Consider the following 56467-nt stretch of genomic DNA (forward strand, 5'->3'; position numbering starts at 1 on the left):
AATCCGGAAGCTTGATGGATCTGCCAATATCTTGCGTATTGATGGGCAACAGGGCATTTTCAAGGTGACTCAGACACGAGACTCGAAAAATGGCACAACAACGACCACTACCCGAACTAGATGTAGACTTTCTCCAAGAGAATGCCCTGACATCGGTTCGTCTTGGGATTGAGGATTTTCAACGCTGCCGTCTTGATCCTGGGAGTGGCGGAGACCCGGCACGAGCTCTTTCTGCGGTCCGCAATTTGTTCGCAGGAATTCTGCTCCTGTTCAAATTTAAGATCGCTATTTCTGTGGCTGATCCCTGCGATGCGGCCTCCTTGATCTTCAATCCGCCAGATATTCAGCCTCAAGCCGACGGAGCAGGCGGAGTTGAGTGGACTCCTGTCGGCCGGTTCAAGCCCACCACCATCGATGTCGCTACCATCAAGAAGCGGTTCGATGGCTTCAACATTGAGGTGAATTGGGAAGTTATCAATAAGCTACAAACCTGCCGCAATCATCTGGAGCACTTGCATCCGGCTAACACCCTAGGGGAGGTGGCAGACTTTGTCGCTGAACTGTTCCCTATACTGCGGGACTTCATCCAGACGCAGCTGAATGAGCAACCCGCGGACCTTCTAGGTGCGGCTTGGCAAGCCATGCTTGAGCATCACAACTTTTTCGTGGATACCCGTGCCGTATGCGAGGCAGCTTGGGCTGAAGCTGGTGTACCGCCGAGGATGTTGCCATGGCTAGAAAAATGCCAGTGTGAAAGGTGTAGTTCTTCACTGATCAGACCTCCTCAAGATTTGCTAGACGGGGGGGCTAGTGTTGAGTATCAGGACGAGACATTCACGTATCTTTGCTTGGCTTGCGGGCACGCGGATCTCATTGTTCCAGTAATGATGAAAATGCTCGATAAGTCTCACGAGTACGACCCGAGGAATGGGGAGGAGGCTAGCGTTGAGCAGTGCTTTGAATGCAATCGGGGAACGTTCGTGATAGCTGAGCAGCATTGCCTATGGTGCGAAGCGGAACTCGATTACGACCGATGCTCCCTTTGCGAGGAGCCTCTTCGCCAAGAGGACCAACACAATGACGGATTATGTGGATACCACGCACATACATACGAAAAATACATGCGTGATTAGATCGACTTAGTGGCTAGTAGTAAGGGTAGGTCTCACGCTGAGCACCGAAGTCATCCGGATTTATGCGATTGATACCAGATTCATTGAGGTGCCGCCGTGCCAAAGTTTGAAGAGAAATTTTACCTTTCTTCAAGTGATGGAAAGGTAATGGTAGGAGGTAAGAGGCCTGACCAGATTGCCAGTGACTTAGCAGCTGGGGTGGCTCGCATCGGCGGATTTTGGCGACAGCCAAATTACTTTGAGTCATACCTGCACGCCTCGACCATCCTGATAGACCAAGGGATAAGAACCGGCAGCCTGGACGAGATTGGTCTTCCGGGTTTTTACCTCCAGCGCCACGCGCTTGAGCTATTGCTGAAAAGGTTACTGGGCTGGCTCATCGACATTTCAGACATGCGGAATGGGTTAGGTCGCGTCTCCGACTATCAGCCTTCAAAGGGACTGCGGGAGTCCTTGAATGCAAGCCACAACCTCACAGGCTTATTGCGCCACCTTGTCGTGAGTAGCAGCGGCCTTAACGTGTCGGCCCCACCGCAAGAACTTGTGACCCTCATCAATGATATGAGCAAGATTGAAATCACTGATACTTGGTCTCGGTAAGCAACATCCGTGCCAAGGGGAAAAGACGCTGCCGACGCTAGTGGTCCGGTCCAGCATGTGTCCCGCGAAATTCAGATTCCAATTGTGGATTTTCAGGAGAGGCTCTCCGTTGTTGCGAATCTGATGGTGTCACGGGAAGTTGGTACTGAAACCTACGAGGATGAGTTGTATGGCTTCTGGGGTGAGCTACACGCGGCTTTTGAGGCCTCCAGCTAACTCCAATGCACTGAAGTTCGACTTCCTGCTTATGCTCACCGGCAGCTATGGGTCGGTAACTGCCAGTCATGACAGGCAGCCATTGACTGAAAGCACAGACCCCGTGAAAGACATTTTTGGCCGCTGGGTGCGGGCATGCCCCCCCACTAGGGCGTCGACCAGCGGGATCCACCCCATGGTGAGCAAGACTTGAACCCTTGAAACACCCCCCCCACGAACTCAGGTCTCGAGACCCCGGCCTTGGCCCCAAGTAGAACAGTTGTGAGGGACCATAACCGACGCTCTCAACCCGCCAGCTCGCGCAACCGCGCCAGCTCGGACGCCGGTAACGCAATGCCTTCGGCCAGGGACTTGGCCCGCTCCTGGTAACGCCGGTCACCGGGCATGCGCTGCAAGCCCACCGCACGCATCTGTCGCACCAGTTCTTCGCTGCGGCTGGCGAAGTTGGCGCCTGCGGCCTTGCTCGGGTCGATCACGATGATCAACTGACCGGTCCACGGCGTTTGTGCGCCGGGGTGCTTGGACCAGTCGAATTCGAACGAGAAGTTCCCGCCGGTCAAGGCGGCCGCCAATAGTTCGACCATCATCGACAGGGCCGAGCCCTTGTGCCCGCCAAAGGGCAACAAGGCGCCTCCCGCGAGTATCGCTTGAGGGTCCCGGGTCGGCTGGCCCAGGCTATCGACCCCCATGCCTTCGGGTAATAACTGCCCCTTGCGCGCGGCAATCTGTACGTCGCCGTGGGCGATGGCGCTGGTGGCCAGGTCAAAGACGATGGGGTCACCACCGGCGCGGGGTGCGGCAAAGGCAATCGGGTTGGTGCCAAACAGCGGCCGTTGCGCGCCATGGGGCACCACGCAGGTCATGCTGTTGACCACGCTCAAGGCCACCAGGCCTTCATCGGCAAAGGGTTCGACGTCCGGCCAGAGCGCGGCGAAATGGTGAGAGTTGCGAATCGCCAGGACCGCGATTCCGGCGCTGCGGGCCTTTTCAACCAGCAACCCACGGGCCGCGGCCAAGGCTGGCTGGGCGAAGCCATTGCCGGCATCGACCCGCACAAAGCCCGAAGCCACATCCTCGACCAACGGCACAGCCCGACCCTCCACCCAGCCGCTGGCCAGCGACGACAGGTAACCGGGAATGCGGAACACCCCATGGCTATGGGAACCGTCACGCTGGGCACTGGCACAGTTGTGAGCCAGCACCCGGGCCACCTCGGCCGAGGTGCCATGACGCTCGAGGATCCGTTGCAACATCTGACTCAGATCGGCGAACGAAACGGGCTCCACTTCGGGCAAGGCGGCGTTGAGTTGGGACATGCTGAGGCTCCAGTCGAGTTGTTGTTATGGCTGTGGAACAGCGTGACGAACTATCCGGCCGTGACAGTTATCTGTCAAATGTTGACTTTATGACAGAAAACATCCACTTTCTTCCGCAAGCGCTGAATAACAACAGGAAACAGCCTTGAGCCAGCCGATCAAACAACGCCTTGAAAGCAGTCTGTCAACCGCCGCCGCCTCCGGTCGGGCGATTGCCAATTACATGCTGGCCAACCTCTATGAGCTGCCGTTCCAGACCGCTGCCGATATCGCCGCGAAGTTGAACGTCAGTGAATCCAGCGTCGGGCGTTTTTGTCGCTCCATCGGTTACAGCCATTTCAAAGACCTGAAAAACGACCTCAAGGCCGACCTGGGCGATGGCCCGTGGCTGGTTGGCGATCGTTTGCAGGAATTCCGCCAGCAGGCCAGTCAAGGCCCGCAAGGTTTACCCCGCAGCTTCGAGCTGGAAGTCGCGGCGCTGGTCAAGGTCTACGAATACAGCCTCACCCCGGCCTGGCACACCGTCAGCCAGCGCCTGGCCGCTCGGCGCAAAGTGTTCGTCGCCGGGTTCCAGACCGAGCGCGGCATCGCTGCCTCCATGGTGCATCTGCTGCAGTACCTGCGCGATGACGTGCACTGGGTCGACGGTGCCGCCGGGCATTACGCCGAAGTGCTGCTCAGCCCCCCCGAGGACAGTGTGCTGGTGGTGTTCGAAGCCCGCCGCTATTCGCGCCACGCCCTCACGCTGTGCCGCAAGGCCCGCGAGGCGGGAATCCCCGTGACCCTGATCACCGATACCTTTTGCGATTGGGCCGAGCAGAACGCCGACGAAGTGTTCCGTGTGCCCACCGAGTTCAACCTGTTCTGGGAATCGACGGCAGCGATGCTGTCGCTGGTACATCTGCTGGTCAACGACGTCTGCAAGCAGCTGGGCCCGGAAGTCGAAAAGCGTCTTGAAGCCATTGCGGTCCTACACAACGAGTTCGTTGGATACACATCGTCACCCAGCTCAAAACAATAAAACGAGGTGCTAGATGAAACACGTCATTCGCTTTGCCAGTGCATGTGCAATGGTCCTGGCCGGTGCAACCGGGGCGCAGGCTGAAGTACTGAAGATCGCCACCGAAGGGGCTTACCCGCCGTTCAACTACGTTGACTCGGACAACAAGCTGCACGGTTTCGATGTGGACATCGCCAACGCGCTGTGCGAACGCATGAACGTGCAGTGCAGCATCGTCGCCCAGGACTGGGAGGGGATTATCCCGGCACTGATGGCCAAGAAATACGATGCCGTCGTGGCCTCGATGATCGCCACGGATGAACGCAAGCAGAAAATCGATTTCACCCATCACTACTACCGCACTCCCCTGTCCGTGGCCGTGCCCAAGGACTCGCACATCACCGACGCCCAGACCAACTTCAAGGGCCTCACGGTCGGCGCCCAGGCATCCTCGACCCAAGCCATCTATGCCGAAGACCATTACGGCCCGGCGGGAGCCGACGTGAAGTTCTACCCGACCCTGGATGAAGCCAACAGCGACCTGGCTGCCGGCCGGGTCGACGGGGTGATTGCCGACAAGTTCCCGCTGCTGGCCTGGATCGACAGCGCCGGCAAGGACTGCTGCAAGATCATCGGTGATGTCAACGGCACCACCGCCGATGCGTCCATCGCGGTGCGCAAGGGTGACGACGCCCTGCGCGAGCGCTTCAACAAGGCGCTGGACGAAATTGTCGCCGACGGCACCTACAAGAAGATCTCCAGCCGCTACTTCGCCTTCGATATCTATTGACCCCCTGGCCCTCAGGCGAGCCTGAGGGTCGTTCCTTGCCGACATGTTGCACCGCTCCTTCCCCGGGGGCGGCGAGCACGTGCGAGCTTAATTGACCGAGAGGGTTCGAGCATGTTCGAAAACCTGTCACTGCTATCCTTCGCCAGCGGCGGCTGGGGTTCGGCCTTGCTGGCCGGCGCGCTGGTGACCATTGTCCTGGCCTTGAGCTGCCTGCCGATCGGCCTGCCGCTGGGCCTGGGCCTGGCGTTGGCCGCCCGCTCGCGACGACGCTGGCCGCGGGCCATGAGCACGGTTTTTTCCACCGTGTTCCGCGGGCTGCCCGAGTTGCTGACGCTGTTGATCATCTACTACGGCTGCCAGATCGGCGCACAGAAGCTGTTGGCCGCGATGGGCTACGAGGCCGAAGTTGCGATCAATCCTTTCGTCGCCGCGATGATCGCCTTCAGCCTGGTGTTCGCCGCGTTCTCCAGCCAGATCTGGCTGGGCGCCTTCAAGACCGTGCCCAAGGGCCAGTTCGAAGCCGCTGCCGCCCTTGGCCTGTCCCGGCGCACCACCTTTACCAAGGTGGTACTGCCACAACTGGTGCGCATTGCCCTGCCGGGCCTGTCGAATAACTGGCTGTCGCTGCTCAAGGACACCTCGCTGGTGTCGACCATCTCTCTGGTCGACCTGATGCGCCAGACCAACCTGGCGGTCAGCGTCACCAAGGAACCGATGCTGTTCTACACGGTGGCCTGCTTCGGCTACCTGTTTTTCTCGGCCATTTCCGGCCGGTTGTTCCAGTTCCTGGAGCAGTATTTCAGCCGCCATCAACGGAGCGTTCGCCCATGAGCTTCGATGAATTGCAGCACCTGTTCCTCAGCCCTGACTTGCTGGAGCGTTATGGTCCACGCTTCATCGATGGCCTGTTGGTGACGGCCAAGCTGGTGGCCATTTCCTTCACGCTCGGCGCCTTGCTCGGCCTGCTGATTGCCTTGGGGCGGTTGTCGAGCAACCGCTTTATCAACCGCTTTACCGGCGTCTATGTGTATTTCTTCCGCGGCTCGCCGCTGCTGGCCCAGCTGTTCATGCTCTATTACGGCCTGGGTTCGTTCAAAGGCTTCTGGCAGGACGTGGGCCTGTGGTGGTTCTTCCGTGACGCCTGGTTCTGCACGCTGCTGGCCTTCACCCTGAACACGGCGGCCTATCAGGCCGAGATTCTGCGCGGCAGCATCCTGGCCGTGGCCCAGGGCCAGCGCGAAGCCTCGAAAGCCCTCAGCCTGTCGCGCTGGACCACCTTTCGCAAAATCATCCTGCCGCAATCCCTGTTGGTGGCGATCGGTCCGCTGGGCAATGAACTGATCCTGATGATCAAGGCCAGCGCCATTGCCTCGCTGGTGACCATCTACGACTTGATGGGGGTGACCAAGCTGGCCTTCTCGCGCAGTTTCGACTTCCAGATCTACCTCTGGGCCGCCGTGCTCTACCTGCTGATCGTGGAAGTGGTGAGGCGCAGCTTGAAAGCGCTGGAGGGCCGCCTCGGCCGTCACCTGCAGTAAACCGGTTTTTTCTCGGGCTGCCGTGGGCGCCCCTGCATCAAGGATCTATCCATGCATTGCGAAACCATCGTTCTGGGCGCCGGGATTGTCGGCGTCAGTACCGCACTCCAGTTACAGGCCCGTGGCCGCAAGGTCGTACTGATCGACCGCCAACAGCCGGGCAACGGCACCAGCCACGGCAACGCCGGGCTGATCGAGCGCGCCAGCGTGATTCCCTATGCGTTCCCGCGCCAGCTCTCGAGCCTGGTGCGCTACGCCCTCAACCAGCAGTCGGACGTGCGCTACAGCCTGAAACACCTGCCCAAGGCCGGTCCGTGGTTGCTGCAATACTGGCGGCACTCCGGGGCCAAAGGCTTGGCCGCCGCGACCCGGGCCATGCTGCCATTGGTGGAGCGCTGCGTCAGCGAACATGACCTGCTCTCGGCACCGGCCGGCATGGACAAGTTGATCCAGGCCAGTGGTTGGGTCGAGGCCTACAGCGCGCAACCGGCATTTGCCAAGGCCCAACGCGATGCCGCCGCGCTCAAGGACTATGGCCTGAATTATGAAGTGCTCGACCGGGACCAGGTGCATGCCCGTCAACCGGGCTTGCACAGCAGCGTGGTCGGCGGCATTCACTGGCTGGACCCCAAGACCGTCAGCGATCCGGGCGGCCTGACCCGTGGTTATGCCAAACTGTTCGTCAAGCGCGGCGGCGTGTTCGTGCTTGGCGACGCCCTCTCCCTGCGCCAGCGCGTCGGTAAATGGGAAGTGCAGAGCGAACAGGGCCTGGTGATTGCCGACGAAGCCGTCGTGGCCCTCGGCCCGCAAGCCCGGGGCATCTTCGAACCCTTGGGGTATGACATTCCGCTGGCGATCAAGCGCGGCTACCACATGCACTATGCCGCCCTGCCTGGCACCCGCTTGCAACAGCCGCTGCTCGACCCCGTGGGCGGTTATGTCCTGGCACCGATGGTGGGGGGCATTCGCCTGACCACGGGTATCGAGTTCGCCGACAGCGAAGACCCGATCAACGAAATCCAGTTGCGTCGCTGCGAAGATCTGGCGCGCGCCTTCTACCCGCTGGGCGAACGCCTGGACGCCGAGCCCTGGCTGGGTCGCCGCCCGTGCCTGCCGGACATGTGCCCGGTGATCGGCCCGGCACCGCGGCACAAGGGTCTGTGGTTCAACTTCGGGCATGCCCACCATGGCCTGACCCTCGGCCCGGTCTGCGGCCGCTTGCTGGCCGAGTTGATGACCGGCGCCATGCCCTTTACCGACCCTGCCCCGTACAGCGCCGAGCGCTTCCACTGATTGCCGGAGACCAGACCATGAACGCCCTCTCTGCCCTTGTAGATACGCCGCTCGCCGCTCGCCCCGACACCCGTAAAGTGGTGGTCGATATCGCCGGTCTGAACAAGTTCTATGGCGCATTCCATGTGTTGCACAACATTGACCTGAACGTTCGCGAAGGCGAACGCATCGTGCTCTGCGGGCCTTCCGGCTCCGGGAAGTCGACACTGATCCGCTGCATCAACCGGCTGGAAGTCGCCGAAAAAGGTCGCATCCTGGTCAACGACACCGACTTGTCCCAGACCACCCGCGAGGCCGCCAAGGTTCGTAGCGAAGTGGGCATGGTATTCCAGCATTTCAATCTGTTCCCGCACATGAGCGTGCTCGACAACTGCACCCTGGCCCCGATCTCGGTGCGCGGCCTGAGCCGCAAGAAGGCCGAGGAACTGGCCCAGCACTTCCTGCAAAAAGTCGGCATTGCCAGCCAGGCCGAGAAGTACCCCAGCCAGCTCTCGGGCGGCCAGCAACAGCGCGTGGCCATCGCCCGGGCGTTATGCATGGAACCGAAAATCATGCTGTTCGACGAACCCACCTCGGCGCTCGACCCGGAGATGGTCAGCGAAGTGCTGGATGTGATGGTGAAGCTGGCAGGCAGCGGCATGACCATGCTGTGCGTCACCCACGAGATGGGCTTTGCCCGGCAAGTGGCCGAGCGCGTGCTGTTTCTCGACGGCGGCCAGATCATCGAGGACGCCCCGCCCCAGGACTTCTTCAGTGCCCCGAAAAGCGCACGGGCCAAGGCGTTTCTTGCGCAGATCGTACACTGAGGCGGCGAAGGCTCACGATCTTTTTCAGCAAAGGAAGTCACCTGCATGGACGTCATCAATCAGTTGCAACCCGCAGAGTGTGCGGGCATGGAGGACATCCGACGCGAAATCGATGCCCTTGACCAGGTCGTTATCCAGTTGTTGGGCAAGCGTTTTCACTACGTGCTGGCGGCCTCGAAGTTCAAGACCTCGGCGACCTCGGTGCGTGCTCCGGAGCGTTTCAAGGTCATGCTGGCGACGCGTCGCGAGTGGGCCGAGGCCGAGGGCCTGAGCCCGGACGCCATCGAGAAGATGTACCGCGACCTGGTGAACCACTTCATTGACGAAGAGATGAAACACTGGGCGATTCATCAATCCGCAACATGACCTGGGTGTCCGGACTGTATGCGTTGGGTCGACTGCGGCCAATCCTGTGTGTCCGTTTTCGGCCTGAAGCACAGGAGAGGTGATCAATGACGCTGGAGTGCATTGGATGCCGGGCCTGACTAGAAGTGCCCACCCCCCCTATACATTCAAGCCAATCCAGCCGTGAATGCCAACGTAGAGACCGACGCCGATGATCAGTGCGCTGGACAGGTAAGGTGCGCGACGCGCGACGGTGCCCAACCACGGCCAGCGGTTGGACGCTTGCCGGGCGCCAATGGCTGCCGCCACACCGACCGATACCAGGGTGAGCGCCAAGCCAATGCTGAAGCACAAGACGAGCACGCCCCCCAAGGCGACTTCCTTGACCTGAAGACACAGCAGCAGGACCGTGATGGCCGCGGGGCAAGGAATCAGCCCTCCCGTCAATCCGAACACGATGATCTGGCCAGTGGTCACGTCACGGTGGGTGAAGCGCTTGCGGATATCATTGGCATGGGCACGTTCATGGGCATCCTGGTAACCGTCGATCGACAACTCCAGCCCTTCCCGCTCGGAATGCGAGTGCCCGTGATCATGCTCCTGGTACTCCAGGTCGTAGTCATGGGAGTGCCCGGCATGTCCAAGACTCAAGCGAACGCTGAACTCGTGAGGTTCGGCAATGGCGGTCGTCGATTCCAGGAAACCTTCACGCTCGACAAATGCGAACGCTTGCGTACTGCCGTCTGCACGGGTCGTCAGCAAGCGGACATCTGCAGCGCCCCAGGCATGCCCGCTCAATGCTGCAAGGCGCCAGCGGGGTGGCATGCCGGTTTCGAAGATCGAAAGCTCGACACGGCCATGGCCGGTATCGACACGATGGGTTTCATCAGGGTGACCGTGGTCGTGCTCGTGCTCGTGGTGGTGATCGGCACCTTGCTCGAACTTGAACATCCGTTCGCCACGCCAGGTACGCCACAACATCCAGAGCGCAATCAGAATGATCAGTGCAGAGGACGCGAGCTGGAAGTAAGGCTCCGTGGTCTGGGCATCCAGGCCTTGTCCCAGGTACATGCCACCGATGGCGACCAACCACACCACCGCCGTATGCGAAAGCGTTGCCGCCAGGCCCAACAACACCGCTTGTTTGACCGAGCCACGAATGGCCACGATGAAAGCCGCCATCATGGTCTTCGAATGCCCGGGCTCAAGCCCGTGCAATGCCCCCAGCACTATCGCGCTGGGAAAATAGAGCCACGCATGGGCGCCGCCCTGCTGAAGCAGTTCTGCAAAATTTGGCATCGCAGGGCCTATTTCGAGTAACGGCGGATGGCTTCGAGTAGTTCAGCGACGCCTTTGGCCCGCTCCTCGTCGCTCAGTTCAGGGTTGGCGACATGTGCGTGTGCGTGAGCCTCGATGATCTCATCCATCAGACCGTTCATTGCCCCGCGTGTTGCCGCTACGAGATGCAGTGTCTTGGCGCAATCGGCATCTGACTCCAGCGCTCGTTCGATTGCCTGGACCTGGCCAGCGATGCGCCGCACACGTTTCAACAAATCATCTTTTTGCCCATGAATATGCGACATACCATACCCCCCCTACCTATAATGGAGAGCATGGTCACCCAGATCCAAGGTATTCGCAACCCTTGCGTGCCTGTACTTCGCAAGAGTGCGTTGCCTCTGGCTTCATCGATACAGCCTGGGCTCTAGACAGGGTCATAGGCCTGCCTTTGGTCGATTCCTGCCGGTCCGTTTGCCCTGTACAGGGTCCAGTTTGACCTGCATTGAAGGCTGGCCAGCGCCAACCTGCGGGGCGGGTCGAAATGGCCCGGGCTATTTCATCGAGCTTTCCTGCCGGATATCCCCGCAAAAAATATCGACGCTGCCGCTTTCCGGTGCCGTTCGCACGAGGATGGAGTACTCACCGGAAAGCAGGACTGGCAGATCGACAGGTGCGGTTCTAGAGAACGTCCAGCCGCGTATGGGTTGGGGTTCGGTGTTGACCTGGTCATTCATTGCGTAGGCGACTGGTCCGGGTTGCTGGCAACTGCCTTTATTGATGAAGGTGTAGAGGCGCAACGGCAGCGAGACTCCGCTTGGAGCGCCACTGATGAAAAAATTGAGTCCCGTCTGCTTGTCCCAGCTGGCCAACGTTACATTGCCGATCTGACCGGTGTTCTGCCGGGTGGCAACCAAAGGAACGGACACGCCATGGTCCGATGAAGTGGTGCAGCCGAAGAGGCTTGCGGTGACCATGAGCGCTGCAAGTGAATGCCTGAGTGTCATTGCCAAACTCCTGGGTTGAAAAACTGCAATGGGAGATTAGCGGGTATAGCTCATCAATTGACTTTCTGGCGTTGCCGGCACCCGGTTTTCTTCGCCTGGAAAGCGATTTCGGACCCTTTACAAACGGTTGCTCCTGGCCCGGCGCACGTCTTGCGCCAGAGCCTCCATGGCATCCCGGGATTGCGCCTCTACGCGAGCGGTAGGTACGGGTCGAGCCATGGCCCTTGTCGCATTAAGTTGAAATGCACGGCATTGCTCGACAGAATCTCGCCCCGATCCGGCCAAAGGCGCCGGACGCTCGTGGTGAAAAGGGGCTGCAGTTGAACGAACAGACATTGTCCATGCGCCTGGAGCGCGTGGCGGCACATGTGCCAGCAGGTGCGCGCCTGGCCGATATCGGCTCGGATCACGGCTACCTGCCGGTGGCGTTGATGCGCCGTGGCGCCATCGCGGCGGCGGTGGCCGGCGAGGTGGCATTGACGCCGTTCCGCGCGGCCGAACGCACCGTGCGGGAGAACGACCTGGACCTGCAGATCACGGTGCGCCTGGCCAACGGCCTGGCGGCGATCATGCCGGGAGACGGGATCACGGCGATCAGCATCTGCGGCATGGGCGGGGAGACGATCCGCGACATCCTCGACAGCGGCAAGGCGCGCCTGAGCGGCCAGGAGCGCCTGGTCCTGCAGCCCAACGGCGGCGAGCAGCCACTGCGCCAATGGCTGATGGACAATGGCTACCGCATCCTCTGCGAGGAAGTGCTGCGGGAAAACCGCTTCGACTACGAAATCATCGTCGCCGAGCGCGCCGGGCCGGTGATGTACACCGCCGAGGAGCTGTACTTCGGCCCGCTGCAGATGCAGGCACGCAGCCCGGCGTTCCTGGTCAAGTGGCAGCGCAAGCTGCGCCAGAAGCAGCAAACCCTGGCCCACTTCGCCCAAGCGCGGCAGGCCGTGCCCGAGGAGAAGGTGCAGGACATCGCCCGGCAGGCCCGGTGGATCACCGAGCTACTGGCTTGAGCCCGCCCAAGACGAAGCGAGGGCGCGTTTGAATCGCCCTCACATTCGTAGACACATCTGGATAAGCGCTTCTGGCCCAGAGTGTGTAAAAACCCATGCGCCGTTTTGACGTCTGCGTTGTTACGTAAAATCTGCAGGTGCTTGGGTAATCAGTACTATCAGTTTACAAACTGTCTTTTTTGTCGCCAGGTGATTGCGCCAGAAACTCGGTTATCAGTGATGTAATTTGCTGCTGAATCAACCCACGAGCGCGACCGTTATCGCCATCCCTGCAAATGATGCCATCGCCTGGTACGTCTTCTTCGAGCATTACCTGCGCACCAGGTTTGCACATCGACATGAAGCTGAAATGGCTTGCGTCGCTGATCTCGACGTAATGGCTTGACGCCGCAGGCAAGCGTTTGGCCAGGTTGGCAGACTCCAACTCAGCGGGAAGGTCGCGCGACGGTACGCCGGCAGCGATCACCAGAGCTGGTACCGGCAGCGCGGCCAGGCTTTCATTGGTTAGGCCCCGTGAAAGGCCCAGGTCCAATGTAACCACAGCAGTGACGCGTTTATCGCGCCAATCGGCGGCCAGCGCGGCCTTTGATTCTGAGGTGCTTGCGGGGTTTATCAGTCCGTAAACGGTGCAACCGGATAACTGCGGGTGGGCTTTGCAGTCATGGGCGAAGAGGTCTGGATCGAAACGAGCACCGGCGATCTCCAGGGCGGTCAAGCCGCCGAGTGAATGGCCCACTACTGCAATTCGGTCATTGGCGACCAGGCCAAATTTTTCAGGTTGAGTCGTGACACTATCAATGGCTCGGCGCAGATCAACGGGCCGCTGCCATAACTGCGCAGCTGCGTGAGGGCTGCGGTCATGGGTCGTGGTGCCAGGGTGATTGATTGCGGCGACGATGTAACCCTTATGGGCCAAAGAACTGGCAAGCCAGATCTGATTGCTCCAGTTACCCCTGTATCCGTGGGATAGCACCACCAATGGATGTTCGCCGGCAGATGGCGGCGCGTTACGAACGGCAGAAGCACCGACAAACACCGCATTATCGGCGATCAGTTGCGTGGCTGCGGTAGTTGCACTCGGGTACCAGACAACCATCTCCAGTGCGCGGTCATTGTGCAAATCCGGCAGTGTGGAAGATTGGAAACCGACGGGGTTCTCGTCAGCAAATGCGGTAGTCGTCAGCCAAGCCAACAACAGGGCGCCGAAAGCTATTTTCAATGTCGTTTCTTCCTTGATTAGACAAGTGCATAGCACCTGACCCCGCCGTAAAGCGCATCCAACTTCCTACAGAGTCGAAATTAATGTGGTTGCATATAAGCACGGACATTAAAGCCCAGATTCGAACCGCCGCGCATAATTTTCATCGTTAACGCTATTCGCGGTCTTGGCGAGAAGGCTGACGTCCGCTTTTGGCCGAGGGTGTGTAAAAACGTTTTTGAGCGCAACAGGTACTCAACACTGGACTGGACATCGCGCTTCTACGCGAAATCCACATCTGCCTGACGTGCCGATAAATTTCAGATTTAACGTAGACGCGCACACTTCAATTTTGGCGAAGCGTTTTTACACACTCCGGGCCGGTTGCTGCCGGTCACCAAAGGCGACCATCGACCCGTAGGTCTCGATGAAACCAGAAGGTTCAGCGGCGGCGCACCCGTGCCGTCCGCTGCAACCGGGGCGTTAGCGGGTCACGTGACCTTGACGATCTGCGGTGGACTCCACGTTCCTTTGCCGGGAGGCAGGATGGAAGGCGATACCGTCCTCGGCCAATAGAGGCGCATCACCAGGTAGATCAGGTCATTCGGTGCGGGCAACCAGTTGCTTTCCTTGTCCACGCCGGGTGAATCCTTCTGGATGTACAGCGTGAGCGAGCCGTCCGGATTCTTCTTCATGTTGGACAGCATCGGCGAGTTGATGAGGTAGCGATCGAGCGGATTCTTGATCAGCAGTTGCGTCTTGCCGTCGTACAGGGTCACCGACCAGAAGGCATTGACCGGCGGGAGCTGTCCAGCGGGAAAGGTGATGGTGTAGTTGTGCTTGCTGCCGTCAAGCGGCTTGCCATCGGCCAGGGTCTTGGCCATCGGATACGTGGCCTCTTCGGCGTCGTTGGCGTAGATGCCCGCTTGCGCGATGGCGGCACGCTTCAGCCAATCGCCCTTGTAGAAGGCGGCGTCACCGCCGGCCCCCACAATGTTCCAACCATTGACCTGCGTGCCGAGATGATTGGCCGCATCCCGGACCTTCGCATGCCCAGCCTGCATACCCTCAACCACTGCGGCCTGTTGTTCGGCGGGGAGTTCCTGGAAGTTGAAGTCCTTGCCGGCGCCAATGCCGATACGGGCCAGCTTCGCGCGGATCGCCACTTCATCCGGTGTGGCCGGGGCAAACTGCAACGCAAAGCCCAGATACTTGAAGAAGTCGGTCTTCACGAGGTCCTTGTCGATCTTCGGAAAGTCGATCGTTGGCGTGGCAGGCGGCGCGGGCTGCTTGAGAAAAGCCGATAGCGGCTGGGCCGCGTAGCCGGACTGGATCTTTTCGACGTTCGGCATGTCCGCCGGGTTGTAGAGCTGGGTGCGAAAGATCACGAAAGGGAGTTGCGTGCGGGAACGAAACACCTTCTTGATTCCCGGCGGGGTCACGCCCTTCCAATCGGGGCCGACCACCATGTAATCGCCGGCTTCGCTGCCGGTGGCTCGGCTGCCGATGTAACCGAAGTTGTAGGTATTGCCATCGACGAGCTGCAACGAGTAGTAACGCTGTTTCTCCACCGCTGGCACCGAGAGCACGATCGGCTCGCTGCGTAGGTCCATGAACAGCATGGAGTACGGCGTGTCGCTGTTCGGCGAAACAACCGCCGTGTCCTGATAAGTAGCGACATGGTGCAGGCTATGGATCTGGTTGAACGGAGCCTTGTATTGGCTGGAGTGCTTGTCGACGGCGTAGTCGTACATGATCGCATAGTTCATCACGATGGGCAGGCCGTAGATGTACCCCTCCTGCGCGATGGCCTTCGTTTCGGCAGGAGTGGTGTCCGCGGCATGGGCGAGCGTGAATGCAAAGGGCGCGAGCAATACCATTGCACAGCCAAGTGCTCTCGGTAGTGTGATCATCATGAACCTGAATCTCCATTCTTTGAATTAGATGAGTGAGTCGGTCAGCTAACTACTAATCAGGCGATAGACAATGTCGCGTTGCTCATGACTTGATAGCTCATAACGCTCCTTGTCCTTCTGTAGGCTTTTGTTTTGCCTGAAGTTGTTCACGGTGAACGCAACACTGCTCGAGGAGGAACACGACGGATGGCAAGATCAGGCTGCTCGGTCAGTATATGCAGCAAATAAAAAAACGCTGCCGACATGACTGCAACTTGCACTCTCACTCCTGGATGACAGCGAGCTTTCGTGCCGCTAAGCGTGGCTAGCGGATGGCTGTTCCTGGCCGATTGCAGTCAGTCACGAGGAGCCGCCATGAGGCGAACGCAGCCGTCTGCGCCAGTTGCTTTCGATGAAACTACTGCCTTCGCCGACGCGTCATACCCTTACAGGCTGGATCATTCGGCGTGACTGGGCGCGACAGTGTGTTCGGTCCGGCCGCGATGCCCGCCAACTCAGGGAGTACAAGCATGCACGACCCCTTCAACCTTCTTCGTTTCGTCGACGCCCAGCACCCGGTGTTTTCCCATGCCCTGGAAGAGTTGCGTGCCGGGCACAAGACCCGTCACTGGATGTGGTTCATCTTCCCGCAACTGCAGGGCCTCGGGCAGAGCGAGACATCCAGACGCTATGCCATCTCGGGTGCCGACGAAGCCCGGGCCTATCTGCAGCATGATGTGCTGGGGCCACGGCTGGAGGAATGCGTCAGCACCCTCCTCCAACACAGGGACAAGAGTCCACGGCAGATCCTAGGTCACCCTGACGACCTGAAGTTGCGCTCCTGCCTCACGCTGTTCGCCAGCGTCCAGCCTGAACAGCCCTTGTTCCAGCAGGCCCTTGATCAGTTTTTTGCCGGCGAGCCAGACCCCAGGACCCTGCTCCTTCTTGGGGAATGATCTCGACGTGAGCTACGTTGCGAGCAGCACGCTGAACCTCTTCGAGGCCGTGATCGACTGGCTTGGGTCAATGCATCCAGCGGGTGCATCAGCGGTCAAGCTCCAGGTCTCCCACCTCTAGTAGCTGCTCCGCCCAGGGAGCGCTAACATTCCAGCTTCGCATGGAGGCTGCCTGGCAGCGTCTTGAGCGCGCATGCACAGTCCTGGAATCACCCTATTGCCAAGCCTGCGGATACAAGGAAGAAACACCATGGCGCTTACTAGCAGAATTCCCCCCTATGACAGTCGATGGCCCTCGCTCTTTCTTGGCGCCAAAGAGCAGATCGCGAAAGCGTTTGGCACTGAGCCAGTTACCATCCACCATGTCGGCAGCACCGCCGTTCCCGGGCTCGCCGCCAAGCCGGAGATCGACCTCCTGGTCGAAGTTTCGGAGCATCGACACGAGTCCTCCCGAGACGATGTCATGCGTGAACTAGGGTACGCACGAGGAAGCAATCTGTCGGCAGGGCACCATTTTTATCGTCGGGATGTGGATGGCATTCGAACCCATAAAGTCCACGTCTGTATCGCCGGCCACGGTCAAATCGAAAGAATGCTCCGTTTTCGTGACCGGCTCAGGAGCGACCCTGTGATGCGCCAACAGTATCAAGACTTGAAACTTGAACTGGAAGCAACCAACACCGGTGGCATAGGTGAATACCTGGCACAAAAGGCCCCCTTCATCGACGCATTGCTGTTCAGTTAAGGATACGGTTGCTCAATACATCCCCCCGTGGCGAGCGAGCTTGCTCCCGCTGGGCTGCAGAGCAGCCCCAAAAACTATCGTCGAGCTCGTTCTGAACGACCGCAGTCGCTTTGTTGGGTGCCCTTCGCGCACCAGCGCGAGCAAGCTCGCTCGCCACGGGTCTCTCATCCGCTTCAAGCCTTTCTTAACTGAACAGTATTACCCTTCATCGGCGGGCTTATGGGCGATGGCCTGGACCTCCGATGATTGCTTCGGGCGCCCCCCGTCACGACCGACTGTGACCGGCCAATCGCAAACGGTAGTGTCGGGGCCAAGGCCCTGGCCTCTGCCCTCTTGTCGCCGAATTCGGGCGCGATGACCGCGCCATCAAGGGTCTTGCTAATCGGCACCTTGGGACCGGCATTCATACTAACCTGGTGCACCTATTGGGTCGGTCTGCACAGACTTTCGCAGTACCCTGGCCTCCAACAGCTACACTTTTGATCGCCTTCAGCTCAATCATCAGACAGCGCAAGACCGGGAACCCACCGCCATCGTTTCAAAAGGAATGAAACATGTCCGAAGAATTCCAGATTGTCGCAGGGAACGCCAACGCACCCTTCACCTTGAAGCTTCACCGCGGCGATGGCATGACTCTCCTCGCCATGAACTGGAGGGCAGCACAACCACCCCGCGACTTCGTTGGTTTCGCCCTTGAGTACAAAGAGCCCGATGGCGACCGTTACTGGGTGATCAAGAACCGCATCAGCTTGCCGAACCCCGACGGCAGTGTGAACAAGGCGCGAACCTCCAGCCGTCTCGCTCCCATTCAGAAGTTCCGCTGGGTTCACTTTCCCCTGAACGCTGAAAAGAAAGGCACGTTCACCTACCGGGTTACGCCGGTGTTCATGAGCCCTTCCGGTGAGCTCAGCTACGGAGAGGCGCAGGAGGCAGGCATTGCCCTGGCACGTGAAACCTATCCCGGAAAACTGAACGTCACCTTCACTCGAGGCTTCGTCTCCTCACAGGCTTTCGTTGACCGCTACGTCACCGACACAGACGGCATGCAAACCCTTATCCCCGCCACCGCCAACGAAGGCCTGGCGTTCGAGCCCACTCACCCTGAGGCCAAAGAAGCGCTTGAATGGATGGGCTTCGAGGCGCGCAGCGCAATTCTCGAAGTGCTCGACGCCGCAATCGCCGACAAGACAGCGCTCGTGCGTGTGATTTGCTTTGATCTCAACGACCCCGCCATCGTCTCTCGCCTCAAAAAACTCGAGAAGCGGTTGCGCGTCATTATCGACAACAGCAAGGCCCACAAGCCCGCAACTTCCGCCGAATCACAAGCGGCCGATCTCCTCGCCACGACCGCTGGAGCTGACCAGGTCAAACGCCAGCACATGAGTGACCTCCAGCACAACAAGACCATCGTGGTCGATGGCGAACACTTCAAGGCAGCTGTCTGCGGCTCCACGAACTTCACGTGGCGTGGCCAATTCATACAGTCCAACAACGCCATCGTCGTGTACGGAGAACGTGCCATCCAGCCGTTCATCAATGCGTTTGAGCACTACTGGACGCATGACTCTGTCAGAGGTTTCGGGCCAACGGATTCGACCGGCTGGCAAAGCCTTCAGCTCGAGGACATAGACGCCCAAGTCACCTTTTCGCCGCATTCCAGCAATGAGGGCGTACTGCAGGCTGTCGCGGATGACATACGGGGCGCGCAATCCTCGGTCTTCTATTCATTGGCGTTCCTGAACCTGACAGACGGCGCCGTGACCGATGCAATCAAAATGGTGACCCAGAAGCCGGGCATCTTCGTTTATGGCATTTCCGACAAGAAAACTGCTGGCCTGGACGTGCAACTCCCCGACGGCAAGATCGCGCCCGTGTATGTGGCCAACCTCAGCGCCAACCTCCCCGAGCCTTTCAAAAGCGAACCCACGGGTCAAGGGGCCAACGGCCTGGGCTCGCGCATGCACCACAAGTTTGTCGTCATCGATTTCGACAAGCCTACGGCCCGCGTTTACACGGGGTCCTACAACTTTTCCAAGCCTGCTGACAACGAGAATGGCGAGAACCTTCTCCTCATCAAAGACCGTCGCATCGCGGTGTCCTACATGATCCAAGCCCTGACCCTCTTTGACCACTATCACTTCCGCGTACGCCAGGCCCAAGCCGACGCGTCCAACGCCCCCATTCAATTGAAAAAAGCCCCTACGACCGGGCAGGAACCCTGGTGGCATGACGACTACAGCGACCGCCGAAAGATACTTGACCGTGAACTGTTCGCATGACGACCAGGAAACTGGCAGCAAGGTGACTTGCGGCCGAGCCTCGCCTTCAATGAGTCGCTTCATGATCACCCCCGATACGATCTCGACGATCAGAAGGTTAGACAATCACTGGCGTGTTCACGCAGCCTGGACCCATAGCTGCCGGATCTGTAGGAGCGGGCTTGCCCCGCGATCCAGGTGGCACGGACCGAATGCAGCAACCGCAGCGAGGGCATCGCGGGACAAGCCCGCTCCTACAAGGTTGCTGCAAGCCCCGGAGAAAATAGATCTGTCCCCTTATTGCTGCAGGGCGAATGTCACGCTCAGTTTGGCGCCGTCCTCGCAACGGAACTCAAAGCCGTCCGAGCACCAACGTGTATCGCTGATTTCCACCGCAATTCGGCCTTCGTGCCGACGCGGCACACCGGGCTGTTTGATCCGGCGCTCAAGCAGCAAGTTGTGATCACGCATGACCCGGTAAACCCGCTTCACGTTGATCGCGGGCAGCAAATGGGTTTCACGGGCACGACGCAGCAATCCCCAGACACGACGGTAGCCATAGCTGGGCAGTTCGCTGACCTGTTGCTGGATTTCGGCCACCAACTCAGCGTCGTTCACAGGCCTGCTTCGCCGTACTTTGGGCGATACCGATTGCTTGATTCGAACCGTTAATTGCGAGCGCGCCACACCGAGACATTCGCTGACCAGCTTCACTGGTCGTCCCCCGGCAACAAGGGTGAGTGCGCAATCCATTTTCGCGACCGGGCGATCTCCACGGCCTCTTTGAGGATTTCTGCTTCCATCGTCTTCTTGCCCAGCATCCGTTGCAGTTCACGGATCTGCTTGAGTGCATCGCTCAGCTCAGAGGCCGGCACCACGGCTTCACCGGCACTGACCGCCGACAGGCTGCCGTCCTGATACAGCTTGCGCCACAGGAACAACTGGTTGGCATTGATGCCGTTGCGCCGAGCGACGACCGACACACTTTGTCCTGGCTCAAGGCTCTCGCGAACCATGGCCAGCTTTTGCTCCGGGCTCCAGCGGCGCCGCCGCTCCTGGCCCAAAAGCTCCTCTCTCTTATCGTTGCTGTTAGTCATAAACATAACCGTTTGCCTATCCCTTATCGTAAGGGGGAAACGGTGTCCTGTCTTTCATGGGGCTCGTTCAGCCATGACCTCGGCGCGAAAACACTGGATTTAACATCCAATCCAGATCGTGAATCTGCCCATCGTTTATACGAGGGGGCAGGATTCTCGGTGCGCACAACAAAGGTCTACCGACATATCAAATGACTAATGGATAGTCCTTCAATGCATGGTGATCATGTGTGCAGGAGCATCCTGAATGGCTGCTTTGGGTTGTGGATTCAACCGGTCGATGCAACAGATTGGCTAAATCTTTCAGCGGGTGTTTCGTAGTGTGGGGCCTGCCGGAGAAGATGTCCGGGCTGGACTCGCTCATCCTGCAGCCCTGCCATACTGTTCAGCATGACCAGTGCAACCTTCCGCTTCTACGAGGAGCTCAACGATTTCCTGCCGGCTGAACGGCGGCGGCAGTCTTTCACCTGCAAGTGCGCGCGAGGGGCGACGGTCAAGCACATGATCGAGGCGCTCGGAGTACCGCACACCGAGGTCGAGCTGGTGCTGCTCAATGGCGAGTCGGTGGGCTTCGAGCGGGTGATCTTCGACGGTGACCGGCTGGCGGTGTATCCAAAGTTCGAAGCGCTGGACATCAGCCCGCTGCTAAAGGTTCGTACGCAACCGTTACGGGTGCTGCGCTTCGTTGCTGACGCGCACCTTGGCGGGCTGGCCAGCCTGCTGCGCATGAGCGGCTTCGACACCCTCTACGACAATGGCTTCGAGGATGGCGAGATCGCCGGGATCGCTGCGCAGCAAGGACGCATCGTGCTGACCCGCGACCGCGAACTGCTCAAGCGGCGGATCATCAGCCACGGCTGTTACGTGCATGCCCTGAAACCGTCGCTGCAGCTGCGCGAATTGTACGAGCGCCTCGACCTGGCGCGTAGCGCGCGGCCATTCAGCCTGTGCCTTCATTGCAACCTGCCGCTGCACGAGATCAGCCCGGAACTGGCCCGGCCGCTGGTGCCGCCACGCGTTGGCGCGCTCTATTCGCGCTTCCTGCGCTGCGACGCCTGCCAACGGATTTACTGGGAGGGTTCGCACTGGCGCGGCATGTGTGCACTGCTGGCACCTCTGCTGGACCGATAGCCGAGCGCGGCCCCGGCCGTTCCTCGCCTGTTTTCGCCGTGCCTGATCGCCGCCAGGCCGTGGGCCAGGCACACAGTGATCCGCTGGTGTTGGCTGTTCTCGCGCACGGTGCGTTAGGCCGAGCGAAACGGCGCATCAACGCCATCGCACCGTTCGTGCCACCTACTCCTCAAGGCGACTCGTGGCGTCACGATCGCGCTCGTATCGCCTCGTGAGCGGAAACGGTGGCAACCAGGACTCGCGACGGACGATCCAGCTTTCGTAGGTTGGCACCAGTTGATCGGGGGCATCCAGGGATCCCAGGTTCACTTCGACTTCGTCGGCGGTACGCGCGAAAACGGACGAGCCGCAGCGGGGACAGAAAAACCGCCCGACGTAGTCGCGTGTTTCGCCTTCGATCGTCACCGCATCCTGAGGGAACACCGCAGAGGCGTGAAAAAGCGCCCCATGATGCTTGCGGCAGTCGAGACAGTGACAAAGGCCAACCCGGTATGGGCGTCCCGACGCCACAATCCGCACGTTGCCACACAGGCAACCGCCCGTGAATCGGTCCATGCTGCGTCTCCTCTTGGAACAACCACAGGGGGTCTAGAGGGATTGATCCAACGATCAGTATTTGATGTCACGAGCCGTGCGGCGCGTATCCTGCTTGGTTCTGCGCTTGTCCTGACGACATTGTGCATTGCTCTTTTCATTGTCCGCTCGGCAGTCATATTTTGTCTGCCTTGCCGTGGAGCGCCCTTCCTGCCTCGTATCCCGGGCTTCGCGCCGTTGCTCACCCTGCTCGGTCGCGTACGCCGGTACCGACACCCACTGCATGCCAGCGGCGATGGCCAGGGTCGCCAGGGCCATCAAGTAGTGCTTGCGAATCATGGTCTTCCTCCAATTCAGGAACACTCGATCACTTCGGTGCCCAATCATCAGCCACACCAGGCTCCAGACCGTTCACTCACCGAGGATGTGCTGAGGATATATGCCTCATATCGTTCGCTCACAGCCCACAAAACCTCCGCGCGGTACATGAAATTCGACGATACGACTACCTGGGCAGCCCCGCAAGGGCTGTGAACTTCTCCGGTGCACCGACCGATTGAGTCCACCGTTGAAAGCCGCCCTTCATGACGGCAATGCTGTTCAGTCAAGAAACGCTTGAAGCGAGCGGGAGACCCGTGGCGAGCGAGCTTGCTCGCGCTGGTGCGCAAAGCGCACCCAACAAAACGATTGCGGTCTTTCAGAACGAACTCGACGATAGATGTTGGGGCTGCTGTGCAGCCCTGCGCGAGCAAGCCACGGGGGATGTATTAAGCAACCTTATCCTTGACTGAGCAGCATTGCCCTTCATGACTGGCCGTCAGCCGTCATCCGCGATGGACGCAAGGAGTCGACCGACGGCATCCAGCACCACCTCGGGAGCTTCGCGATGGGGACATGCTGGCAATTGTCCAGAACAAGGTGATTGGCTAGTGAGTGCCTGGAAGCAGGAACATCTGCCTATGTGATGGCTCCGGGCCCAATCTTTAGTCACTTGCTTGTAAAGCGAACACTGACAGAGGGCGGGCTGATACCGTGGAATGAAGATGAATTCCGTGAAGTGACAGCGCAGCGTTGCGAGTGAAGACCTGGCTCAGTTTCACACCAACTCTCAAGGAGCTTCAGAGAAATTGAGCCGCGACGACGAACAACGTCGGCCTGACTACTCAGCCATGATTGCTTGATATTGCTTCTGGTACTCGGCATAGGGAAGGTTTTGATCCATCAATGTTTTCACGCGCGCTTCCTTGTACTGAACAGGAGTCAGCATTCCAACCGGAGCCGAGGTGGGCGTAGACACGGAAGTCTGGTTAGCTGGCGTGATGTTTCCGATACATTGATATTTGACAATCATCTGGCCAGCGGTGCAGTTACCCCAGCCATCGCGGGCTTGGCAGTTCTGGGTTTGCCCACCAAAGGACTCGGCGCGGTTGTAACCCCAAACCGCACACTTGCTGTTCGCAATTGACTCAGCTTGTTTATAGTCAACGACCGGTGTCTCAAAGGGTTTGAAGTCGTAAGCCATGTCGATCGAGCCATCCGCCCGGCTTCCGCCGGTTGCGTAGAAGTCTTTACGGCTGGAGCAACCTGTTATCACCACAGCCAGCATGACCAGAAGCAGTAGCTTATCCATGGACGAAATCCCTTTGAGGTACAAGCCGCACAATAATGGCAATACGCCATCACCCTTATCTACAATAACGATTATTGAATAGGCAAGCAATTGAAATAGGGAGGGTAGCATTCCGTCAAAAGCAGCCATTACGGAACGACAGGCTGATTGTTCACTCGAGCGTTCGCAAGCTTTGAGAATAGCCATGAAAATTCGATTGACGAAAGCAAAAGGCTGGTTGTTTTTGAAGCACGTCCGTCTTGACGTGGCTTATTACTTCAGCGTCCTCTCTGGCTGCCAAGTTAACCTGACAATCCATCCTGTGCACCTCGATAGTAAACACACGCGACATCGCAGGCTACGCTGATGGCAAAACGGCGATCGGCGGCAGGTTGCGCATCAACATGTGAGGAGAGAACGATGAAGATTGTTGTAACGAGTGTACTCGTTGACGACCAGGCGAAAGCCTTGGCCTTCTACCGGGACGTACTCGGTTTCGAGCTCAAGCATGACATTGCCATGGGCGAGCATCGCTGGCTTACGCTCACTTCGCCCGGCGATCCCCACGGGGTTGAGTTGCTACTCGAACCTGACGTTCACCCGGCGGCGAGGCCGTTCAAATCAGCGATCAAACAGGACGGGATACCGTACACGTCCTTCGGGGTCGACGATGTGCATGCGGAGTATGCGCGGCTTTGCGTCGTCGGTGTCCGTTTCACACAGCCTCCGACGGCCATGGGACCGGTCACTACCGCTGTATTCGACGACACGTGCGGCAACCTCATCCAGATCTCCCAGCAGGGTTGAACGACGGGAACTGGTCGATTTCTGAGGCTATCGAGCGTCAGTCATGGCTTGATGCTGCCGATCACGACCGGCAGAAAACGGGCAGCCGCCATCATTCATCCGCGATGGACGCAAGGAGTCGACCGACGGCATCCAGCACCACCTCGGGAGCTTCGCGATGGGGGACATGCTGACAATTGTCCAGAATCAGGACATCCCCGGGTGCCGTCGCCAGCCCGGCGATGCGCACGGGATGCACAGTGGAACCGTATTCGTCGTGCTCGCCATGCAGCGCAAGCAGTGGGCAATCAATGGCATCGATTGCGCTTTCAAGCGTCCAGTCGCTGAAGGCTTCCGACAGCCAGGTCTCGGTCCAGGCCGACAGCACCCAGTGCGCTTTGTCGCCATGGTATTTTTCAAGACGCGCCATCTGCCCTGGTTCTGCAAATTGCGCCTTGGCAACCCGAATGCCATGCAGCGTACGTTCTTCGACAAACGCCTGGGCCGCGATGGTGATCAACGCGACGCAGCTTTGCGGGTACAGGGCGGCGCAATGTGCTGCCATCGCGCCGCCAACGCTATGGCCCAGGGCGATGAACCGGTCCAGTTGCAACTCGCTCCTGAGAATCGCGAAGAAACGCTCAGCTTCATCGCGAATGAAATGCAGCGGCAAGTCTCCCGGATAGGCATCGGACTCCCCGAAGCCGAGCCGGTCGTAGGCAATCACCTCATGCCCCGTGGCCTGACAGAGCCGCTGTGGAAAGTCTCGCCACAACTGGACGCATCCAAGGGAGTCATGAAACAGCACGATCGGCGGTTTTACCCGGCTACGCGCCACGTCCAGCGGCAACCAGCGTCGCGCAAACAGCCGCCCGTGAGGTGTATCGATCCAGACTGTTTCGGCATTGATGAACGATGGCATTAAGGTCCTCGGCTGACCGCTCAGGGGCATTGGATAGCGAAGCGTACCCGTGGCGAGTCTACCGACCAGAACGGCAGGAAAAATCGGCAACCGGGAAGAGACAACGCCTGTCGAGACGCAACATTGCCACACTCCCCGTCAACTCGTCCCGCTGGATGACCTCGCACATCCGCAGACTCCAGCGGATAATGCCGTGGTGTCCGTGATTGCCAGTCGTGCTACCCGCACGTTCGCCGAGGATCCGAAGATGCCGCTGACCCTGTACTTCCACCCGCTGGCGTCGTTCTGCCACAAAGTGCTGATTGCGCTCTACGAACACGGCATCGAATTCGAAAGGAAGATCATCGATCTCGCCAACGATGCCGACAGAGCCGAGCTTCAGGCTCTATGGCCAATCGGCAAATTCCCGGTCATCCGCGATCACGCCCGGCAGCGCGATGTGCCGGAGTCAAGCGTCATCATCGAGTATCTGGACCGATTTCATGCAGGCCCACACCACCTGCTCCCCGGCGATTGGGATACCGCGCTGGAGGTCCGGCTGTGGGACCGTTTTTTTGACCACTACATCCAGGAGCCGATGCAACAGATCGTCGCCGATCGCCTGCGCGGCTCTGCCGGCGACATGACGGGCGCGCGGGCCACACTGATGACCGCGTACGGCATGCTCGACCGCCAAATGGCATCCCGAACCTGGGTGGCCAGCCCGGACTTCAGCATGGCCGATTGCGCCGCGGCCCCGGCACTGTTCTATGCCAGCACCCTCCTGCCGTTTCCCGACGGTTATCGGCACTTGAGCGCCTATTTCGACAGGCTGACGCAACGACCGTCATTCCAGCGGGTGATCGACGAAGCCAGGCCCTACTTTTGCCACTATCCGTTTGCCGACGCCATCCCTGAGCGGTTTCGCTAGCAACCGGGCAATTCAGCCGGAGAACACATAGCGTCCCTTGACCTTTTTGGGTGCAAGAAACGCCAGGTCCGGAAACAGCTTCTGGCGCACGTAGCAGACGAAAACCAGCATCCCGATACTGATCGCCAGGCCGACGTACGTTGAGACAGTGCCTGAAGCCAGCCCCTCCAACTGCCTCGGCGAAAATCCCAGCGATAGAACGATGTAGGCGTTATAAGCACCCGCCAGGTGATTGTAGAACCCCCAGGCAAACAACAGCGGGATCAGCGCGCTCAGGCCGCCAATGATCCACCCGGCGTTAGGCCCGATGCCTGAACCCACGGCAAAACCGATCAGCAGCGCCAAGGTGGCCTGGATAAACATGAGTGTAATCACGGTATTGACCTTGCGGTCATGCATATCGCAGAGATAGGGGTCTGGATTTGAAGCGATCAAATAAGCAAGCAGCCGGTCCTTGACCCCTTGCCCTGAAAGCTGAGTGAACACCTCCGACTTGGGGACTCCGGACGACAGCAGCTCCTTTACTTTGGCTTTAGCTTGTTTTTTGTTCATATCGAGTGACGACTCCGTGGCACACACTCACATTGCGATGAGGTCTGAAGCGAGGTGGTCACGCGGCCATACGCCTGGTGGACGGTGTTCCCTTCAGCCCGTTCAGGTCACTGAGCAAGCATAGCTATTAATTTTCCAGTGTTGTTCGCACGCCAGCCATGGCTGCTTTTCCGCAGGCGCGCCCCGCTGTATCGGGTCCAAAACACTTGATGGACAGAGCCAGGCCCCATGAGTGGCTATGCTTGAACTGTTGCCAATCCCCTGGCAGCCACATCGTGGAAGGAGGCGTTCGAGATGCAGCTCATCACGTTGAAAATCGACAAGCCGGAGGCGACAAACTTCATCTTTGGCCAGACCCACTTCATCAAGTCCGTCGAGGACATCCACGAAGCCCTGGTCAATGCCGTCCCGGGCATCCTGTTCGGCGTGGCCTTTTGTGAAGCCTCCGGCAAATGCCTGGTGCGCTGGTCCGGCACCGATACCGCGATGATCGAACTGGCCCGCCAGAATGCGCAAACCATCGGCGCCGGTCATAGCTTCATGATCTTCCTGGGCGACGGCTTTTATCCGTTGAATGTATTGAACGCCGTGAAGATGGTGCCGGAGGTCTGCCGGATCTTTTGTGCAACGGCCAATCCCACTGAAGTGATTGTCGCCGAGACGGCACAAGGGCGGGCGGTCCTGGGCGTGGTGGATGGCTTCTGTGCCCGGGACATCGAGGGCGACGACGATATCCTGTGGCGCAAGGACCTTTTGCGCCAGATCGGCTACAAACTGTGATCGGCGAGACGCACGCGCGGCAACAGTAGGCTAGGCTTTGAGCAGCTCATTGCTCACGATGCTCGATTCTGCAGGTTTGGGTTTTCTGGAGAGCGTCTGCAACAGCTATCTCAGATAGGCCCAAACTGTTCACGCAGGACTGACGTGATGACCGAGCCCCTCTTAAGCTTTGACGCCCTCAAGCGCGCCGCTGCCAGCGGTGAAATCGATACCGTGCTGGTCTGCATGATCGACATGCAAGGACGATTGGTCGGCAAGCGCTTCCAGGTCGAGTTTTTCATCGACAGCGGCCATGAAGAAACCCACTGCTGCAACTACCTGCTGGCCGACGACATCGACATGGAACCGGTGCCAGGCTACGCCGCGGCCAGCTGGAGCAAAGGCTATGGCGATTTTGTGCTCAAGCCCGACATGGCCACGCTGCGGCGCGTGCCCTGGCTGGAATGCACGGCGCTGGTGCTGTGCGACGTGCTCGATCATCACCATCGGCAGGACCTGCCGCACAGCCCGCGGGCGATTCTGAAAAAGCAGGTCGAGCGCCTGCGCGAGCGTGGCTATACCGGCATGTTCGCCTCGGAGCTCGAGTTCTACCTGTTTGATGAAAGCTATGAGGCGATCCACCAACGCAACTACCACCACCCGAAGACGGCCGGTCATTACATCGAGGATTACAACATCCTGCAGACGACTCGCGAGGAGCCAGTGCTGCGGGCCATTCGCAAGCACTTGCAGGCATCCGGCATTCCCGTGGAAAACTCCAAGGGCGAATGGGGCCCCGGCCAGGAAGAGATCAACATCCGCTATGCCGATGCCCTGACCATGGCCGACCACCATGTCATCATCAAGCACGCCTGCAAGGAGATCGCGCAATTGCAGGGCAAGGCGATCACCTTCATGGCCAAGTGGCGCTATGACGCCGCCGGCTCCAGCAGCCACATCCATAATTCGCTGTGGGACAAGAACGCTAAAAAGCCGCTGTTCTTCGATCCCAAGGCCGAGTTTGGCATGTCGGCGCTGATGCGCTCATGGGTGGCCGGGCAGCTCAAGTACGCCAACGACATCACCTGCTTTCTCGCGCCCTATATCAATTCCTACAAGCGCTTCCAGGCCGGCACCTTCGCACCGACGCGGGCGGTGTGGAGTCGGGACAACCGCACCGCGGGCTTTCGCTTGTGTGCCGAAGGCAGCAAGGCCATCCGCATCGAATGCCGCATCGGCGGTGCCGACCTCAACCCCTACCTGGCCTTCGCCGCGTTGATTGCCGCGGGCCTGGCCGGGATCGACGAGAAGCTCGAGCTCGCGCCGCCTTTCGAGGGTGATGCCTATCAGGATGAACAGTTGCCTGAGGTGTCCAAGACCCTGCGCGAGGCCTGCGCCGCACTCAAGACCTCGCGCATGTTGCGCGAGGCCTTGGGTGATGAAGTGATCGATCACTATGTGCACACCGCCGAGTGGGAGCAGAAAGAGTACGACCGGCGGATAACCGACTGGGAACTGCAGCGCGGCTTCGAGCGCTATTGAGAACACCATGACGGCAAAGGTTCAGCTCATCTCCCCGGTCGATGGCCGGGTCTACGTCGAACGCCAGTGCGCCGATGCCGCACAGATCGAGCAGGCACTGGCGGCGGCCGCAACGGCCCAGGAGCACTGGAAGCGCCGGCCATTGAGCGAACGCGCGGTGTTGTGCAACGCCGCCGTGGACGCAATGCTGTCGATGCAGGATCAAATCGTCCCGGAGCTGGCGTGGCAGATGGGCCGCCCGGTGCGCTTCGGTGCCGGTGAACTGCGTGGTTTCGCAGAACGTGCCCGCTACATGATCGCCATCGCCGCCGATGCGCTGGCGGCAGTAGAGCCCGAGCCGGTTTCAGGTTTTCGGCGCACGATCAAGCGCGAGCCGCTGGGCACGGTGCTGGTGGTCGCACCCTGGAACTACCCCTACCTGACGGCGGTGAACACCATCATCCCGGCGCTGATGGCGGGCAACAGCGTGATCCTCAAGCATGCCACGCAAACCCTGCTGGTCGGCGAACGCTTCGCCGAAGCCTTGCGTCGCGCCCATTTGCCCACCGGCCTGTTCCACAACCTGCTGCTCGATCATCGGCAGACCGCCGCGATCATTGCTTCGGGCCGTGTGCAACAAGTGAACTTCACCGGCTCAGTCCAGGCCGGCGAGGCCATGGAGGCCGCCGCCATGGGGCGTTTTATCGGCATGGGGCTGGAACTGGGCGGCAAAGACCCGGCCTACGTACGGGCGGACGCCAACCTTGAGCATGCGGTGGAAAACCTGGTCGACGGCAGCTTCTTCAACTCTGGGCAAAGCTGCTGCGCCATCGAGCGCATCTATGTCGACCACAGCCTCTACCCGGCCTTTGTCGAGCGCTTCGTCGCCTTGACCGGCCAGTATGTACTGGGCAACCCGCTGGACGAAGCCACCACGCTCGGCCCGCTGGTTTCACCGAGTGCCGCGGAGTTCGTTCGCGGACAGATTGCCGAGGCCCTGGCACAGGGCGCCAGGGCGCTGATCGATCCAGCGGCCTTTACTGCCGATGTACCGGGCGGTGCCTACCTGGCCCCGCAGATCCTGGTGGACGTCACCCACCAGATGTCGGTGATGCGCGAGGAAAGCTTCGGCCCGGTGGTCGGCATCATGCCGGTTGCTGGCGACGAGGAAGCCATTGCCTTGATGAACGACAGTCAGTTCGGGCTCAGCGCCTCCCTCTGGACCCAGGACCTCGCTGCCGCCGAACGCCTGGGCGATGAGCTCGCCACCGGCACGGTGTTCATGAACCGCTGCGACTACCTGGACCCGGCGCTGGCCTGGACCGGGGTGAAACACAGCGGACGCGGCATCACCCTCTCGCGCCTTGGCTACGAGCACCTGACCCGAGCCAAATCCTTCCATCTGCGCCACGAGGTGTAGGTCATGAGTCTGACCGGAAACTGGAACTACCCCACGAGCATTCGCTTCGGTGTCGGACGCATTGCCGAACTGGCCGAGGTCTGTCTCAGCCAGGGTATCCGGCGACCGCTGCTGGTCACCGACAGTGGCCTGGCGCGCGCGCCGATCACCCGCGCGGCGCTGGACGCCATGTCGGCCGCCGGCCTTGGCGTCGCGCTGTTTTGTGACCTCAAGCCCAATCCGGTGGAGGCCAACCTGGCAGGCGGGCTCGATGCCTGGCGCGCCGGCCAGCACGACGGGGTGGTCGCCTTCGGCGGTGGCAGCGGCCTGGACATGGGCAAGCTGATTGCTTTCATGAGCGGCCAGACCCGACCGGTCTGGGATTTCGAAGACATCGGCGACTACTGGACCCGCGCCGACGATAGCCACATCGCCCCGGTCATTGCGGTACCGACCACCGCCGGCACAGGCTCCGAAGTCGGCCGGGCGGCGGTGATCATCGACGAGCGCACGCACACCAAGCGCATCATCTTCCATCCGAAGATGATGCCGCGCGTGGTCATCAGTGATCCGGCCCTCACCGTCGGCATGCCGGCCAAGGTCACCGCCGGCACCGGCATGGATGCGTTCGCCCATTGCCTGGAGTCCTACTGCGCCCCCGGCTTTCACCCCATGGCCGAAGGCATTGCGGTGGAAGGCATGCGCCTGGTCGCCAATGCGCTGGTGCGGGCCGTCCACATGCCCTCGGACCTCGACGCGCGCGCACTCATGCTCGCGGCCGCCGCGATGGGTGCCACCGCGTTCCAGAAAGGCCTGGGCGGGATGCACGCCCTCTCCCATCCGGTGGGCGCCCTGTACGACACCCACCACGGCATGACCAACGCCACCTTCATGCCCTACGTCCTGCAGTTCAATCGACCGGCCATCGAGGAGCGCATCACCCGCCTGGCGGCGTATCTGCGCCTGCCCTCCCCGGGTTTCGACAGCTTCCTGGCCTTCGTCCTCAAGCTGCGCAAGGACATCGGCGTCCCCCACACGCTGTTCGAGCTGGGTGTGGATGACCGGCAGGCCGACCTGATCGCGGACATGGCGATTGTCGACCCCTCGGCCAGCGGCAACCCGTTGCCATTGACCCGGGGTGGCGCGGCCAGCATTTTCGACGCGGCTTTTCACGGCCGTCTCTAGAGCAGTCGCCTGTCCGGGGCTGAGGCTTGTACACGCATCGGGACAGGTTAGATCCGTTAGCAGCAGGAGCAGTACGACAAGGTGTTGAAGGCCAGCCCATTGCGCGACGCAAACGCCAATGGATCTGAATCAAAACCTGATGGGGCACACACAATGAATCCAGTAAGCCAGCCCGGCAGCGGCGCGCAAGACGATGACGTCGAGATGCTGCACAGCATGGGCTATGCCCAGCAACTCTCACGCCGAATGGGGGTTTTCTCCAACTTTGCCATTTCCTTTTCGATCATCTGCATCCTCTCGGGTGGCATCAACTCACTGGCCCAGGGCACCTCGGGCGCGGGCGGCGCGGCCATCGGCATCGGCTGGCCAATCGGCTGCCTGATCTCCGGGGTGTTCGCCATGGCCATGGCGCAGATCTCCTCGGCCTACCCCACCGCTGGCGGCCTCTATCACTGGGGTTCGATTCTCGGTAATCGCTTCACCGGCTGGCTGACGGCCTGGTTCAACCTGTTGGGCCTGGTGACGGTGCTTGGCGCGATCAACGTCGGTACCTATTACTTCTTTTTCGGTGCCTTCGGACCGGCCCTGGGCATGGAGGACACGACCACCACACGGATCATTTTCCTGGCCATCCTGACCGGCATCCAGGCCCTGTGTAACCACTTCGGGATCGGGTTGACCGCAAAGCTCACCGACTTCTCGGGCTACCTGATCTTCGCCACGGCCATCGCGCTGACCGTCACCTGCCTGATCGCAGCCCCCAGCTATGAGTTCGTCCGGCTGGTGACCTTCGGCAACTATTCCGGCGAGGCTGGCGGCAACGTCTGGCCACAGGTGTCCAATAGCTGGATCTTCATGCTCGGCCTGCTGTTGCCGATCTACACCATCACCGGTTATGACGCTTCGGCGCATACCTCCGAGGAAACCCGGCAGGCGGCCAAATCGGTGCCGGTGGGGATGGTCATGTCGGTGGTCTGGTCGCTGCTGTTTGGCTGGCTCATGCTCAGCTCGTTCGTACTGATGCTGCCCAGCATGGACGAAGCGGCAACCAAGGGTTGGAACGTGTTCTTCTGGGCGATGGACACCCAAGTCAATCCCGCCGTCAAGATGGCGCTGTACCTGGCGATTTTCATCTCGCAGTTTCTCTGCGGGCTGGCCACCGTGACCTCGGTCTCGCGGATGATTTTCGCTTTCTCCCGTGACGGCGGCCTGCCCTGCTCGAAAGCACTGGCCAGGGTCTCACCCACCCATCGCAGCCCGGTCGCGGCGATCTGGACCGGTGCCACGCTGGCGGTGCTGTTCGTCTGGGGATCGTCCCTGGTCTCGATCGGCGAAACGCCGGTCTACACCATCGTGGTGTCCTGCACGGTGATCTTCCTGTTCTTCTCGTTCATCATTCCCATCGTGCTGGGCCTGTTCACCTTCGGCACCCCGAAGTGGCCGACCATGGGTCCGTGGAACATGGGCCGCTGGTTGTACTCGTTCTTTGCAATCCTCTCGATCCTGTCCATGGTGCTGATCTTCATCATCGGCATCCAGCCACCGAACGACTGGGCGCTGTACATCACCATCGGCTTCCTGATCCTGACCGCCATTGTCTGGTTCGCCTTTGAAGCCCGGCGCTTCCAGGGCCCGCCCGTGGGCGAGATGATCATCAAGCGCCAGGCTGAAATCGCCGCGGCCGAAGAGGCGTTGAACAAACAAGCGCCAAGCTGATCGCCACACCCCTGAAATAGCGGGACGCCCAGCGTCCCGCTGTGCTGTTGGATCAACACGGCAACGTTGGCCCTCGTGCGACCGAACCTGACCGTTTCCCGCCAACCTCCATAGAGCCACCCTGGCGTCGATTGCCGCTCCTCGTGAACCGCCGGAGAGTGCCCGCGCCCCACGGCCACGGCGCTCCCACACCCGAATGATTTACATCTCGCAATACTTGTTTGATCTTCACAGGGATGCGCTATCGTGTGCGGGATTCGCCTGCACACTGCCCACATCACGTAAGGACACTCGATGAATCGCCCCGCACGCCACCCGCTGGTTTTCGCCCTGGCGCTCACCGGCACACTCGCCGCCAGCAGCGTACTGACCTCTCAGGTTATTGCCGCACCAGCTGCCCCACCCGGCCCGGTCGCCGACACCAAGGTGACTGAACCGTACGTGCGCATGATGGCCCGTGAAGCCTACTTCTGGGGTTGGCCGATGGCCAATATCTTCAACCGCCGCCAGGCGTTCAAGGACCTGCCCGAACCCGGATTGATGGGCGGCATCGTGCCCGTGGCGCCGATCAACCGGCTGTCGATGCTCAGCGATTACATCGCCCCGGCCGAGCGCCTCGTGGCCTGCCCGAACCAGGACGTGGTGTACGGCGCGGGCAGCATTGCCCTGGACCTGGAGCCGGTGGTATTGCAGGTACCGGATTTCGGTAGCCGTTTCTGGGTGTACCAGGTGGTCGACCTGCGCTCCGACAGCTTTGCCGAACTGGGCAAGATGTATGGCACCCAACCCGGCTTCTACCTATTGGTCGGTCCGGACTGGAAAGGCACCGTGCCGCCCGGCATCACCAAGGTGTTCCGCGCCAACACCAACACCGGCTTCGTGATTCCCCGGGTATTCCAGGACGACACCGCCGCCGATCGCCAGGCCGTGCAGCCAGCCCTGTCCGGAATCGACATGTACCCGCTGTCCAGGTACGACGGTAAGGTCAAGCAGCGTGACTGGAGACAGCTGACAAAATTCCCGTCCCAGGCCCAGGGCGACGCCGAGGCCAAGTGGGTCATGCCGGAGAAATTCTTCGACGAACTGCCTGCCCTGCTCAAGGACGCCAAGCCGTTGCCGGGTGAAGAGGCCCGCTACGCACAGTTGGCCGCCCTCGCCGCCATCGCGAAGACCAACCCGCAACTCAGGGCGGCGATGATTGATGAGGCGAAGAAAGCCGACAGCGAAGTCATCGACCCGCTGCTGCAGTTCCGCAACTATGGCCTGCAACTGCCCGACCACTGGAGCACCATCAGTAACGGCGCGGCGTTTGGCACCGACTACTTCAGCCGCACCGCCGTGGCGCGCTCGAACATCTTCGTCAACCAGCAGAAAGAGACCAAGTACTTCTACCAGGACCTCGACCAGTCCGGCGCTCGCCTCAACGGCCAGCATGGCTACAGCGTGACCTTCGCCAAGGGCAAGCTGCCGCCGGTCAAGGGCTTCTGGTCGCTGACGCTGTACAACGAAAATCACTTCTTCGCCCCGAATGACCTGGGCCGCTACTCCGTCGGCACCAAGAACAAATCCCTGAAAACCAACGCCGACGGCTCGCTGACTATCTACGTGCAAGGCACCTCGCCAGGCAAGGACAAGGAAAGCAACTGGCTGCCGGCTCCCAAAGACGCAGACTTCTCGCTGTACATCCGCGCGTACTGGCCAGAGGCGGCGACGCTCAACGGCCAGTGGACACCTCCGCCCGTTGTCAAAGCCCACTGATTGACGTGAACAGGAGTTCACCATGAATACCGTGACTAACACCCTGGGCGCCCTGGCCCTGGGGATCTCCTTGAGCGCCAGCGTGCAAGCCGCGTCGCACTATGAGCAACTGGCCGACCTGCCATTTGCCGGGGGCTATCCCACCCTCGAAGGCGTTGCGCAACTGAAGAATGAGTTGCTGTTCCAACGCGCCGTGCAGTCTTACATCTGGGCCCTGCCCGCGCTGAACATGTACGCCATGAAAGAAGGCTCGGAGAAAATCTTCGGCGCCGGCTACAACGTGCTGCCGATCTGGAAGGACCGGCTCAATGCCAAGACCCGGGTCACCACGCCGAACTCCGACGTGATCTACGCCATGGGCTACCTGGACCTGAAACAGGACGGGCCGATGGTGATCGAAGTGCCGCCGGGGTTGCAGGGCATTCTCGATGACTTCTTCCAGCGCCCGATCTGCTCTGTAGGGCAGATCGATGGCCGCCAGTGGTGCGGCGACGTCGGCCTGCCGGGGCCGGACAAAGGCAAGGGTGGCAAGTACCTGGTGTTGCCACCGGACTACCAGGGCGAGGTTCCGCCGGGCTACCTGACCTATCGTTCGCGCACCTACGGGGTGTTCGTGTTCTGGCGCGGCTTCTTCAAGGACCCGAAACAGCTCGAAGCGCCGGTCAAGGTCATGGAGCAGACACGTATTTACCCATTGGGCAAACAGGCCACGGCCAAGGCGATGGAGTTCCCCAACGCCTCCAGGACCCCGGCCAATATGCTCTACCCCACCGATGGCAGTGCGTTCGACATGCTGTCGCGCTTCATCGAGCATGAATACGTCGACCCGCAAGACATGGAAATGCGCGGCATGCTGGCGGCACTGGGGATGATCAAGGGCCAGCCCTTCAAACCCGACGCGGCCACCCGCAACCTGCTGGACAAGGCGGCGAAAACCGCCAGCAAGATCGGCCATGCCATTTCCTACACCCCTCAAACCATCGTCACCGACGGCACCTGGTACCCAGACCGCAAGTGGCTGAACGTTTTCCCCGGCAATGCCACGTTCACCGCCGACACCTTCAACTACATCGACCCACGCACCGGCTTCTTCACCAATGCCTACTCCGCGAGCCCGGGCATGGCGGTGAACATGGAAAATGTCGGGGCCAAATACCCGGCGACCTTTGTCGACGCCAAGGGCCAGTTCCTCTCGGGCAGCAACGCCTACACGCTGAACCTGCCTAACGGCATCCCGGCCGCGTTGTTCTGGTCGGTCACCGCGTACGACTCGATCACGGCCTCGGGCCTGGACAATGGACAGCCGTTCCCGTCGCTGAACGCCATGGACAAACCGCAGGTCAATGCCGACGGCTCGATCGACGTCCACTTTGGACCCGACGCCCCGGGTGCCGGCAAGAACTGGATTCGCACCGTGCCTGGCGAAGGCTTCTTCGTGATTCTGCGGCTGTACGGCCCGACCAAGGCGTTCTTCGACAAGGCGTGGAAACCGAGCGATTTGCACCAGCAGCCTTGACCGGATGCGGCCTTGCGGTATGAGCGGATCCGTGACACCCGCACCGCGAAAAGGCTTGAGTAGCCTTGGCGCGAGCCGAGGGCTTACACCCGCCCAAACCGTCGCGCCCAAGGGCGTAACGGTTTGGGCGCGGGCATTACTTGTCTGACTTGATGCTGGTCCAGACCCGGGTACGCACCCGCTCGAGCTTTTGCGGCAGCGGTTGCACGACATAGAGCTTTTTCAAGGCCTCGCGGGTCGGTGTCAGGTCCGGGTTGCCTGTAATCTGTTTGTCGATCAGCGCCAGCGAGTCTTTGTTGGGGTTGGGGTAACCGAGAAAATCACTGATGGGCGCAATGACTTTCGGGTCCAGCAGGGTGTTGAGGAATTCGTGGGCTTCGGTGACATTCTTCGCGCTTTTTGGAATGGCAAAGGTGTCGAACCAGATCGGCGCGCCCTCCTTGGGCAAGCGCCAGTCGACGACCACACCGTTACCCGCCTCTTTGGCGCGATTGCCGAACTGGTAGAAGCTGCCGGAGTAGCCGATGGCAACACAAATATCGCCATTGGCGATGTCGGTCATGTACTTGGCAGAGTTGAAGTAGGTGACGTAAGGGCGAATCTTCAACATCAGCGCCTTGGCTTTTTCGTAGTCATCCGGGTTCTGGCTGTTGGGGTCCAACCCCAGGTAATGCAGGGCCAGCGGCAGGATTTCCGAGGGTGAGTCGAGCATGGCCACGCCACAGGACTTGAGCTTCTCCATGTTCTCGGGCTTGAACACCAGGTCCCAACTGTCCACCGGTGCATTTTCTCCCAGCGCCGCCTTGACCTTGGCCGGATTGAAACCGATCAGCACGGTGCCGTACATGTAAGGCACGCCGTACTGGTTACCGGGGTCGTTAGTGTCCAGCAGCTTGAGCAACTCGGGGTCCAGGTGCTGCCAGTTGGGCAGCCTGGTCTTGTCCAGTTTCTGGAACACACCGGCCTTGATCTGGGTATCGATGAACTGGTTCGACGGCACCACCAGGTCGTATCCCGAGTTACCGGTCAACAGCTTGGCTTCCAGAGCTTCGTTGGTGTCGAACGTGTCCCAGGTGACCTTGATCCCACTGTCCCTGGCGAAATCCTTGGGCACGGACGGCAGGATGTAGTCCGCCCAGTTGTACACTCGCAGTTCACGCTGTTCGGCGTGCACTGCGCTGGCCAGCAGCGTCAGCCCACACAGCGTGACACCCAGCCTGCGTTTTATCGTGTCCATGTATGGCTCCCCAAGTGTGGCGTGAGTTCGATGGTTGTTATGTTCTGTACACGGCAGCGACCCTTGAACAAGGCCAAGGGCTGGAGGATCTGAAGCCTGGTGGTGGTGATTGCGCCGCACGCGACTCAATCCGCGCTCGGTTCCTGATTCTTGCTGACAGGCGCAGTGGTTCACAGTGGGCGGTTGGCCAAAAGGAGATCGTAATGGCCAATATGCGTGTCACCTCGACGCCCCACCCTCGGCGCGGATGGATCCTCGACCTCCGGTAAACACCTGGAAACAGCTGGCGAGTTGCCACGCCTGGGCATCCTCTGCTTGCATCGCTTCCCTGGATCAACCACACGTCAAGGAGACAATCGATGAAAACCCTGGTGATAGGCGCCAGCAAAGGCTTGGGCAAGGCCCTGATCGAAGGATTGGGTGAGGCCGGCGATACACTGCTGGGCGTCTCCCGCTCCCGGCCCGAAAACCTGATGGCAAGGGCCGGTGTTGATCTGAGATGGATTGAGGCCAACCTGGGCGAACCCGCAATGGCGGCGCAGATCATCGAGCAGGCGGTGATCGAGGATGGTCATCCCGGGCATGAAGTCCTTCATCCGGGTGCGCCATCATAACCATCGGCACCCCGCCTGGCCAAAGCCGCTCTGCTTGCCCTTGAAGACGTTTACCACCGGGACACTGGCGGCGCGCTATGGTGACCCTCTACAGTGACGCCAGGACGGTTACCCCCTGCCTGTGATCCACTGGCGCAGCTTCCGAGCGCCGGTGCGCTGTACGCGGGACGGGGCCACCCACTGATCATCGTGCGCTGAAATCCCCCCACCTCCCCATGGGTGCAAGGGACTCGCTTTCTGACAAGGACTACCGATGCGCCTTCTGTTGCTTTGCCTGTTCGGCCTGTTGGCGGCCTGCCAATCCCATCACGTACTGCCGCCTCCGGCGCCGATCGCCCCGCAAGGGCGTGACCACGCCGACCTGGGAATGATCCGTGAACTCGCCACCGGCCGCACTCTCACCCCGCAGCAACTGGTCGAGCGCCTCGCCAGCGCATCGCGGGTACTGGTCGGCGAACAGCACGACAACCCCGATCACCACGCTTTGCAATTGTGGCTGCTGCGCGAACTGGCGGCGCAGCGCCCCCAGGGCAGCCTGCTGATGGAAATGCTCAACCCCGACCAGCAGGCCAGGGTCGATGCCGCGCAAGCCGCGACCCGTGCCGGCCAGCCACCGGCCGATCCTTACCAGGCACTGGCCTGGCAAGCCAACTGGGACTGGAGTGCGTATGGCGCGCTGGTGACCTACGCCCTGGGGCAACCCTACCCGCTGCTGGCGGCCAACCTGGACTGGGCGCAGATCAGGCAGATCTACAAACAGCGTCCTGTGCTTACCGGCGATGCCTCCACCGCCCCCCAGGTGCAAGCCACCCTGTTGGACGATATTCGCGAGTCCCATTGCGGCCTGTTGCCCGAAGCGCAGATGCCGGCGATGCTCGCCGTGCAGCAGCAACGTGACCGAGGCATGGCCGAGCGCCTGCTGGCCGCGCCAACACCTGCGGTACTGTTGGCCGGGGCCTTCCATGTGCGCAAGGACCTGGGCGTGCCCCTGCACCTGAAAGACCTGGGAGCGGGCGAAGGCAATGCGGTGTTGGTGTTGGCCGAGGTCGGCAAGACCGTGACCGCCGAAAGCGCGGATTATGTGTGGTACACCGCCGCGCAACCGGCACAGGACCATTGCGCGAAACTGCGTCAGTAAACCCGGCCCTCGGGAGTGGCCCCGGCCGCTCCCCAATCGCCAAGGGGGCACCTGAACGCTACAGTAGCGCGACGACATTGAGGACACCCCCATGGACGAACTTCACCACGGCAGTTGCCTCTGCGGCGCTGTGCACTACCAGCTATCCAGCGCGCTCAAGGCGATCACCCACTGCCATTGCCGCCGATGCCAAAAAGCCCATGGCGCAGCCTTCGCCACCTACGGCAGCGTACCCGGCTCGGCGTTGTCGCTCATTGACCCCGCCGCCACGCTCAAGGCGTATGAATCCTCCCCCGGTGTCACCCGGCAATTCTGCGGCGACTGTGGTGCGTCGCTGTTCTGGCGCAATTCACAAGGGCCCTATGCCGACTGGATCTCCATCGCCATCGCCACTCTGGACACACCACTGCCACCTGCCCGGCAGAAACACAGTTGCCTTGACCAGAAAGCCTGCTGGTATGAATAAGCACCGGTCAGCCGACCGACCGCAAAAAAATCCTGCACAGCCCATTCGGCTGCTATTGTGCCGCGCTGAAAAAGATCAACGGTTTGATTGCGAGGAAGTGGACGTTGAATAGTGACGAGAATATGACCGGCGACCTGTTCGAAGTGGACAAGCGCCTGACGCTCAAGCCCGTGGTGGACTTCAACAGCTACCTGCGCACCGCCTTCGGCGACGGCCCCTGCACGTGCAGTCGCTGTGTCGCCAGCGCAGGCGACGAGACGGGCTATGAACACCGGCACACCTTCACCTTCGACGGCCAGCCGACCAACCGCCGCTTTGCCTCGACCTCAGGCAGCGATGTCCTGCTGATGCTGAAAAAGGCCTGGCTGTCCTACACCAAGGTCGAGCTGGAAGTCAGCGGCATTCTGGCGCTGGACACCGTCAAGGAATTTGTCGAGCCCGACCTGCACAAGCGACTGGTGCCGCTGTTCGTGGCCAGTGGACTGGTCAAGGACATCGATGGCCAACTGCAGATCCAGGCGCACGTGGCTGGCTGATAACGGCCTTGCACATCACTGCGGCTGAAAGCCCTGCAAATACGCCAGCAGGTTGTCGATTTTCTCCTGGTCGCTGAGCCCCCAGAAGATCATGCGGGTGCCGGGGACCACGGCCTTGGGGTCTTCGAGGTAGGCGGTCAGGGTGTCGCGGGTCCAGACGATATCGGCGGATTTCATCGCGTCGGAGTACTGGTAGCCGGCGGCGCTGCCGGCCTGTCGGCCAAAAATGGCGTTGAGTGGAGGGCCGAATCCGGCCCGGGCCGACTCACCGACTTGATGGCAGCCGCCGCAGATCCGCTTGAACAGTTTTTCGCCCGCCTGGGCATCCCCCGCCCCCGCCCCCGCGTTGACCGGGCTGGCCAGTCCGGCCATGAGTATCCAGGCAAGGGTCAATGCTGCGGTGTTCTTCATGCTCGGTTTCCAGTCGGGAGTGGCTGAGCGCCAATGCGGGGCGCTATTGGAGCATGAACGGCCTGTGCGCCGCAGCCTGCGCTGTCAGCAAAGGCGATGCACCATCCAGGGTTGCCACGGGCCCGGGAAGCCCAAAGAAGGAATTTCGTATACCCTATCGGTATCTCACTCCAAACGACCGCCACCGTGAACCTACCCAGACTCAACGCTCCCGACCTCGGCAACACGCCTTCGACGTCGGAAATCATCACCCGCCACCTGCGTGACGCCATCGTCGCCGGGCACTTCGCCGAGGACGAGCCGATTCGTCAGGACGACATTGCCCGGCAGTTCAACGTCAGCAAGATCCCGGTGCGCGAGGCCCTCAAGCGCCTGGAAGCTGAAGGCCTGGTGATGTTCCAGCGCAATCGCGGGGCGATGGTCACGCGGATTTCCGACGCGGAACTGGCGCAGATGTTCGAAGTGCGCATGCTGCTGGAAGACAAGGTGCTGCGCCTGGCCATCCCCAACATGACGCAGGACACCTTCGATCGCGCGGAGCGCATCTGCCAGGAATTCATTGGCGAGGACGACGTCGGCCGCTGGGCCGAACTCAACTGGGAACTGCATTCCTGCCTGTATGAGCCGGCGCAACGCCCGTTCCTGGTCAGCCTGATTCGCTCGGTCAATGACAAGCTGGAGCGCTACCTGCGCATGCAGATGAGCCTCTCGGCCGGCAAGGAGCGGGCCGATCACGAGCACCGGGAAATCCTCGCGGCCTGCCGTGCCGGTAACGTCGACCTGGCGGTGAAACTGCTGGACGAGCACATTGCCGGGGTCTGCAAGACCCTGTTCGAGCACCTGCCCCACAGCCACTGAGCCGCCAGGCCACTGTGCTGATTTCGTCATCTGCGCCGGATAAATCCCTCAAGCCGGCGCCCCCCCGGACAGGCCACTCTTTCGTTCACTCATCTGAACGGACGTGGCCCTCCCATGAAACGCATCACCGTGATCGACTCCCACACCGGCGGCGAACCCACCCGCCTGGTGACCGCCGGTTTCCCTGACCTGGGCAGCGGCAGTATGGCCGAACGTCGCCAGCGACTGGCCGAGCACCACGATCAATGGCGCGCCGCCTGCGTGCTGGAACCACGGGGCAGCGACGTACTGGTGGGCGCACTGCTGTGCGAGCCTGTGGACCCGAGTGCCTGTGCCGGGGTGATTTTCTTCAACAACACCGGCTACCTGGGAATGTGCGGCCACGGCACCATTGGCCTGGTGGCCTCGCTGGCACACCTGGGCAGGATCGGCCCCGGTGTGCACAGCATCGAGACCCCGGTGGGCACCGTGCAGGCGACCCTGCACAACGACCATTCGGTGAGCGTGCGCAACGTGCCGGCCTACCGTTACCGCAAGGCCCTGGCCCTGGAGGTCCCTGGGATCGGCCGGGTGGTCGGCGACATCGCCTGGGGCGGAAACTGGTTTTTCCTGATGGCCGAGCATGGCCTGCGGGTGGCCGGCGACAACCTCGAGGCGCTGACCGCCTACACTTTCGCCGTGCAGCAGGCACTGGAGGCTCAGGGTATTCGTGGCGAAGACGGCGGCCTGATCGATCATGTCGAACTGTTCGCCGATGACCAACAGGCCGACAGCCGCAACTTCGTGCTCTGCCCCGGCAAAGCCTACGACCGCTCCCCCTGCGGCACCGGCACCAGCGCCAAACTGGCGTGCCTGGCCGCCGACGACAAGTTGCAACCGGGGCAGATCTGGCGCCAGGCCAGTGTGATCGGCAGCGAGTTCGAAGGCTCTTACGAACGGCAGGGCGAGCGCATTGTGCCGACCATTCGCGGTCGCGCGTTCATCAGCGCCGAAGCCAGCCTGATCATCGAGCAGGACGACCCGTTCGCCTGGGGTATTCGCCCATGAGCCAGGGCCAGGTGGCCGATGTGATCGTGATCGGCGCCGGCATCATCGGTGCCGCCTGTGCCCAGGCCCTGGCCCTTCGCGGCTTGCGCGTACTGGTGCTGGACGCTGGTTTGCCCGGCGCCACGGCGGCTGGCATGGGGCACTTGCTGGTGCTCGACGATAACCCGGCCGAACTGGCCCTGAGTCAGTATTCCCTGCAACGCTGGCGCGAACACGCCCCATCCCTGCCCGAAGGCTGCGCCTACCGCAGCAATGGCACCCTGTGGCTGGCGGCCAATGCCGAAGAAATGGCCGTGGCCCAGGGCAAATACCTGAACCTGCAGGCCCAGGGCGTAGCGTGCGAGTTGCTCGGTGCCAGCGCCCTGCGCCAGCGCGAACCGGAACTGCGTGCGGGCCTGGAGGGCGGCCTGCTGATCCATGGCGACGGCATTCTCTATGCCCCGGCCACCGCTCGCTGGATGCTCGACCACGCGAACATCCGCCAACGCCGGGCGCGGGTCGGCGAAGTCGAGGGCAACCGCGTGCGCCTGGACGACGGTCACTGGCTAAGTGCCGAGGCCGTGGTGCTGGCCAACGGTGTCCAGGCCAGCGAGCTGTGCCCGGAGTTGCCGATCGAACCGAAGAAAGGCCACCTGCTGATCACTGACCGCTATCCCGGCACCGTTACCCACACGCTGGTGGAACTCGGTTACGTCACCAGCGCCCACACTGCCAGCGGCCCGTCGACGGCCTGCAACATCCAACCGCGGCCGACCGGCCAGTTGTTCATCGGTGCCTCGCGCCAGTTCGGCACCACCGATCCCCAGGTCGAGGGCTGGATGCTGGCGAAGATGCTCAAGCGCGCTACCGAGTACATGCCAGGGCTGGCCCAACTCAACGGCATCCGTGCCTGGACCGGCTTTCGTGCCGCCAGCCCCGACGGCTTGCCGTTGGTGGGCCAGCACCCGCAACGCCAGGGCTTGTGGCTGGCGGTCGGTCACGAAGGCCTGGGGGTGACCACCGCCCCCGGCACCGCGGATCTGTTGGTGGCGCAGTTGTTCGACGAGCCCTCGCCACTGGCCGCGCAACCTTATCTGCCACAACGTTTCCTCGGGGAGGCCGTGTATGCCTGACTTGATCCTGGACGGTCGTGCCCTGCGCGTGGCCGAAGGCACCAGTGTGGCCGCCGCGCTGGCCCTGGGGGGCGACGGTTGCAGCCGCACCTCGGTCAGTGGCCAGCGCCGCGCACCGCTGTGCGGCATGGGCATCTGCCAGGAATGCCGGGTGACCATTGACGGCCGGCGGCGCCTGGCCTGCCAGACTCAATGCCGTGACGGCATGCAGGTGGAGACACGACCATGAGCGACTACGCCGACCTGCTGATCATCGGTGCCGGCCCCGCCGGCATGGCCGCCGCCCTCGCCGCCGCCCCCAGTGGCGCACGCATCGTCCTGCTCGACGACAACCCGCTGCCGGGTGGGCAGATCTGGCGCGACGGCCCCCAAGCCAGCCTGCCGAACCCGGCCCGCCGCCTGCGCGAGCGCCTGCAGGCCTGCCGCAATATCCGCCGTCACCCCGCTACCCGGGTGATCGCCTGCGCCGGCCCGAAACAACTGCTGGTGGAAGACGATGAGCGCGGCTGGCTGATCGGCTACGACAAACTGATCCTGTGTACCGGTGCCCGTGAACTGCTCCTGCCCTTCCCCGGCTGGACCTTGCCGGGGGTGACCGGGGCCGGTGGCCTGCAGGCGCTGATCAAGGGCGGCCTGCCGGTGCAGGGCGAACGCCTGGTGATCGCCGGCAGCGGGCCGTTGCTGCTGGCCAGTGCCGCCACCGCCCGACACAACGGCGCCCACGTACTGTGCATCGCCGAGCAAGCCTCGCTGGCCGCCGTCGCCGGCTTCGCCGCGCACCTGCCACGCTGGCCCGACAAGCTGATGCAGTCGTTTACCCTGCTCGACCGTCACTACCGAAGCAGCACCCATGTACTGGCCGCCCTCGGCACTGAACGGCTGGAAGGCGTGCGCCTGCAACAACACGGGAAAACCGTCGAGCTGGCGTGTGATCGTCTGGCCTGCGGCTTCGGCTTGATCCCCAACACCCAATTGGGCCAGGCCCTGGGGTGCGCCGTCGAAGGGCAAGCCCTGGCGGTGGATGCCTGGCAGGCCAGCAGCCGTGCCGATCACTACGCGGCGGGCGAATGCACCGGCTTCGGCGGCAGCGAGCTGGCGCTGGTGGAAGGTGCGATTGCCGGCCACGCCGCCGTCGGGGACCGGGACGCGGCCCGGCACCTGTGGCCGCGCCGGGCGCGTTGGCAGGGCTTTGCCAAGGTACTGAACCGAGCGTTTACCCTCGGCGCGCCACTCAAGTCCCTGGCCACTCCCGACACTCTGGTCTGCCGTTGCGAAGACGTGCCCTACTCCGCACTGGCCGGCCACGCCGACTGGCGCGAGGCCAAGCTGGCCAGTCGCTGCGGCATGGGTGCCTGTCAGGGCCGGGTATGCGGCGCTGCCGTGCAGCACCTGTTCGGCTGGCAACCCTCGACGCCACGCCCACCGTTCAGCCCGGCACGGATCGAGACCTTGCTCTGCCTGGACGACACTCCGCCGGCCTGAATCCCACCGGGGCTTTCGGCCACGCGGCCGAGCCTCTATGATCCCGGGGGTCCCCACCAGACCCTCGGCGCCATGTTCCCCTCACTCAACGCCTTCAAGCCCTGCGACCTGCCGACCTTGCTCGATAGCCTGGCCCCCATCGCGCCCTTGCTCGACACCCTGGCGGACGTGGTGTTTTTCATCAAGGACCGCGAGGCCCGCTATGCCTTCGTCAACCAGACCCTGGCCCGGCGTTGCGGCTTCAAGCACAGTGCCGACCTGCTCGGGTTGACCGCCGACCAGGTCTTCCCCGAACGCTTCGGCCCGCTATACACCGAACAGGATCGGCGGGTGCTGGCCAGCGGTCGCGAGCTGGCCGACCAGCTTGAACTCCATCTCTACTACGGCAACCAGCCCATCTGGTGCCTGACCCACAAGCTCGCCCTGCGTGACCGGCAAGGTCATATCGTCGGCCTGGCCGGCATCTCCCGCGACTTGCAGCTGCCGCAATCCAGTCACCCGGCCTTCCAGAAACTGGCGGCGGTGGACGCCCATATCCGCCGCCACTTCGCCCGGCCCATCAGCCTCGCCGAACTGACGGCCATCGCCGGATTCTCCGTGGCGCAACTGGAGCGTCACTGCAAACGGGTGTTCCAGCTCACCCCACGGCAGATGATTCACAAGGCCCGCCTGGAGGAAGCCTCGCGGCTGTTACTGGAGACCGAGCAGCCCATCACCGAGATCGCCCTGCGCTGCGGTTACACCGACCACAGCGCTTTCAGCCGACAGTTCCGCGCCTTGACCAGCCTCTCGCCCAGCCAGTATCGCGACAACCGACGCTGAGCCTCCGCCCCGCCAGTGTTCCCGAATGGGGCGCCCGCACGGCCACTGCTCCCATATGTAACACCCACCACCGGGCGTCCGATGCGCCGGGTGCCACCCTGCCGGCGACTGCGCCACTGCAAAGCCTCTAGCTCAAGGCCTGAGAATTTATTCGTGCTTCGGCCTGGAAACAGGCACAGTGATTGCTATTGTTAATATCGTATACGAAATCCCCAATACGATACCTGACCGCACTTCACCCACCACGAGGCCTCTATGAAAAACCCAGCATTTGCCGTAGCCCTCAGCGCTGTGCTCAGTACCTCCTTCATCGCCACCGCCCAGGCCGACAAGCTCGACGACATCATCGGTTCCGGCAAGCTGCGCTGCGCCGTGACCCTGGACTTCCCGCCCATGGGTTTTCGCGATGCCGGCAACAACCCGGCCGGATTCGACGTGGACTACTGCCACGACCTGGCGAAGATCCTCGGCGTGGATGCCGAAGTGGTGGAAACCCCCTTCCCCGACCGTATCCCGGCACTGGTCTCCGGACGCGCCGACGTGATCGTCGCCTCCACCTCCGACACCCTCGAACGGGCCAAGACCGTCGGCCTGACCGTGCCCTACTTCGCCTTCCAGATGGTGGTGCTGACCCGCGACAACACCGGCATCAACGGCTTCGCCGACCTCAAGGGCAAACCCGTGGGCAACACCAGCGGCACCTATGAAGCCATCGCCCTGGAAAAAGACGTGAAGAACTGGGGCACCGGCACCTTCCGCGCCTATCAGTCGCAGAACGACACCCTGCTGGCGGTCGCCCAAGGCCATATCGACGCCACCGTGGTGACCAACACCGTGGCCGCCGCCACCCTCAAGTCGGGCAAATACAAAAACCTGAAAGTCGCCGGCAACGCCCCCTACGTGATCGACTACGTGTCCCTGGGCGCCAAGCGCAACGAGTATGGCCTGCTCAACTACCTCAACCTGTTCGTCAACCAGCAGGTGCGTACCGGCCGTTACAACGAGCTGTTCGTCAAATGGGTCGGCACCGAGATCCCGCCTACCAACCTGACCGTGCCACAGGTCTACTACTGAGATGTCCGGTATGCCTGGGCCAACCGCTCTGACCGGGCGCAGCCTGGTCGCGGGCGCCGCACAGGGCGCCCTGTTGTTCGCCGACGTCGGCTTGAGCTTCTGGGGTGGGGTCGACCCGTTCAGCGGGGAAGTCATCGACCGCCACCACCCCCTCAGCGGTGAACACCTGGCCGGCCGGGTGCTGGCCATTCCCAGTGGTCGCGGCTCCTGTACCGGCAGCAGTGTGTTGATGGAGTTGATCAGCAACGGTCATGCACCCGCTGCCCTGGTGCTGGCTGAAGCGGATGAAATCCTCACCCTGGGCGTGCTGGTGGCCCAGGTCATTTTCGAGCGTTCCCTGCCGGTGCTGTGCATCGGCAGGGAGGCCTTCGCCGCCTTGCGCGGCAAGGCCTTCGCCCGGGTCGAGGACGGCGCCCTGAAACTGTTCCCACAACCACCGGAGGATGCCTGGCGGGCAGCTGCGCCGCCATTGCCCGGCGCAGCCGGCACACCTTCGTTCGAACTCACCGGGTTCGACCGGGCGCTGCTCGACGGCCAGCAGGGCAAGGCCGCCCAGGTGGCCATGCAGATCGTCCTGCGCATGGCCGAACTGCAAGGTGCCCACGGCCTGGTGGATGTCACCCAGGCCCACATCGATGGCTGCATCTATACCGGGCCGGCGAGCCTGCGCTTTGCCGAACAACTGGTGCAATGGGGAGCAAAGGTCCGGGTGCCAACCACCCTCAATTCGATCTCCGTCGACCAGCGCCGCTGGCGCGAACTGGGCATTGACCCGACCCTCGGGGAACCGGCCAGTGCCTTGGGCGACGCGTACATGGCAATGGGCGCGCAGCTGAGTTTCACGTGCGCCCCCTACCTGCTCGACAGTGCACCGAAGGCCGGCGAACAGATCGTCTGGGCCGAGTCCAACGCCGTGGTCTACGCCAACAGCGTGCTCGGCGCCCGCACCCTGAAATACCCGGACTACCTGGACATCTGCATCGCCCTGACCGGTCGCGCGCCGCTGATTGGCTGCCACCTGGACGCGCAGCGCAAAGCGGCGCTGCGCGTCGAACTGCCCGACCTGGGGGAGTTGGACGATGCCTTCTACCCGCTGCTGGGTTACCACATCGGCGGTTTGGCGGGGAGCCGTATTCCCCTGGTGCTCGGGCTGGAACAGCGCACGCCTGGCCTGGACGACCTGAAAGCCTTCGGCGCGGCCTTCGCCACCACCTCCGCCGCGCCCTTGTTCCACATCGCCGGGGTCACCCCGGAAGCCATGGACCCGGCGCAGGTGCTGGACCCGCAGGCCGTCCTACCGCTGCACCGCATCCGCCTGGAGGACCTGCTGGTCAGTTGGCGCGAGCTCAACAGCGCCCGCGACAGCCGGGTGGATGTGGTGTCGCTGGGCAATCCGCATTTTTCCCTCAGCGAATTTGCCCGGTTGGCGCAGCTGTGTCGCGGTCGGCGCAAGCACCCGCAGGTGGTGCTCGCCATCACCTGCGGCCGTGCGGTGCTGGAGCAGGCGCGCGCGGCCGGGCACATCGCGGTGATCGAGGCCTTTGGCGCGACCCTGGTCACCGACACCTGCTGGTGCATGCTCGGCGAGCCGGTGATCCCGCCGGCCGCCACCACCTTGATGACCAACTCGGGCAAGTACGCCCATTACGCACCGGGCCTGGTGGGGCGCACGGTGCACTTCGCCAGCCTCACCGAATGTGTCGACGCTGCCTGCAGCGCTACCGCCAGCGGGCGCCTGCCGGCCTGGCTGCAACCTGCCACCCACCTTGAGAGCCCCGCGCATGTTTGACTACACCTTCCAATGGCGCTCTGCGCTGCGTGCCCTGCCGGACATGCTCGCCGGTGCCCTGGTCACCTTCGAGACCGCGGCGCTGTCGATGATCTTCGGCGTGCTGATCGCCCTGGCCCTGACGGTGATGCGAGAAACCAAAAACCCGCTGCTGCGTGGCATCGGCAACGGCTGGGTGTCGATCGCCCGCAACACCCCGTCGCTGTTCCAGATCTACGTCCTGTATTTCGGCCTGGGTTCCCTGGGCCTGCATGTCAGTTCGTGGCTGGCCCTGCTGGCCGGGATCACCTTCAACAATGCCGGTTACCTGGCGGAGAACTTTCGCGGTGGCCTCAAGGCAGTGCCCGATACCCAGGTGCGGGCGGCACGCTCGCTGGGCATGAGTGCCTTCCAGGCCTACCGCATGATCATCGTCCCGCAATTGCTGCGGGTCGTGTTCTACCCGTTGACCAATCAGATGGTCTGGGCGGTGCTCATGACCTCGCTGGGGGTGATCGTCGGGCTGAACAACGACCTGACCGGGGTGACCCAGGACTACAACGTCAAGACGTTCCGCACCTTCGAGTACTTCGCCATTGCAGCGGTGCTGTATTACCTGATTGCCAAGGCGATCGTCGCGGTAGCCCGGCTGATGTCCTGGCGGCTGTTCCGTTACTGAGGAGGTGAGCATGTCGAACACCGGCTTTTCCATGAATGACCTGCTGTTCCTCCTCGAGGGTGCCTGGGTCACGCTACAACTGACGTTCTGGTCGATCATCCTCGGCTCCTTCGCCGGGCTGCTGTTCGGTCTGCTGCGCGCCCTGTTGCCACGGGCCAGCCTGCCACTGGCCTGGGTGCTGGACGTGTTTCGCAGCGTGCCGCTGCTGATCCAGTTCGTGCTGTTCAACTCGCTCAAGAGCATCGTCGGCCTGGACATCAGTGCCTTCAGCGTTGGCTGCATTGTGCTGGGGGTCTACGCCGCCGCGTACTTCACCGAGATCGTGCGCAGCGGCGTGCTCTCGGTGCCGTTCACCCTGCGCCGGGCCAGCCGCTCGCTGGGGCTCAGCTACCTGCAGGACCTGCGCTGGATCGTCCTGCCGATGGCCACCCGCGTGGCCTTCCCCGGTTGGCTGAACCTGGTGCTCAGTGTGATGAAAGACACCGCGCTGGTGATGTGGATCGGCATCGTCGAACTGCTGCGCGCCTCGCAAACCATCGTGACCCGCATCCAGGAACCCCTGCTGGTGCTGTGCATCGCGGGCCTCATCTACTACGTCATGAGCCTGGTGGTCGCTCGCCTGGGCGCCCGTCTGGAAAGAAGGTGGCAAGAAAATGATTGAGATCGACAACGTACATAAATCCTTCGGTGACCTGGCAGTGGTCAAGGGTGTCAGCCTGACGGTGAACAAGGGCGAGGTAGTGTCGATCATCGGCGGCTCCGGCTCCGGCAAATCCACGCTGTTGATGTGCATCAACGGCCTGGAGCCGATCCAGAAAGGCAACATCCGCGTCGACGGCGTCGAGGTCCACCACAGCGCCACCGACCTCAACCGCCTGCGGCAGAAGATCGGCATCGTGTTCCAGCAATGGAACGCCTTTCCCCACCTCACAGTGCTGGAAAACGTGATGCTGGCGCCACGCAAGGTGCTCGGCAAAAGCAAGGCCGAGGCCGAGGAACTGGCGGTCCGGCAGCTGACCCACGTGGGCCTGGGCGACAAGCTCAAGACCTTCCCCGGCAAGCTCTCCGGCGGCCAGCAACAGCGCATGGCGATTGCCCGCGCCCTGGCCATGTCGCCGGACTACATGCTGTTCGACGAGGCCACCTCGGCCCTCGACCCGCAGTTGGTGGGCGAGGTGCTGGACACCATGCGCATGCTCGCCGAAGACGGCATGACCATGGTCCTGGTGACCCATGAAATCCGTTTCGCCCGCGACGTGTCCGACCGCGTGGCGTTCTTTCGCAACGGCCTGGTGCACGAGATCGGCTCGCCGGACCAGGTCATTGGCAATCCCTTGCACGCGGAAACCGCGGCGTTTCTCAAATCAGTGAAATAACCAATGGCCGACGCAAACCTCCTGTAGGAGCTGGCTTGCCAGCGATGGTCGTTAACGATGACGCGTGCAGTCTGAATAAACGCGTCGCTCTTGCGACCATCGCGAGCAAGCTCGCTCCCACAGGGTTGGGTGGTGTACACAAAATCGATGGCTGCCACAGATCAATGTGGGAGCGGGCTTGCCCGCGATGGGCCTCAACAGGTGATAGAAGGATTAAGCCATGCGTTCATCAAAAGTCATCCATGTAGTCAGCTGCCATGCTGAAGGCGAAGTCGGCGACGTGATCGTCGGCGGCGTTGCACCGCCACCCGGTGCCACGGTATGGGAACAGTCGCGCTGGATCGCCCAGGACCAGACCCTGCGCAACTTCGTACTCAACGAACCGCGCGGGGGGGTGTTTCGCCACGTCAACCTGCTGGTGCCGGCCAAAGACCCCAGGGCACAGATGGCCTGGATCATCATGGAGCCGGCCGATACCCCACCCATGTCCGGCTCCAACTCACTGTGCGTGGCCACCGTGCTGCTCGACAGCGGCATCCTGCCAATGACCGAACCGCAGACCCGGCTGGTGCTCGAAGCCCCCGGTGGCCTGATCGAGGTCGTGGCCGACTGCCGTGACGGCAAGGTCCAGCGGGTCGAAGTCAAGAACGTGCCCTCCTTCGCCGACCGCCTCAATGCGTGGATCGAAGTCGAAGGCCTGGGCTCATTGCAGGTCGACACCGCGTACGGCGGCGACAGTTTCGTGATCGCCGACGCCAAGGGCCTGGGCTTTGCCATCGCGCCGGACGAGGCGGCCGACCTGGTGGCGGTCGGGCTGAAAATCACCCGGGCAGCCAACGAGCAACTGGGCTTCGTCCATCCGCTGAACCCTGAGTGGTCGCACATCTCCTTCTGCCAGATCGCTGCCCCCATCGTGCATGAGAACGGCATCGCGACCGGGGCCAACGCGGTGGTGATTCAACCGGGCAAGATCGACCGCTCCCCCACCGGCACCGGCTGCTCGGCACGCATGGCGGTGATGCAGGCCAAGGGACTGATGCAGGTGGGCGAGCGCTTTATCGGCCGCTCGATCCTCGGCTCCGAGTTCCACTGCCGCATCGACTCGCTGACCGAAGTGGCCGGGCGCCCGGCGATATACCCGTGCATCTCCGGCCGCGCCTGGATCACCGGCACCCACCAGTTGCTGCTCGATCCCAGCGATCCGTGGCCACAAGGCTATCGCCTGTCCGACACTTGGCCCGGCGCCTGACGCCGAACCGGAGCTTCTGTGGCGAGGGAGCAAGCTCCCTCGCCACAGGAATCGGCGCAATCGGGAAATACCGTTCCCACCAGACCAATGGCTGAAAAAACCACTGATTGATTGAAAAAAGCACTAGCCGAGTATCGACATTTAAAATATCGTATACGAAATACAATAAACCAACCGGAGGCAACAATGAGCAAGCGCATTAACTGGAGTGGCGTCTTCCCCGCGGTGACCACTCAATTCAACGATGACTTCTCGATCAACCTGGAAAAAACCCACCAGGTGATTTCCAACGTGATCCGTGACGGCGTGTCGGGCCTGGTGGTGTGCGGTTCGGTGGGGGAAAACACCTCACTGACCGCCGAAGAAAAAATCGCCGTGACCGAAGTCGCGGTCGACGCTTCCCGGGGCCGGGTGCCGGTGATCTGCGGTGTCGCCGAGTTCACCAGCGTGCAGGCGGCCAAGGTCGCCAACGCGGTACGCCGGGTCGGCGTCGACGGTGTGATGCTGATGCCGGCGCTGGTCTACGGTTCCAAGCCGTTCGAGACCGCCGAGCACTACCGCTACGTGGCCAAGAATGCCGACGTGCCGCTGATGGTCTACAACAACCCACCGATCTATAAGAACGACGTCACCCCGGACATCCTGATTTCCCTGGCCGACTGCGACAACGTGGTGTGCTTCAAGGACTCCTCCGGCGACACCCGCCGTTTCATCGACGTGCGCAATGAAGTGGGTGATCGTTTCGTGCTGTTCGCGGGCCTCGACGACGTGGTGCTGGAAAGCATCGCCGTGGGCGCCGAAGGCTGGGTCTCGGGCATGTCCAACGTGTTCCCGAAAGAAGGTGAAACCATCTTCCGCCTGGCCAAGGCCGGTCGCTTCGCCGAAGCCATGCCGATCTACGAATGGCTGATGCCGATCCTGCACCTGGACGCCCGCGCCGACCTGGTGCAGTGCATCAAGCTGTGCGAAGCCATCGCCGGTCGTGGCAGCGCCCTGACCCGTCCGCCACGCCTGGCCCTGCCGGAAGCCGACCGGGTGTTCGTCGAGCGGATCATGGCCAAGGCCCTGGCCAACCGTCCGGAGTTGCCGGACGTCGGCCTCTGAGTGATTGCCGGGCCGGCCCTCACGGGCCAGCCCCGGCTACCTGTCTTTGCGCCCCTACAGGAAACGCCAGCATGTCCAATCCTCAACACACCCACAGCGCAACCACCCCTTCGGGACTCAAGCGTGTCGTGGCCGCCGCCATGGCCGGCACCGTCGCCGAATGGTATGAATTCTTCCTCTACGGCACCGCCTCCGCACTGGTCTTCGGCCAGCTGTTCTTTCGCCAGACCGACAGCCCGATCGACGGCATCATCGCCGCCTTCGCCCTCTACGCGGTCGGCTTTCTCGCCCGCCCGCTGGGCGGCCTGGTGTTTGGTCACTACGGTGACAAATTCGGCCGCAAGCGCCTGCTGCAACTGAGCCTGGTGGTGGTCGGCATCACCACCTTCCTGATGGGCTGCCTGCCCGGTTTCGACCAGATCGGTTATGCGGCGCCGCTGCTACTGGTACTGCTGCGGCTGATCCAGGGCTTCGCCTTCGGCGGTGAATGGGGCGGCGCGATCCTGCTGGTCTCCGAACACTGCCCGGACAATCGCCGGGGTTTCTGGGCCAGCTGGCCTCAAGCCGGGGTGCCGGCTGGCAACCTGGTGGCCACGGTCGCCCTGCTGCTGTTGTCCTCGAACCTGTCGGAAGAGCAATTCCTCGCCTGGGGCTGGCGCGTGGCGTTCTGGTTCTCGGCCGTGGTAGTGCTGATCGGCTACTGGATTCGCACCAGCGTCGACGACGCACCGATCTTCAAGGAAGCCCAGGCCCGCCAGGCGCAGACCCGGCACCAGCAACTGGGCGTGGTGGAAGTGCTGCGTCATCACTGGCGCGCGGTGCTGGTGGGGATCGGCGCACGGTTTGCCGAAAACATCCTGTACTACACCGTGGTGACCTTCTCGATCACCTACTTGAAGCTGGTGGTGCACAAGGACACCTCGGAGATTCTGCTGCTGATGTTCGGCGCGCACCTGCTGCACTTCTTCCTGATCCCGGTGATGGGCTACCTGTCCGACCTGGTCGGGCGCAAACCGGTGTACCTGACCGGCGCGGCTCTCACGGCCTTCTGGGGCTTCGTCGGCTTCCCGATGATGGACACCGGCAACAACTGGCTGATCATGGCCGCGATCACCCTGGGCCTGGCCATCGAGTCGATGACCTACGCGCCCTACTCGGCGCTGATGGCCGAAATGTTCCCGACCCACGTGCGCTATACCGCGTTGTCCCTGTGCTACCAGGTGGCGCCGATCTTCGCCGGCTCCCTGGCCCCGTTGATCGCCATCACCCTGCTCAACAAGTACCACAGCTCCACGCCGATCGCCTGGTACCTGGTCGGTGCCTCGGTGATTTCCCTTATCGCCGTCGGCCTGGCCCGGGAAACCCGGGGCAAGTCGCTGCATCAGGTGGATGCCGAGTCGGCGGCGCGGATCGCGGCGTTGGGTCAAGCCGCACCAGCGTCTACGCGCCGGGGTAGTGAGCTGGCGTGAACCTGATACCCGCCGATTGTTCTGGCGAACTTCAATCTTGTGGCGAGCGAGCTTGCTCGCGCTCGAGTGCATAGCACTCGCAAAAAATGGCTGTCAGTACATTTTTGCGACCGCTACGCGACCCCGCGCGCGCAAGCTCGCTCGCCACCATCAGCATTCCTTCAGGCTTGAATTGCATTTTCCAACAGGAGTTTTTTCGATGCCCGAGATCATCGGCCATAACTACATCGGCGGTGCGCGCAGTGCCGTCGGCCACATCACCTTGCACAGCCATGACGCCACCAGTGGCGAAGCCCTGCCCTACACCTTCACCCAGGCCACACTCGGGGAAGTGGACGCTGCCGCCCTGGCCGCCGCCGCGGCCTACCCGACCTTTCGCAACCTGCCAGCCAGTCGCCGAGCGGAGTTTCTCGAGGCCATTGCCAGCCAACTGGATGCCCTGGATGACGAATTCGTCGCCCTGGTCACCCGGGAAACCGCCTTGCCCACCGGCCGTATCCAGGGCGAGCGCGGGCGCACCAGCGGGCAAATGCGCCTGTTCGCCCAGGTGCTGCGCCGCGGCGATTTCTATGGGGCACGCATCGACCGGGCATTGCCCGCGCGTCAGCCGCTGCCTCGGGTCGACATCCGTCAGTACCGGATCGGCGTCGGTCCAGTGGCGGTGTTCGGCGCGAGCAATTTCCCCCTGGCGTTCTCCACCGCCGGTGGCGACACCGCAGCGGCGTTGGCCGCCGGTTGCCCGGTGGTGTTCAAGGCCCACAGCGGGCACATGGCGACGGCCGAGCGCGTGGCCAATGCGATCCTGCGCGCCGCCGAGCAAACCGACATGCCCAAGGGCGTGTTCAACATGATCTACGGGGCCGGCGTCGGTGAAGCACTGGTCAAGCATCCGGCGATCCAGGCCGTCGGCTTCACCGGTTCGCTCAAAGGTGGCCGCGCCCTCTGCGACATGGCCGCCGCCCGGCCACAGCCGATTCCGGTGTTCGCCGAAATGAGCAGCATCAACCCGGTGCTGGTGTTGCCCGAAGCCCTGCACCTGCGGGGCGAGAAAATCGCCAGCGAACTGGTGGCGTCGGTGGTCCAGGGCTGCGGTCAGTTCTGTACCAACCCGGGCCTGGTGATCGGCATGCACTCCCCTGCGTTCAGCGCGTTCGTTGAACACCTCGCCGCGCACATGGCCGAACAGCCGGGGCAAGTCATGCTCAACGCCGGTACATACCGTAGCTACAGCAACGGCGTG

The 56467-nt window shown here is 61.7% G+C and carries 55 protein-coding genes and 1 pseudogene (1 of these 56 running past the window's edge); 42 read left to right on the forward strand and 14 right to left on the reverse strand.

From position 1 onward, the window contains the following. Positions 1-89: 89 nt before the first annotated feature. Both CKW25_RS01530 and CKW25_RS01535 read left to right on the forward strand, forming a co-directional pair. Positions 90-1133 carry a hypothetical protein gene (locus tag CKW25_RS01530; RefSeq protein ID WP_095077251.1) on the forward strand — a complete coding sequence of 348 codons (1044 nt, stop codon included), beginning with the start codon at positions 90-92 and terminating at the stop codon, positions 1131-1133. A 96-nt stretch (positions 1134-1229) separates the two neighbouring features. After that, positions 1230-1733, forward strand: coding sequence for a hypothetical protein (locus CKW25_RS01535; RefSeq protein WP_143497235.1), 504 nt, complete (start codon positions 1230-1232; stop codon positions 1731-1733). Between the two features lie 500 nt (positions 1734-2233). Here the strand turns inward: CKW25_RS01535 and CKW25_RS01545 are convergent, their stop codons facing one another. Then, entirely contained in the window at positions 2234-3265 is a 1032-nt protein-coding gene (locus CKW25_RS01545) for an Ldh family oxidoreductase (protein WP_095077254.1), read from the reverse strand. A 145-nt stretch (positions 3266-3410) separates the two neighbouring features. On the opposite strand from CKW25_RS01545, the gene CKW25_RS01550 reads away from it, so the two are divergent. From CKW25_RS01550 to CKW25_RS01580, 7 genes are all read left to right on the forward strand, one after another. Beyond that, entirely contained in the window at positions 3411-4286 is an 876-nt protein-coding gene (locus tag CKW25_RS01550; protein WP_095077255.1) for a MurR/RpiR family transcriptional regulator, read from the forward strand. Between the two features lie 13 nt (positions 4287-4299). Next, positions 4300-5055: a transporter substrate-binding domain-containing protein gene (locus CKW25_RS01555; protein ID WP_095077256.1), complete on the forward strand. Its 756-nt coding sequence runs from the start codon at positions 4300-4302 to the stop codon at positions 5053-5055. 111 nt (positions 5056-5166) lie between these two features. Further along, complete coding sequence (locus CKW25_RS01560) at positions 5167-5886, forward strand: ABC transporter permease (protein WP_095077257.1); 720 nt, start codon at positions 5167-5169, stop codon at positions 5884-5886. Beyond that, the gene (locus CKW25_RS01565; protein WP_095077258.1) at positions 5883-6593 is read left to right on the forward strand and encodes an ABC transporter permease; all 711 of its coding nucleotides are present in this window, start codon (positions 5883-5885) and stop codon (positions 6591-6593) included. Before CKW25_RS01560 ends, CKW25_RS01565 begins: the two co-directional genes overlap by 4 nt. Before the next feature lie 51 nt (positions 6594-6644). Continuing rightward, a complete protein-coding gene (locus CKW25_RS01570) occupies positions 6645-7886 on the forward strand; it encodes an FAD-binding oxidoreductase (RefSeq protein WP_095077259.1) in 1242 nt (413 codons plus the stop codon). Positions 7887-7903: 17 nt separating this feature from the next. Continuing rightward, positions 7904-8692: an amino acid ABC transporter ATP-binding protein gene (locus tag CKW25_RS01575; protein WP_305883197.1), complete on the forward strand. Its 789-nt coding sequence runs from the start codon at positions 7904-7906 to the stop codon at positions 8690-8692. Between the two features lie 45 nt (positions 8693-8737). Then, entirely contained in the window at positions 8738-9058 is a 321-nt protein-coding gene (locus tag CKW25_RS01580; RefSeq protein ID WP_095077260.1) for an isochorismate lyase, read from the forward strand. A 138-nt stretch (positions 9059-9196) separates the two neighbouring features. On the opposite strand, the gene CKW25_RS01585 is transcribed toward CKW25_RS01580, so the two are convergent. The 3 genes from CKW25_RS01585 to CKW25_RS01595 all read right to left on the reverse strand — a co-directional run bounded on the left by CKW25_RS01585 (position 9197) and on the right by CKW25_RS01595 (position 11322). Continuing rightward, entirely contained in the window at positions 9197-10336 is a 1140-nt protein-coding gene (locus CKW25_RS01585; protein WP_095077261.1) for a nickel/cobalt efflux protein RcnA, read from the reverse strand. A gap of 8 nt (positions 10337-10344) precedes the next feature. Next, positions 10345-10620 carry a metal/formaldehyde-sensitive transcriptional repressor gene (locus CKW25_RS01590; protein WP_095077262.1) on the reverse strand — a complete coding sequence of 92 codons (276 nt, stop codon included), beginning with the start codon at positions 10618-10620 and terminating at the stop codon, positions 10345-10347. A 249-nt stretch (positions 10621-10869) separates the two neighbouring features. After that, positions 10870-11322 carry a hypothetical protein gene (locus CKW25_RS01595; protein ID WP_095077263.1) on the reverse strand — a complete coding sequence of 151 codons (453 nt, stop codon included), beginning with the start codon at positions 11320-11322 and terminating at the stop codon, positions 10870-10872. A gap of 320 nt (positions 11323-11642) precedes the next feature. On the opposite strand from CKW25_RS01595, the gene CKW25_RS01600 reads away from it, so the two are divergent. Next, the gene (locus tag CKW25_RS01600; protein WP_305883198.1) at positions 11643-12338 is read left to right on the forward strand and encodes a tRNA (adenine(22)-N(1))-methyltransferase TrmK; all 696 of its coding nucleotides are present in this window, start codon (positions 11643-11645) and stop codon (positions 12336-12338) included. A 163-nt stretch (positions 12339-12501) separates the two neighbouring features. Here the strand turns inward: CKW25_RS01600 and CKW25_RS01605 are convergent, their stop codons facing one another. Both CKW25_RS01605 and CKW25_RS01610 read right to left on the reverse strand, forming a co-directional pair. Further along, positions 12502-13557, reverse strand: coding sequence for an alpha/beta fold hydrolase (locus CKW25_RS01605; RefSeq protein ID WP_095077265.1), 1056 nt, complete (start codon positions 13555-13557; stop codon positions 12502-12504). 470 nt (positions 13558-14027) lie between these two features. Next, positions 14028-15416, reverse strand: coding sequence for a DUF1254 domain-containing protein (locus CKW25_RS01610; RefSeq protein WP_371854550.1), 1389 nt, complete (start codon positions 15414-15416; stop codon positions 14028-14030). 545 nt (positions 15417-15961) lie between these two features. On the opposite strand from CKW25_RS01610, the gene CKW25_RS01615 reads away from it, so the two are divergent. The 3 genes from CKW25_RS01615 (at position 15962) to CKW25_RS01625 (ending at position 19411) form a co-directional block, all read left to right on the forward strand. After that, complete coding sequence (locus tag CKW25_RS01615; RefSeq protein ID WP_095077267.1) at positions 15962-16387, forward strand: DUF1810 domain-containing protein; 426 nt, start codon at positions 15962-15964, stop codon at positions 16385-16387. Between the two features lie 250 nt (positions 16388-16637). Continuing rightward, positions 16638-17132: a GrpB family protein gene (locus tag CKW25_RS01620; RefSeq protein WP_095077268.1), complete on the forward strand. Its 495-nt coding sequence runs from the start codon at positions 16638-16640 to the stop codon at positions 17130-17132. A 554-nt stretch (positions 17133-17686) separates the two neighbouring features. Beyond that, complete coding sequence (locus CKW25_RS01625) at positions 17687-19411, forward strand: phospholipase D-like domain-containing protein (protein ID WP_095077269.1); 1725 nt, start codon at positions 17687-17689, stop codon at positions 19409-19411. 285 nt (positions 19412-19696) lie between these two features. Here the strand turns inward: CKW25_RS01625 and CKW25_RS26925 are convergent. Next, positions 19697-20487, reverse strand: a pseudogene (locus CKW25_RS26925) (transposase); the annotation flags it as partial. 390 nt (positions 20488-20877) lie between these two features. Here CKW25_RS26925 and CKW25_RS01645 point away from each other — a divergent pair. Beyond that, positions 20878-21618, forward strand: a complete 741-nt coding sequence (locus CKW25_RS01645) for a Mut7-C RNAse domain-containing protein (RefSeq protein WP_095077272.1) — start codon at positions 20878-20880, stop codon at positions 21616-21618. A 162-nt stretch (positions 21619-21780) separates the two neighbouring features. On the opposite strand, the gene CKW25_RS01650 is transcribed toward CKW25_RS01645, so the two are convergent. The 3 genes from CKW25_RS01650 to yecR all read right to left on the reverse strand — a co-directional run bounded on the left by CKW25_RS01650 (position 21781) and on the right by yecR (position 23968). Further along, a complete protein-coding gene (locus CKW25_RS01650) occupies positions 21781-22173 on the reverse strand; it encodes a GFA family protein (protein WP_095077273.1) in 393 nt (130 codons plus the stop codon). 54 nt (positions 22174-22227) lie between these two features. Further along, a complete protein-coding gene (locus CKW25_RS01655; protein WP_095077374.1) occupies positions 22228-22491 on the reverse strand; it encodes a hypothetical protein in 264 nt (87 codons plus the stop codon). A gap of 820 nt (positions 22492-23311) precedes the next feature. Next, positions 23312-23968, reverse strand: coding sequence for a YecR family lipoprotein (yecR, locus tag CKW25_RS01665; RefSeq protein WP_256577900.1), 657 nt, complete (start codon positions 23966-23968; stop codon positions 23312-23314). A 213-nt stretch (positions 23969-24181) separates the two neighbouring features. On the opposite strand from yecR, the gene CKW25_RS01670 reads away from it, so the two are divergent. Further along, positions 24182-24568 carry a VOC family protein gene (locus tag CKW25_RS01670; protein WP_095077275.1) on the forward strand — a complete coding sequence of 129 codons (387 nt, stop codon included), beginning with the start codon at positions 24182-24184 and terminating at the stop codon, positions 24566-24568. 91 nt (positions 24569-24659) lie between these two features. Here the strand turns inward: CKW25_RS01670 and CKW25_RS01675 are convergent, their stop codons facing one another. Beyond that, positions 24660-25469, reverse strand: a complete 810-nt coding sequence (locus CKW25_RS01675; protein ID WP_095077276.1) for an alpha/beta fold hydrolase — start codon at positions 25467-25469, stop codon at positions 24660-24662. Positions 25470-25716: 247 nt separating this feature from the next. Between CKW25_RS01675 and CKW25_RS01680 the strand changes: the two genes are divergently transcribed. Then, the gene (locus tag CKW25_RS01680) at positions 25717-26379 is read left to right on the forward strand and encodes a glutathione S-transferase family protein (RefSeq protein ID WP_095077376.1); all 663 of its coding nucleotides are present in this window, start codon (positions 25717-25719) and stop codon (positions 26377-26379) included. Between the two features lie 12 nt (positions 26380-26391). Here CKW25_RS01680 and CKW25_RS01685 read toward each other — a convergent pair whose 3' ends face one another. Further along, complete coding sequence (locus tag CKW25_RS01685; protein ID WP_095077277.1) at positions 26392-26931, reverse strand: hypothetical protein; 540 nt, start codon at positions 26929-26931, stop codon at positions 26392-26394. Between the two features lie 294 nt (positions 26932-27225). On the opposite strand from CKW25_RS01685, the gene CKW25_RS01690 reads away from it, so the two are divergent. From CKW25_RS01690 to CKW25_RS01720, 7 genes are all read left to right on the forward strand, one after another. Continuing rightward, positions 27226-27711 (forward strand): adenosine-specific kinase, encoded by a 486-nt coding sequence (locus tag CKW25_RS01690; protein ID WP_095077278.1) that lies wholly within the window; start codon positions 27226-27228, stop codon positions 27709-27711. A gap of 147 nt (positions 27712-27858) precedes the next feature. Next, positions 27859-29232, forward strand: a complete 1374-nt coding sequence (locus CKW25_RS01695; RefSeq protein WP_095077279.1) for a glutamine synthetase family protein — start codon at positions 27859-27861, stop codon at positions 29230-29232. A gap of 7 nt (positions 29233-29239) precedes the next feature. Beyond that, complete coding sequence (locus tag CKW25_RS01700; protein WP_095077280.1) at positions 29240-30631, forward strand: aldehyde dehydrogenase family protein; 1392 nt, start codon at positions 29240-29242, stop codon at positions 30629-30631. 3 nt (positions 30632-30634) lie between these two features. Beyond that, positions 30635-31795 (forward strand): iron-containing alcohol dehydrogenase, encoded by a 1161-nt coding sequence (locus tag CKW25_RS01705; protein WP_095077281.1) that lies wholly within the window; start codon positions 30635-30637, stop codon positions 31793-31795. Positions 31796-31948: 153 nt separating this feature from the next. After that, complete coding sequence (locus tag CKW25_RS01710; protein ID WP_095077282.1) at positions 31949-33511, forward strand: amino acid permease; 1563 nt, start codon at positions 31949-31951, stop codon at positions 33509-33511. Positions 33512-33805: 294 nt separating this feature from the next. Then, complete coding sequence (locus CKW25_RS01715; protein ID WP_095077283.1) at positions 33806-35269, forward strand: DUF1254 domain-containing protein; 1464 nt, start codon at positions 33806-33808, stop codon at positions 35267-35269. Positions 35270-35291: 22 nt separating this feature from the next. Next, positions 35292-36785 carry a DUF1254 domain-containing protein gene (locus CKW25_RS01720; RefSeq protein WP_095077284.1) on the forward strand — a complete coding sequence of 498 codons (1494 nt, stop codon included), beginning with the start codon at positions 35292-35294 and terminating at the stop codon, positions 36783-36785. A gap of 136 nt (positions 36786-36921) precedes the next feature. Here the strand turns inward: CKW25_RS01720 and CKW25_RS01725 are convergent, their stop codons facing one another. Then, positions 36922-38022, reverse strand: a complete 1101-nt coding sequence (locus tag CKW25_RS01725; protein ID WP_095077285.1) for a polyamine ABC transporter substrate-binding protein — start codon at positions 38020-38022, stop codon at positions 36922-36924. A gap of 359 nt (positions 38023-38381) precedes the next feature. On the opposite strand from CKW25_RS01725, the gene CKW25_RS01735 reads away from it, so the two are divergent. From CKW25_RS01735 to CKW25_RS01750, 4 genes are all read left to right on the forward strand, one after another. Further along, positions 38382-38636, forward strand: coding sequence for a hypothetical protein (locus CKW25_RS01735; protein WP_256577902.1), 255 nt, complete (start codon positions 38382-38384; stop codon positions 38634-38636). 253 nt (positions 38637-38889) lie between these two features. Beyond that, positions 38890-39774 carry a ChaN family lipoprotein gene (locus tag CKW25_RS01740; RefSeq protein ID WP_095077287.1) on the forward strand — a complete coding sequence of 295 codons (885 nt, stop codon included), beginning with the start codon at positions 38890-38892 and terminating at the stop codon, positions 39772-39774. A 91-nt stretch (positions 39775-39865) separates the two neighbouring features. Then, positions 39866-40240 carry a GFA family protein gene (locus CKW25_RS01745; RefSeq protein WP_095077288.1) on the forward strand — a complete coding sequence of 125 codons (375 nt, stop codon included), beginning with the start codon at positions 39866-39868 and terminating at the stop codon, positions 40238-40240. A gap of 104 nt (positions 40241-40344) precedes the next feature. Then, a complete protein-coding gene (locus tag CKW25_RS01750) occupies positions 40345-40776 on the forward strand; it encodes a hypothetical protein (protein ID WP_095077289.1) in 432 nt (143 codons plus the stop codon). Positions 40777-40791: 15 nt separating this feature from the next. Here CKW25_RS01750 and CKW25_RS01755 read toward each other — a convergent pair whose 3' ends face one another. Beyond that, positions 40792-41187, reverse strand: a complete 396-nt coding sequence (locus CKW25_RS01755) for a cytochrome c family protein (RefSeq protein WP_095077290.1) — start codon at positions 41185-41187, stop codon at positions 40792-40794. A 186-nt stretch (positions 41188-41373) separates the two neighbouring features. Between CKW25_RS01755 and CKW25_RS01760 the strand changes: the two genes are divergently transcribed. From CKW25_RS01760 to CKW25_RS01835, 15 genes are all read left to right on the forward strand, one after another. After that, complete coding sequence (locus CKW25_RS01760) at positions 41374-42045, forward strand: GntR family transcriptional regulator (RefSeq protein WP_095077291.1); 672 nt, start codon at positions 41374-41376, stop codon at positions 42043-42045. Between the two features lie 114 nt (positions 42046-42159). Further along, complete coding sequence (locus CKW25_RS01765; protein WP_095077292.1) at positions 42160-43092, forward strand: 4-hydroxyproline epimerase; 933 nt, start codon at positions 42160-42162, stop codon at positions 43090-43092. Next, a complete protein-coding gene (locus CKW25_RS01770; protein ID WP_095077293.1) occupies positions 43089-44204 on the forward strand; it encodes an FAD-binding oxidoreductase in 1116 nt (371 codons plus the stop codon). Before CKW25_RS01765 ends, CKW25_RS01770 begins: the two co-directional genes overlap by 4 nt. After that, positions 44197-44433 (forward strand): (2Fe-2S)-binding protein, encoded by a 237-nt coding sequence (locus tag CKW25_RS01775; RefSeq protein ID WP_095077294.1) that lies wholly within the window; start codon positions 44197-44199, stop codon positions 44431-44433. The genes CKW25_RS01770 and CKW25_RS01775 overlap by 8 nt, the downstream gene beginning before the upstream one ends. Beyond that, positions 44430-45686 (forward strand): FAD/NAD(P)-binding oxidoreductase, encoded by a 1257-nt coding sequence (locus CKW25_RS01780; protein ID WP_095077295.1) that lies wholly within the window; start codon positions 44430-44432, stop codon positions 45684-45686. Before CKW25_RS01775 ends, CKW25_RS01780 begins: the two co-directional genes overlap by 4 nt. 72 nt (positions 45687-45758) lie before the next feature. Beyond that, on the forward strand, positions 45759-46508 hold the full coding sequence (locus CKW25_RS01785) for an AraC family transcriptional regulator (protein ID WP_095077296.1): 750 nt from the start codon (positions 45759-45761) through the stop codon (positions 46506-46508). Between the two features lie 255 nt (positions 46509-46763). After that, the gene (locus CKW25_RS01790; protein ID WP_095077297.1) at positions 46764-47582 is read left to right on the forward strand and encodes a transporter substrate-binding domain-containing protein; all 819 of its coding nucleotides are present in this window, start codon (positions 46764-46766) and stop codon (positions 47580-47582) included. Between the two features lie 10 nt (positions 47583-47592). Next, positions 47593-49371, forward strand: coding sequence for an aconitase X (locus CKW25_RS01795; RefSeq protein ID WP_095077298.1), 1779 nt, complete (start codon positions 47593-47595; stop codon positions 49369-49371). Next, the gene (locus CKW25_RS01800) at positions 49364-50029 is read left to right on the forward strand and encodes an amino acid ABC transporter permease (protein ID WP_095077299.1); all 666 of its coding nucleotides are present in this window, start codon (positions 49364-49366) and stop codon (positions 50027-50029) included. The genes CKW25_RS01795 and CKW25_RS01800 overlap by 8 nt, the downstream gene beginning before the upstream one ends. A gap of 10 nt (positions 50030-50039) precedes the next feature. Continuing rightward, positions 50040-50690 (forward strand): amino acid ABC transporter permease, encoded by a 651-nt coding sequence (locus tag CKW25_RS01805; RefSeq protein ID WP_095077300.1) that lies wholly within the window; start codon positions 50040-50042, stop codon positions 50688-50690. Next, positions 50683-51405, forward strand: coding sequence for an amino acid ABC transporter ATP-binding protein (locus CKW25_RS01810; protein WP_095077301.1), 723 nt, complete (start codon positions 50683-50685; stop codon positions 51403-51405). Before CKW25_RS01805 ends, CKW25_RS01810 begins: the two co-directional genes overlap by 8 nt. A 220-nt stretch (positions 51406-51625) precedes the next feature. After that, positions 51626-52654 (forward strand): proline racemase family protein, encoded by a 1029-nt coding sequence (locus tag CKW25_RS01820; RefSeq protein ID WP_095077303.1) that lies wholly within the window; start codon positions 51626-51628, stop codon positions 52652-52654. A gap of 186 nt (positions 52655-52840) precedes the next feature. Next, on the forward strand, positions 52841-53758 hold the full coding sequence (locus tag CKW25_RS01825; protein WP_095077304.1) for a dihydrodipicolinate synthase family protein: 918 nt from the start codon (positions 52841-52843) through the stop codon (positions 53756-53758). 71 nt (positions 53759-53829) lie between these two features. Next, complete coding sequence (abaF, locus tag CKW25_RS01830) at positions 53830-55227, forward strand: fosfomycin efflux MFS transporter AbaF (RefSeq protein WP_095077305.1); 1398 nt, start codon at positions 53830-53832, stop codon at positions 55225-55227. A 199-nt stretch (positions 55228-55426) separates the two neighbouring features. After that, positions 55427-56467 carry the 5' portion of an aldehyde dehydrogenase (NADP(+)) gene (locus tag CKW25_RS01835; RefSeq protein WP_095077306.1) on the forward strand. It continues 540 nt past the right edge of the window, so the window shows 1041 of its 1581 coding nt (coding positions 1-1041); the start codon lies at positions 55427-55429; its stop codon lies beyond the right edge, outside the window.

Origin of the sequence: Pseudomonas sp. Irchel s3h17, from assembly GCF_900187505.1 — a bacterium.
GTDB lineage: Bacteria > Pseudomonadota > Gammaproteobacteria > Pseudomonadales > Pseudomonadaceae > Aquipseudomonas.

What these genes read in the sequence shown, in the direction of transcription:
- CKW25_RS01530 (WP_095077251.1), top strand. Translation starts at nt 90, where the DNA reads ATGGCACAACAACGACCACTACCCGAACTAGATGTAGACTTTCTCCAA.
- CKW25_RS01685 (WP_095077277.1), bottom strand. Translation starts at nt 26,931, where the DNA reads ATGAACAAAAAACAAGCTAAAGCCAAAGTAAAGGAGCTGCTGTCGTCC.
- abaF (WP_095077305.1), top strand. Translation starts at nt 53,830, where the DNA reads ATGTCCAATCCTCAACACACCCACAGCGCAACCACCCCTTCGGGACTC.
- CKW25_RS01710 (WP_095077282.1), top strand. Translation starts at nt 31,949, where the DNA reads ATGAATCCAGTAAGCCAGCCCGGCAGCGGCGCGCAAGACGATGACGTC.
- CKW25_RS01655 (WP_095077374.1), bottom strand. Translation starts at nt 22,491, where the DNA reads ATGATTCGCAAGCACTACTTGATGGCCCTGGCGACCCTGGCCATCGCC.
- CKW25_RS01675 (WP_095077276.1), bottom strand. Translation starts at nt 25,469, where the DNA reads ATGCCATCGTTCATCAATGCCGAAACAGTCTGGATCGATACACCTCAC.
- CKW25_RS01800 (WP_095077299.1), top strand. Translation starts at nt 49,364, where the DNA reads ATGTTTGACTACACCTTCCAATGGCGCTCTGCGCTGCGTGCCCTGCCG.
- CKW25_RS01705 (WP_095077281.1), top strand. Translation starts at nt 30,635, where the DNA reads ATGAGTCTGACCGGAAACTGGAACTACCCCACGAGCATTCGCTTCGGT.
- CKW25_RS01780 (WP_095077295.1), top strand. Translation starts at nt 44,430, where the DNA reads ATGAGCGACTACGCCGACCTGCTGATCATCGGTGCCGGCCCCGCCGGC.
- CKW25_RS01680 (WP_095077376.1), top strand. Translation starts at nt 25,717, where the DNA reads ATGCCGCTGACCCTGTACTTCCACCCGCTGGCGTCGTTCTGCCACAAA.
- CKW25_RS01590 (WP_095077262.1), bottom strand. Translation starts at nt 10,620, where the DNA reads ATGTCGCATATTCATGGGCAAAAAGATGATTTGTTGAAACGTGTGCGG.
- CKW25_RS01770 (WP_095077293.1), top strand. Translation starts at nt 43,089, where the DNA reads ATGAGCCAGGGCCAGGTGGCCGATGTGATCGTGATCGGCGCCGGCATC.
- CKW25_RS01825 (WP_095077304.1), top strand. Translation starts at nt 52,841, where the DNA reads ATGAGCAAGCGCATTAACTGGAGTGGCGTCTTCCCCGCGGTGACCACT.
- CKW25_RS01745 (WP_095077288.1), top strand. Translation starts at nt 39,866, where the DNA reads ATGGACGAACTTCACCACGGCAGTTGCCTCTGCGGCGCTGTGCACTAC.
- CKW25_RS01740 (WP_095077287.1), top strand. Translation starts at nt 38,890, where the DNA reads ATGCGCCTTCTGTTGCTTTGCCTGTTCGGCCTGTTGGCGGCCTGCCAA.
- CKW25_RS01805 (WP_095077300.1), top strand. Translation starts at nt 50,040, where the DNA reads ATGTCGAACACCGGCTTTTCCATGAATGACCTGCTGTTCCTCCTCGAG.
- CKW25_RS01575 (WP_305883197.1), top strand. Translation starts at nt 7,904, where the DNA reads ATGAACGCCCTCTCTGCCCTTGTAGATACGCCGCTCGCCGCTCGCCCC.
- CKW25_RS01785 (WP_095077296.1), top strand. Translation starts at nt 45,759, where the DNA reads ATGTTCCCCTCACTCAACGCCTTCAAGCCCTGCGACCTGCCGACCTTG.
- CKW25_RS01570 (WP_095077259.1), top strand. Translation starts at nt 6,645, where the DNA reads ATGCATTGCGAAACCATCGTTCTGGGCGCCGGGATTGTCGGCGTCAGT.
- CKW25_RS01580 (WP_095077260.1), top strand. Translation starts at nt 8,738, where the DNA reads ATGGACGTCATCAATCAGTTGCAACCCGCAGAGTGTGCGGGCATGGAG.
- CKW25_RS01725 (WP_095077285.1), bottom strand. Translation starts at nt 38,022, where the DNA reads ATGGACACGATAAAACGCAGGCTGGGTGTCACGCTGTGTGGGCTGACG.
- CKW25_RS01620 (WP_095077268.1), top strand. Translation starts at nt 16,638, where the DNA reads ATGGCGCTTACTAGCAGAATTCCCCCCTATGACAGTCGATGGCCCTCG.
- CKW25_RS01765 (WP_095077292.1), top strand. Translation starts at nt 42,160, where the DNA reads ATGAAACGCATCACCGTGATCGACTCCCACACCGGCGGCGAACCCACC.
- CKW25_RS01585 (WP_095077261.1), bottom strand. Translation starts at nt 10,336, where the DNA reads ATGCCAAATTTTGCAGAACTGCTTCAGCAGGGCGGCGCCCATGCGTGG.
- CKW25_RS01650 (WP_095077273.1), bottom strand. Translation starts at nt 22,173, where the DNA reads ATGGACCGATTCACGGGCGGTTGCCTGTGTGGCAACGTGCGGATTGTG.
- CKW25_RS01560 (WP_095077257.1), top strand. Translation starts at nt 5,167, where the DNA reads ATGTTCGAAAACCTGTCACTGCTATCCTTCGCCAGCGGCGGCTGGGGT.
- CKW25_RS01735 (WP_256577902.1), top strand. Translation starts at nt 38,382, where the DNA reads ATGAAAACCCTGGTGATAGGCGCCAGCAAAGGCTTGGGCAAGGCCCTG.
- CKW25_RS01545 (WP_095077254.1), bottom strand. Translation starts at nt 3,265, where the DNA reads ATGTCCCAACTCAACGCCGCCTTGCCCGAAGTGGAGCCCGTTTCGTTC.
- CKW25_RS01695 (WP_095077279.1), top strand. Translation starts at nt 27,859, where the DNA reads ATGACCGAGCCCCTCTTAAGCTTTGACGCCCTCAAGCGCGCCGCTGCC.
- CKW25_RS01555 (WP_095077256.1), top strand. Translation starts at nt 4,300, where the DNA reads ATGAAACACGTCATTCGCTTTGCCAGTGCATGTGCAATGGTCCTGGCC.
- CKW25_RS01595 (WP_095077263.1), bottom strand. Translation starts at nt 11,322, where the DNA reads ATGACACTCAGGCATTCACTTGCAGCGCTCATGGTCACCGCAAGCCTC.
- CKW25_RS01625 (WP_095077269.1), top strand. Translation starts at nt 17,687, where the DNA reads ATGTCCGAAGAATTCCAGATTGTCGCAGGGAACGCCAACGCACCCTTC.
- CKW25_RS01700 (WP_095077280.1), top strand. Translation starts at nt 29,240, where the DNA reads ATGACGGCAAAGGTTCAGCTCATCTCCCCGGTCGATGGCCGGGTCTAC.
- CKW25_RS01690 (WP_095077278.1), top strand. Translation starts at nt 27,226, where the DNA reads ATGCAGCTCATCACGTTGAAAATCGACAAGCCGGAGGCGACAAACTTC.
- CKW25_RS01795 (WP_095077298.1), top strand. Translation starts at nt 47,593, where the DNA reads ATGCCTGGGCCAACCGCTCTGACCGGGCGCAGCCTGGTCGCGGGCGCC.
- CKW25_RS01755 (WP_095077290.1), bottom strand. Translation starts at nt 41,187, where the DNA reads ATGAAGAACACCGCAGCATTGACCCTTGCCTGGATACTCATGGCCGGA.
- CKW25_RS01820 (WP_095077303.1), top strand. Translation starts at nt 51,626, where the DNA reads ATGCGTTCATCAAAAGTCATCCATGTAGTCAGCTGCCATGCTGAAGGC.
- CKW25_RS01715 (WP_095077283.1), top strand. Translation starts at nt 33,806, where the DNA reads ATGAATCGCCCCGCACGCCACCCGCTGGTTTTCGCCCTGGCGCTCACC.
- CKW25_RS01615 (WP_095077267.1), top strand. Translation starts at nt 15,962, where the DNA reads ATGCACGACCCCTTCAACCTTCTTCGTTTCGTCGACGCCCAGCACCCG.
- CKW25_RS01565 (WP_095077258.1), top strand. Translation starts at nt 5,883, where the DNA reads ATGAGCTTCGATGAATTGCAGCACCTGTTCCTCAGCCCTGACTTGCTG.
- CKW25_RS01645 (WP_095077272.1), top strand. Translation starts at nt 20,878, where the DNA reads ATGACCAGTGCAACCTTCCGCTTCTACGAGGAGCTCAACGATTTCCTG.
- CKW25_RS01810 (WP_095077301.1), top strand. Translation starts at nt 50,683, where the DNA reads ATGATTGAGATCGACAACGTACATAAATCCTTCGGTGACCTGGCAGTG.
- yecR (WP_256577900.1), bottom strand. Translation starts at nt 23,968, where the DNA reads ATGGCTATTCTCAAAGCTTGCGAACGCTCGAGTGAACAATCAGCCTGT.
- CKW25_RS01720 (WP_095077284.1), top strand. Translation starts at nt 35,292, where the DNA reads ATGAATACCGTGACTAACACCCTGGGCGCCCTGGCCCTGGGGATCTCC.
- CKW25_RS01775 (WP_095077294.1), top strand. Translation starts at nt 44,197, where the DNA reads ATGCCTGACTTGATCCTGGACGGTCGTGCCCTGCGCGTGGCCGAAGGC.
- CKW25_RS01670 (WP_095077275.1), top strand. Translation starts at nt 24,182, where the DNA reads ATGAAGATTGTTGTAACGAGTGTACTCGTTGACGACCAGGCGAAAGCC.
- CKW25_RS01790 (WP_095077297.1), top strand. Translation starts at nt 46,764, where the DNA reads ATGAAAAACCCAGCATTTGCCGTAGCCCTCAGCGCTGTGCTCAGTACC.
- CKW25_RS01610 (WP_371854550.1), bottom strand. Translation starts at nt 15,416, where the DNA reads ATGGTATTGCTCGCGCCCTTTGCATTCACGCTCGCCCATGCCGCGGAC.